We start from the raw sequence: 57,671 nt of genomic DNA, 5'->3' as shown, positions 1-57,671 counted from the left end.
CTATTTCCATACTAGCAATCCTATTTAGTAATAAATAATTCATTTTTTTAAAGTAATCCATAGATTATTTCTATAGCCGGAATAGATAAATATTATTTATTTATTTTGGTTCTTATAGTGGTATTTACGTCAAGATCATAGGCACATATTCAACAACATAATCGCAACATGTAGATTGGAGATTTAACAAACTAAATTCGCTATAGTCGTAGATGCACAAAATGATATCGCCTCATCACTAATATAGTGAAATGGAAATACTGCTGATACGCGATAACGATACTGCGCTGACTTTAGACTTTTAGAGAAAAGAAAGAGATTTCCTGATAAAAAACTATTCAACACAATCGCTCAAGATCATGAGAATAGAGTTCAGCTGCGACAGATTGATATATCTTCCATTCTAAAAAATCCCCATCAGGAAAGATTGAGTGATATGTCTGATAATCAGGGAAAAAACGCATGGTATTGTTCCCAATACGGTTATTTATCTTTTCAATAATTGCATTAATCCTTTTTCTTCTTTTTTCGTTCATCAACGTCAGTGTTTCAATCACAGCGGTTGGAATCTCTTGTTCTCCATTTTCCCATTGTTGCCACATTTTTGTGTTTTTACTGTCTGCAATACCCTTGCCTACGATATAATGTGCCGATTCGTCGATACTCATAAAAAAAAGCTGGCGCAACGCCTGTAGTTCTAAATAGTTCATAATGCGAAGACTCCAAGAATTATCAGAATGAATGATTAAATAACATGATAATTCTCTGGGCGAAATGATCATCATCACAATAAGTTAAACCTGTTATTACCCGATAACCCAGATCAAATACCATTTACAGCGACATATTGGCTTAAGCCACACTCTCCAACGCTTAAAAAGACGATTCACCGCTTGTCTGTTCGGTTATGGTTATTACAATAGCGACGTTGCCTGACATCCATGCGCTTACGTAGATTTTGACGCTTATCGTTCAAATGTTAATATAGAGAACTGAAGGAACGACACTTCACGATGAGAAAGGAAATTTTTTGAACACTAAAAGAAAAATGCGTTTGTGGCCAAGCTTAGCTGCATATGCAATGGCAATTTTCCTATTGGTAGGGTGCTCAAGCAAATCCAATCGTGACTATGCCAAACTACCCAAAGGCAGTTACAGCGATAAAACCTATACTGTCCAGCGGGGCGATACTCTCTATTTTATAGCCTGGATCAGTGACAGTGAAGTTAGCGACCTAGCGCGCATCAATAAAATTCGCCCCCCCTATCAGCTAGAGATTGGGCAAAAAATCCATCTGAGCAGCTCGACTACAGCAGGACGTCAAGCGACGGGTAAACGCAAATCTTCAGGCACCGCACTAGCCCAATCGGCACCACCACCAGGAGCCAATCGTTGTTGGCGCTGGCCAACTAGCGGCCAAGTAATTTCGAAGTATTCCACCGCCGATGGTGGCAATAAAGGTATAGATATTGCGGGTAAACGCGGTCAGCCTGTCTACGCTTCAGCCAAAGGACGGGTCGTCTACGTGGGAAATCAGCTACGCGGCTATGGCAACTTAATCATGATCAAGCATGGCAATGACTTCATCACCGCTTATGCGCATAACGACAGTATGTTGGTGAAGAATGCACAGGATGTGAGTGCCGGCCAAAAAATAGCCACCATGGGAAGTACCGGGACGGACACCTTAATGTTGCACTTTCAAATCCGTTATCGCGCTACGGCCCTTGACCCACTGCGCTATTTGCCACCTCAGGGAACCTCACCTAAGTGTTAATCCATCCCGCCCGTTTCAGGTATCGTAATTTTCCGTGATGTTTCAGAATGACAAAAGGCTCCTGATGAGGAGCCTTTATATTTTGGCGCTGGAGACTTTTTTGTCCCCTGCATCTGGTATTACGCCAGAATTTGTTTCACGAATGCTTTAATTTCTTCAACCTGACAGTTATCGAAGAAGCACTGTTGGAAACGTTCGCCGCTAACGGCAGTTTTCACCAGTTCTGGATCGATAGCACGCAGAGTATCCAGATAGTTATCTTTCACTACCGCAGCTTTTACTTGATTCAAAATACCCGCGTTACGCACTTGTGGCTCTTTACGATCCAGTGGGTAGCCTTCGCCTTTCACGCCTGTGAAGGCTTTTTCAAAGATATAACGCACATTCAGTTCTGCGCCCCAGCCAAAACCTTTGGCATATGGCAGTGACAGTGCATTACCGTTATTGATTTGAGCAAACAGGAAAGCATCCGCTGGATCGATGCAATAACCACAAACCACACCTGGGTGGATGTTTAATGACATCATTGCGCCCTGACCTGTACCGCAGCCAGTGACCACGAAATCAACTGCTTTAGAATTCAGTAAGATACTGGCCATGATCCCCAGATGAATATAAGTCAGGTGATGGTCGTTCTCATCACTCATACCTACGTTGTATACCGGGTACGCTTTTTCCGAGGCTACAGCATTCAGCTCTTTCAGGATTATCGCGTTTTTCGTTGCCTGACTGTTTTCCATCATCAGTGCAATTTTCATTATTTTATCTCCGATTAGTCAATGACACGTGGTCCATTGAAGGTGTTATGTTTGACTTGATTATATCGAAGATAGCACTAGTAAAACAACATTTCAATTTTAATGAAAATTAGTTCTACACGTATCACAAATCAGAATTGCTCGGGTTGCGAACCTAGGATTTCCCCTTGGGCTTTCGGCTACAACGACCTTATGTCGGCGTTTTAGTGGGTTTGGGGGAGCGATTCGGGGGCAAAATTGCTAGGTGGTAGATCACCTCTCCCCTAGATCCAAGCCGCAAAGCTGTGCGGCTTGGATGACAACAGATGTGGTAAAGCGTCAATCTTAGTGATGTAGCATCTCGTGAACGATGTCATCTTTATCCAAAGTTATTGGGTAAAACGTCGGCCAGTTATCCATTTCTTTAAGCAATTTTTCATGCGATTCATTGCTCGTATAAATATGAAAGTGCTGGGATTTTTGTGGCTTAATGATGTGGTCACTGAATTGAACATATTTGGCTGCTTTCGAATGAGCATCTTTGCATTCGAATAAATAACGCACACCCTTCTTCCCTGATTCGTAGTGCATTATTTTAAAACCTGAATAGGTATATTTGCAGGAGTTCACAGCTTCAGTGGTATGGAAATCTATTGTATTGTCCTCAATACCAATCATATTAACGTCAGTGCTGTAACCTTTTTTGTAATATTCTCGGTATTCTTCAACGCTTTTATTTTTATTTTTCTGTGCCTTATGAACAAAAACAGGATCTAAATCACCTTTTAATAAGTAGGGATTCACTGATTGCCAGACTCCATCCCAATCACTGAGTGCTCTATCTTTAACGTCTTTGTCTTCAAAAACACCCTCACTCGCTTTACGTTCAGTATCCGTTTGTTGATGCGCATGGCTATGGTTGCCGTGAGCTAATGAGTTAAAGCTGATCAGTGAGGCACAAACTCCGAGTACAATCGTTGTTCGATGGGCAAGTTTTTTTGGCATGAATAGTTCCTAGTTGAATACTTAAAATGTAATGTTATACCATTACACATATTGTAATCAATAGGCACTTTTCTTCCAAACCAGATCGGGTGAGCGCCCAGCCCACAGTCAGGCCAATACAACCTATCTTGCTGTATTAGCCTCTTTGGAGAGTAAATTAATTGCTTTCGGATACTGATATCATGAGTTATTTGTGGCTGATAACTATCGTTTTTTACGATTGCGATGCATATCAATGGCCACTGCACTCACGATGATGACCCCTTTAATAATGTCTTGGATGTATGAATCGACACCAATAAAGGTGAAACCACTCTTAATCAGCCCTAAAATCACTGCGCCAATCACCGTTCCGGTAATTCTACCGACCCCGCCCATCAGACTACTGCCACCAATGACTGCGGCAGCGATCGCATCCAATTCATAGGACTGCCCCATGCTGGATTGCCCACTACTGACACGCGCCGCCAGTACCACACCAGCTAACCCTGCCAATCCTCCAGCAATGGTATAAACCGTCACCAGATATTTATTAACGTTAATGCCAGAGACTTTTGCGGAGATCATATTTCCGCCAATGGCATACACGTATTTACCATAACGAGTATGCTTCAGGGCAATATGGAATATCACGGCAATAACCAGAAAAATAATGACTGGCATTGCGCCTTGACCAATTGCGGTAAAATCATCGGAGAGAAAACTAACCGGATTTCCCTTGGTGTAATATTGAGCAAGCCCTCGGGCCGAAACCATCATTCCCAAGGTGGCAATAAATGGCGGGATCCCCGTGCGGGTGATGAGGAAACCATTAATAAACCCACAGATTATCCCAACCCCTATTCCTGCGGTAATGGGAATCGCCGCCGGTAAATCCAATAGGTGTGGGTACATAGGGGAAATACTGTCTGATGTTTGCGCTAAGCTGGCGGCGACCACCGCGGTTAGTGCGATTAAAGAACCGGAAGAGAGATCAATTCCCGTCGTGATAATGACTTGTGTCACCCCGACCGCAATAATACCGATAATTGCAACTTGTAAGATAATCAGTAATAACCGATTAGGATTCAATAAGAATGATTGATCTCGAATAAACCAACCAAGAACTTCAAATATCAATGCGATACCGACCATGACAATAAAAATACCGGTGTCTTTAGGTAATTTTCCTTTTAGCCCTGACATGAATGATGGTGTTATTGTTGAGTTGACCGCTGGTGATTTATCAATTTTAACATTACTCATTATCGTTACCTTCCTGCGATTATTCAGAGGCCAGAGCCATTATTTTCTCTTGGCTGGCATCTTGCTTATCCAATATTCCAGTGATATGGCCGCCATGCATTACCATGACTCTGTCGCTCATGCCGAGGATTTCAGGTAATTCAGAGGAAACCAAAATAATAGCAACACCACGGTTTGCCAGTTCACTGATTAATCGATAAATTTCAGACTTTGCCCCAACATCAATACCCCTGGTTGGTTCATCTAGAATGAGTATTTTAGGTTGGGCTAATAGCCAGCGAGCGATCAAAACCTTTTGCTGATTCCCACCACTCAGGTTATTGATAATTTGATCCATAGTCGGCGTTTTGATATTTAATTTTTTAATCTGCTCCATGCAGTCTTGGGCCATTTGTCCATGACTGACGAAACCTTTTTTATTGATATATTCTGAAAGGTTCACAATGCTCATATTTTCGACTACAGACAGCACCAAGAATAGCCCGGATTTTTTGCGGTCCTCGGTCAAAAAAGCTAATCCCTGCTCAATGGCTTTTGATGGCGAATTGATATTGACCGGCAGACCCTCGATGAAGATTTCACCTCCATCTGCTGGATGCATTCCAAATAAGCTTTCCATCACTTCACTACGTCCGGCCCCCACTAAACCAGCGACACCTAATATCTCTCCTCGCTTAACTGAAAATGAAATGTCGCGGAATAAGCCCTCTCGATGCAACCCACTGACTCGTAGCACTTCCTCACCAATATTGTTGTTAAACTTAGGGAACATGTGAGTGAGTTCACGACCAACCATCATGGTAATGAGTGATTGTTTAGTTAAGTTTTCAGTTTTATCTGTGGCAACAAAAGTACCATCTCGGAAAATACTGACTTCATCCGTGATTTCAAAGATCTCATCCATTTTATGGCTAATATAGATGATGCCTTTACCCTGCTCTTTTAATTCATTAATAATTGCGAAAAGGTGGAAAACTTCCCCCTCAGTCAATGCCGATGTCGGTTCATCCATTATTAATACATCAGCATCATAGGAAACTGCCTTAGCAATTTCGACCATTTGCTGACTGGCTATATTCAATTCACCGACGATCATTTCTGGTCTTAATCTTATATTTAAATGTTGTAATAAATCTTGGGTTTTACTGTTCAGTAAATCATGATTAACCAAACCATAATGAACAGGCTCTCGCCCTAACCAAATATTTTCCGCGACTGTCATGTGCGGAACTAAATTTAGCTCCTGATGGATCATAGCGATACCGGCATGAAGTGCATCTAAGGTATCACTAAAGGTAACAGCCTCACCCCTCACCCTTATCGTGCCTTCATCAGGATGATATATTCCAATCAAACACTTCATCAGTGTTGATTTTCCTGCACCATTCTCTCCCATTAATGCATGGACACTCCCTGGCTTTATTTTAATGCCCACTTTATTCAGTGCTTTAACACCAGGGAATTGTTTGCTGATGCCTTCAGCTTCGAGAATGTAAGGATACATGTCATCTTCTCCGGGGTCATCTCAATACCTTTATTTAGGAAATGCCGCATTCATTAGTTTAAGTAAAGAATACGGCATTGTTTATTAGCTTAAATAGGCGCAATGAGAGTGTTGTTATGTTCAATACTAAAATTAGCTAATATCAATTTATTCGTTCTGTTTTATTGATTAACCATCTATCAGGAATAAGTCTCTATTTTTACTTTTTATTTTTATTGGCAAAATCTTGATAGTTATCTTTGGTGATTAACTGATAAGGAATCATCACACTACTTTCTACTTTTTGCCCAGAAGCTAATTTAATTGCCGTATCAACCGCCCCTTCTCCTTGACCTTTCGCATCTTGGAAAATACTGACACTCAAATCGCCTTTCTTAATAAACTCAAGCGCATCAGGTGTGCCATCAATCCCCCCGATCACAACACCCTTTTTCTTCGCTTGTTTTAAGGCAAGGATCGCCCCAATTGCCATTTCGTCATTATTCGAGGCAATGGCATCAATTTGCTGGCCAGAAAGAATCCAATCTGTGGTGACATCAACCGCCTCTTTGCGGAAGAATTTTGCCGTTTGTTTATCAATAATATGGATGCCAGGGAACTGAGCGGCCACTTTCTCGACACCTCTGGTTCTATCGCGGGTTGCTTCACTTGATAGCTCCCCCATCAAGATCATCACGTTACCCTTACCCCCCATCAGTTTCGCCAGTTCCTCCATCTGTAGGCGTCCTGCAAGTTCAGAGTCAGAACCTACATAGGCCATACCTGCTGGCAGGGTTATTTCTGGGCGACGATTGACAAAAACCAGTGGGATTTTGGCCTGCTCAGCTAATTTGATCATTGGCTTCACGCCTTGGGTATCAACAGGGTTGAGAATAATGGCGTCCACCCCCTGGCTGACAAAATTCTCTACTTGCTGAATCTGTTGAGCAATATCCCCTTTAGCATCTTCAAACTGCCCTGAGACATTGCCCTCTTCTTTCATTTTATTTTGCATAGCCTGACGCAATATGGTCAGGAAGTTATCATCAAAGTAAGCCATGGAAACGCCAATCTTTAGGTCTTTAGCATAAGCGCCCAGCGGCAGCATACAGATAGCGAGTGAGGTAATAATGATTTTTTTCAGCTTCATGATCTATACCCTTCAATAGTGGAATGCTTTAACATCTCAATGCCCGTTGATTGAAAATATTCTTTTACAACCACGCAACTCAGCATGCTGTAAATATAGCTATTTTAGGCATTTCAATGCGCTTTCCGTGAATGCAACCGCCCCATCCCCGGCCTATCTTTCATAAACAAAATAATAAAAAACAATAGATTAAATATTTTATATGTTTGTATTGAGATCACCACCTTCAGTTTTTAAATGTTTATTTCAAAATTAAGATTATTGAAATTTTTAACACCAAACAACCGAAATGTGCGTTTTGTATCGAGCAAATAACAAAACTATGACAGGGATCTAACAAATGCGGGTAATTTGAGCGAAGGGTAACGACTAAACAGGTTATTCAGCAGCGATAACGCCGCCTAAACGCAATTAAAGTTAAGAGAGAAAACAGTAAAAAGCAGTCATACATGAGTGCCCACGATATTCCTGTGGGCATTAATCGCGAAATCTGATTTATATTAATATTATAAATTAATGCGTTGTACCGAGAGGCTGCGGTATAAAGATGGAAGTGATCGATAGATTACCGCTCTGGAAACAGATCTACCCACAATAAGCAACTACCTGCGACGAGTGGTTGTAGTTGCCCCCCTTTAATTGCTGGTAACCACCAACAACCCTGTGAAGCCGTCAATTCGTGGGTTTCTGTGTGGTTGATGATCCATTTCCCTTTCACCACATAGATCAGTCCAGCATGGGATACGGGTAATTCTCGTGCCGAACTCACCGCCGTGACTGAAGATTGCCAACAGCCGCGCCGAGTCATAATGTTAAAATCTTGGCTGCTCCCGCCTAATAGATGCGCGTGAATAGGAATATCGCCGGGAAAGGCAAAAGGTTGTAATGGCAGTGAGAGTGTATGGGCTTCCCAGTCTGGGCTGGAGAGTACAACGCCCTCTCCTGAGAGTAACGTAATTGACCGGTCGATATTTGGAAATAGCGAAAACGGGCCATCTTGTTCAATCGTCGCGATACTGGCGCGCCAGGCAAAATCATCCCCCCCGACAGGCCAGCATGCAATTTCACGGGTTTCGCCTCCCCCATTTCGCCAACGACTAACTGGTAAGCTGGCAAAGTCAAAAACGGTAAAGCTCATCAAACCTCCTGTTGACAGGCTTTCAGTACAGCCAGAAAAGCCTGTGCAGTTTGCTGCTGCAGTGGATGATATCTATCCACTATTACCGCTTTCCCCGCCACATAAACATCTCGAATTTGCGATTTGCCCCCCGCAAATAACCAACGATTCAACAAAGAAGCAGATTCTGTACCGGCAATATAGGGATCATCACCATCCAAAACGAGCCAATCCGCACGGTAGCCTTCGGCTAACTGACTAATTTTGCTGGCACAAGCCTGCCGCCCTCCCGCAAGTGCTTGGGTATAAAGTAAATCAGCAACAGCAGGATGCTGTCCATTGGTTAGACGATTACGCCGTTGATCACGCAAACGCTGACCATATTCTAACCACCGCAACTCCTCCACCACATCCAGTGAGACATGACTATCGGACCCTATGCCCCAATTTCCCTGATGCTGTAAATAGTCAACTCCTGGGAAAATCCCATCACCCAAATTCGCTTCCGTGGTTGGACAGAGTCCTGCGACAGCCTGACTTCTCGCCAAGCGCACAAGCTCTAACTCATCCAGATGAGTGGCATGAATCAGGCACCAGCGGCTATCGACCGGTAAATGGTCATACAGCCATGCCACAGGTCGCTGACCACTCCAGTCCATGCAGTCCTTAACTTCTTTTTGCTGCTCGGCAATATGAATATGTACTGGTAATTGCGTATCTGAGGCATGAAGCACCTCCTGCATTTGGCATAACTCCACGGCACGCAACGAGTGGAAACATAGCCCCTGGTTTTGCAGCGGCTGGTTGGCAAGCTGTTTACTGATAATTTGTTGCTGTTTGAGATAGCTCTCAGTGTTCTGAATAAAACGACGCTGCCCCTGTTGAGCCGGTTGGGCACCAAAACCCGCATAGCTGTATAATACCGGCAGCAGGGTCATCCCAATTCCCGCCTCTTGTGCTGCCTGACTCAGCTGCGACGTCATTTCACCCGGATCACTGTATGGATGACCGTCGGTGTCGTGGTGTAAATAATGAAACTCCGCAACCTGCGTATAGCCACCTTTCAGCATTTCGATATACAACTGGCGCGCTATCACACCAATATGTTCCGGTGTTAATTGCTGTACCAGCCGATACATCAGATCCCGCCAAGTCCAGAAGCTGTCCTGCGGATTACCCGCAATTTCCGCGAGCCCTGACATCATGCGCTGAAAAGCGTGCGAGTGAAGATTTGGCATCCCAGGCACAATTGGCCCTGCTAATATTTGGCAACCTACATCACTGCTCCCGGTACAAATGCGCTGAATGACCCCCTGCTCATCGACAGTGATCTGCACGTCCGTTGCCCAGCCATCGGATAAAAAAGCACGTTTGGTAAAATAAACTGGCATAGCGATATCCCAATATTTTGTTCAGAGTCAAACGCGCTAGCAGCAGCGGCGTCAATTAATTAAATCATTTACTTGTATATACATATACATACGCTAAATTCAAGCTTAGACTTAACATATGATTTTATTATTTGACGAGGTTAACGCCGTGGCGGAACAGCAAGCAGTCTTACAATTAAGTGCCGCAATGGACGATACTCCTGCGCCAATTTACCAACGGGTGAAGCTGGCTATCATTCGTCAAATCAGAACCGGTGTCTGGCAGCCCCACCAGCGTGTTCCCTCCGAAAGTGAGCTGGTTGCTGAATTAGGGGTCAGCCGTATGACCATCAACCGCGCGCTTCGTGAACTTACCAGCGAAGGTTTCCTCATTCGCATGCAAGGCGTAGGAACCTTTGTCGCTGAAGCAAAGGCGCACAGTGCCTTACTGGAAGTTCATAATATTGCTGATGAAATTACAGCTCGTGGCCACCGACACAGTAGCAAAATTCTGCAACTAGAGACACGTCCTGCAACCTCTGAAGAAGCAATCACTTTGGGTATTCAACCCGGACAGCCGCTGTTCTACTCGCAAATTGTTCATTATGAGAATGATGTTCCTATTCAGGTCGAAAACCGTTGCGTCAATCCCAATACTGCTCCCGATTACATGAAGCAGGATTTCAATTTGATAACCCCTTACAGCTATCTCACCCAAGTGGCCCCACTCACCGAAGGTGAACATATTGTTGAAGCGGTGATCCCAAGCCCGGTCGAGCGACAACTGCTGCAACTGGATGAACATGAACCCTGCTTGTTGATTCGCCGTCGGACCTGGTATGGGAAAGCCATCGTCACCGCAGCTCAACTGCTCTACCCAGGTTCCCGCTATCAGCTCTATGGTCGTTTTACCCCACAAGGCACCGTGACGTCCTGAACAATTTTATTTCTCTGCGAGAACTGCGAAGTGTTACGCAATTGTTGAAATCCCTATCTTGCTGATAGTGAATTTATGCGCTAGGTTGTCCATGATTGTATATACAACTTAATTTCGTCTAGTTTTCTTGGGGAGTGAGATGATGTCGGAAATTCACTGCGACAGCCTGTGGTACGGCGCTGATATCGTGACCATGCGTGGGGGTAAGTATCACCTGATACCGCAAGGTGCAATGGCGGTGGCTGACGGCAAAATAGTCTGGATTGGGCCACATGACGAATTACCCGCATTCAATGCCTCACGCGAGGTCGTCTACCAAGGTGGCCTGATTACTCCCGGATTGATTGATTGCCATACTCATCTGGTTTTTGGTGGTGATCGCAGTGCTGAATTTGAGCAGCGCCTAAATGGTGTTAGCTATGCCGAAATTGCGGCCCAAGGCGGTGGCATTATATCCACGGTCAAAGCCACGCGAAATACCCGCGAACAACAACTGCTAGAGCAAGCACTATTTCGCCTAAAACCGCTGCTGGCTGAAGGCGTGACCTGCATTGAGATTAAGTCCGGTTACGGCCTTGACCTTGACAGTGAAATGAAAATGCTGCGGGTGGCTCGTCGGTTGGGTGAATTACTGCCCATCACGGTTAAAACAACTTGCCTGGCGGCCCATGCTTTACCGCCTGAGTTTGCAGGTCGAGCTGATGACTATATTGATTTCGTTTGTCATACCATTATTCCGCAAGTTGCCGCTGAAGGGCTTGCCGATGCCGTTGACGCTTTTTGTGAACATTTGGCATTTTCACCCGCACAAGTTGAACGCGTATTTCTAGCCGCACAGCAAGCGGGTTTGCCCGTCAAGCTACATGCTGAACAGCTTTCTGCACTGAATGGCAGCACACTGGCCGCCAAGTATCATGCACTTTCTGCCGATCATCTCGAATATGTCACCGAGTCAGATGTGCAAGCAATGGGTAAAGCCGGTACTGTCGCGGTATTGCTACCCGGTGCCTATTATCTGTTGCGGGAAACACAGTGTCCTCCAATCGAATTGTTCCGCCAATATAGTGTACCCATGGCCTTAGCCAGCGATGCTAACCCAGGCACATCCCCAGCACTCTCCTTGCGTTTGATGCTAAATATGGCGTGCACATTATTTCGCATGACACCAGAAGAAGCGCTGGCGGGTGTGACTTGTCATGCGGCCAAGGCGCTCGGCCTGCAAGAGTCTCAGGGCACGCTGGAAACAGGTAAATTAGCGAATTGGGTTCATTGGCCATTATCTCGCCCTGCCGAATTGGCTTACTGGCTGGGTGGCCAATTACCTGTGATGGTTGTGTTCCAAGGAGAGACTCGCTCATGAGTATCACTGACCCTTTGAGTTTCCGTGCGGGTAAACTACCGTTATTAATCAGCATTCCTCACGCTGGAACGCGGTTGACACCTGCCGTTGAAGCCGGCCTGTCCGATGCGGCTCGTCCTTTATCCGATACCGACTGGCATATTCCTCGCCTCTATGACTTCGCCCATGAAATGGGGGCCAGCATAGTGATCGGCAATTACTCTCGGTTGGTGGTTGATCTCAATCGGCCAGAGGATGATCAACCGTTATATGCCACCGCGACGACTGGTTTGTTCCCTGAAACGCTTTTCGATGGCCGTCCTTGCTTTATTCCGGGTAAAACACCCTCACCGCAGGAGCGCCAATCTTATCTGCAACACATTTGGCGACCCTATCATCAGCAACTTCAATCAGAGCTTGTGCGCCTTAAAAACCAGTTTGGTTATGTGTTGCTGTTAGATGCTCACTCGATTGCATCGGTTATTCCGAGATTGTTTGAGGGTCAACTGCCAGATTTGAACTTTGGTACAAACAGTGGGGCCAGTTGTGCGCCTTCATTGAGCGAGCAGTTGATCGAATGCTGTCAGCACCAATCCTCATTCAGCCATATATTAAATGGTCGTTTTAAGGGGGGGCATATCACTCGAGCCTATGGCTCACCTCAACAGCATCAACACGCAGTGCAGTTGGAGTTATCGCAGCTTAACTATATGTCTGAAACTGAACCTTATTCCTACCTACCAGAGCGGGCAACGCATTTACAGCAACTACTCCACCAGTTGATTAATAGAATGTTGTTATGGGGTGAGAACCACTATCAGAGCTGAGTTATCGTAGTGATTTACTATCACTTCAGACTGATGACAAAGTTATTAGCGGGGAAATGTGCCGAATGGGTCGTAACGGCGTAAGCCGTCGGTGCAGTCGCCCCACCAGTCACCAAGCTATATGAGATTTGTCAGCAAGCTCAAGTGATTGACTATCACTTATTGGAATAATTGAATTGATAGTAATGTTTGAAAAGCAAAAAAGGCGGGGTTATCCCCGCCTTTTTAATTCACCAATTTCCGACACAGAAAAGGGCAATAATTACTGCTTAAATTAACTTAGAAACGGTAAGTCAAGTTAACTGCAACAGTATCATCGGTACCCAGACCCAGTGGGTTGTTTTCATTCAGCAAGTTAATCTGGTAGTCAACATAGGTGAACATGTTTTTGTTGATGTAGTAAGTCACACCAATTTCAGCATATTTCAGCAAGTCCGCATCGCCTACAACTGACAGATCTTTGCCTTTGGACTGAACATAAGCGATTGATGGGCGAATGCCATTTTCGAACTGGTACTGAGCAACCAATTCTACGTTCTGAGTTTTGTTCGCAATCAATGCCTTGTATGGAGTCATGTTCAGCGTTTCGCCATACATGGCTGCGATGTAAACTTGGTTTGCATCGTATTTCAGCGCGGTTGCCCAAGCTTGAGCTTTGTCACCGGTAGCACTGTTAGCCAGATTTTTCTGACCCAGAGTACGGTTAGAAGAGGAGTATGCTGCTACGAAGCCAACACCACTGCCTTCGATGTCTTGATAATCAACAGATAAACCGAAACCGTCGCCGTTAGCTTTTTGGATGGCGCGCTCGTTCTTCGTGGTATCGCCATCGTCATTGCGGCCTTGATACTGCGCTGCAACGTTCAGACCTTTAACCAGACCGAAGAAGTCAGAGTTACGGTAAGTTGCCAGACCGGTAGAACGACCAGTCATGTAGTTATCGGTGTAAGCGATTGAGTCGCCACCGAATTCTGGCAGCATGTCGGTGTAAGCCAGTGCGTCATAAACTACGCCGTAGTTACGGCCGTAATCGAAAGAGCCAAATTCAGCAAATTTCAAACCAGCAAAGCCCAGACGGGTTTTATTACCTTTATCGCCCTGAGATTCAGCATTACTTGCTGCAACGTTATATTCCCACTGGCCGTAACCGGTCAGTTGGCTATTAATTTGTGTTTCACCCTTAAAACCAAAACGCACATAAGTATCATCGGCGTTATTATGGTTTGTAAAAAGGTATTTAGCGGCTACGCGACCATAAAGATCCAGTTTATTGCCATCTTTATTATAAATTTCTGCTGCGTTTGACAGAGTAGGAACCATACTCAAGGTGACCGCTAAGGCCAGCACACTGCGCTTCATCATTATTTTTCCTTTAAATTTTAATAAAACTAACCCGCCGGGCTAAATTGGTTTTAGCCTCATAAAAGTTAATTTTTAATTTTTTATAGTTACCTGTCTTGTAAAGCGAATAGACATTATCACTAAGCACGAAAAGTTAAAATGGTAAAAATGAAGATATATAGGTATAAATAGGTAATCAATTGTAACAAAATGTGTTTTCAGGAACTTTTCATAACCTGTTGATTAAAAGAGATTTTAAGTAATTACATATAACCAAAACAGTGCATTAGCACCAATTCAGTGCAAAGTCATTTCTATTTGTTTCTTTTTTGTTCTGTTTAGCAATAAGATTTGTAAAATGCAGTGGATATCACAGTTCCATTGCACTTTTTTATATATCCACTGCTATTTAATGGCTATATAAAATACAAAAAGTGAACCATTAAATGTCTCACTTGGTGCAATAAGAATAAATTTAATTAATAGTTATATGAAAAGTGTGATTTTGATTGGTTATTACTGAGAAGTTTTTTTATTAAAAATGGGAGAGCGACCATGAATTGAATAAGATACTTTTCGATTGAGCGAATAAAAAATGAGCCATTATCTTCCTTAGCCCATTTTTTGTCTGTTAATAAAGATATATTGCTTTGAATTTAGCTTAAGTAATAGTTCTGTTGGTGATATTACCCTACGTCACTATTTAGGTCGGTATTGGTAACCCCTCCTTACTTATGTTGTAGGTAACTCACATTCATCCATTTGCACCAACATGATCCCGGCACGTAACCCCATCGCGACACGTGGATTAGGAAATAAGATCCATTCCGCGTCATGCTGGACACGATAAAGCTCATTGGGTTGCTCTGCCAGCAATGTGCCCTGCTTGAAACGGGTAAAGTTCAGCGTGTCATCTGCCACCCAAAGTTTAAAGTCTGGGTGCTGTTTAAGCAGTGATTTAACCACCCGATAGAATATCATCGGCTCTGCTGAGCGCTCAGGCAGTTGCTCACCACTGACTAATGCCCTTAATCCGGCAATAATCGTGCTGAATTGTGTGAGTTGGTTTTCACCAAATGGCAGGGCTTTTCCTAGCTCCAGCGTGCAGCTTGCCGCCAGACAGTGCTCACGACTGAAGTGGGCAAAGGTTCCCCCCGCCGAGGTGTGCATCACCAATGCATCCAGCTCAATATCTTGTAGCCAACGCAACATGGCCGCAGAGTACGGCGTTGGCTGGTAGGGTAATAAGCCAAAGCGGGTATGATGGGAACCTCGGATCGCAGTATGTAAATCATAATGCAGCCGTATTGATTGGCTATCGGCAGCAAAAAAATCTGCCACTCTCTGCTCGATAAACGCAGCCCTTTTCGGTTCATCTCCTGCGGAGTAGTTCTGATGGCGGCCGCCAAACATGCGGTTGATATCCGCAGTGAGATAGCGCTCCCCTGCTCTGATCGCAGGCGGATTACCTAATATCACCAGCAGACGCACCGCCAGCGGCAATTCTCCCACCAATAGATCGGCGACTAATTGATTAATGATCTCGATCGGCGCTGTTTCATTTCCATGGATACCGGCAGATAGCACCACCGACGGCGTGTTACCTCCATGTGGCATCAGTTCCAATACCCCTTCGCCGAGCCATTGCCATTTGAGGTTTACCGTTTCACCTTGCGTGGTTTGCGGTGCATGGCCCGAGAGTGTCACCGACAAGAAATCTAGCATTATCCTTCCCTCTGCTTTGCGCCTAATCCCGCTGGAACGGGTATACCGAGCCAAGATTGAGGATCCGCGTCAGTTCATCCAACGCTTGCCGCCCCTCTTGCAATAACTGCGGGTCCGCTAAGTCCTTAAATTGCAAGTGATCACGATAATGTTGGTCGACCCAATTATTCAGCGCAACAAACAGCGCCGGGGTCATCATCACTCGGTTATTGACGGCATGCAGCTCAGTGTCATTCAGCGCCACACGTAACCGCAGGCAGGCTGGGCCACCGCCATTACGCATACTTTCACGCAGATCGAATACCCTGACCTCATCAATGGGGCCACCGCTATTAATCAGTTCAGATAGATATCGCCACACCGTGGGGCTTTCTTGTGACTCTTGTGGGATAACCAGCAGCATTTTACCGTTAGGTTTACTCAACAACTGGCTGTTAAACAGGTAGGTCGACACGGCATCAGCGACTGACACCTCAGCAGCTGGCACTTCAATCGTGATCAGTTGTTGTTCAATGCGCCCCATTTTGCGGCGGATCTCCTCCATCACATGAGTCTCTGGTACAAATGCATGCTGATGATGGAACAACACATTTCGATTACTGACCGCGATGACATCATTGTGAAACACCCCTTGGTCAATCACGGCGGGATTTTGCTGCATAAAGACCGTCTGTTCAGACGACAACTGGTGCAAGCGCGCGACAGCCTGGCTGGCTTCGAGTGTTTGGCGCGCAGGATATCGACTCGGGCTGCTGCCATTTTCCAGCCCTTTCCGGCCATAAACAAACATCTGAACTGCCGGGCTATCATACTCGCCGCCCAACCGATTGTGATTCGCCGCGCCCTCATCACCAAACAGTTCAACGGAGGGCAAAGCCTCGTGATGAACAAAGTGTCGATGGTTGTTGAAAACCGCTTTTAACAGTGCGGAGGTGGTATCCGCTTCAATCGCCCGATGAAATTTGTTATTCAGATTAGCAACAGTAAAGTGAACACGACCATCACGGCTGTCCGCTGAGGGGGAAACCGTGGCAGCGTTGGCGGTCCACATCGAAGAGGCGGAACTGACCGCTGATAACAAGCGCGGCGATTGGCGGGCCACTTCACTCAATACTTGCTCATCGGAGCCGCTAAAACCCAACTGCCGCAACACCCCAATAGCAGGGCGCTCCTGTGGCGGCAACACGCCTTGTTTATAGCCTAAATCCGCCAGTGCCTTCATTTTTAGCAGCCCCTGTTTGGCGGCTAAACGGGGATTAGAGATGCTATTTTGATGGGTCGTCGAGGCTTCGTTACCAAAAGACAATCCAGCATAGTGATGTGTCAGTCCAACCAATCCATCAAAGTTAACTTCATATCCGGCCATCGTCTTCTCCCTGGGTGGATCAGTGTCTGTCTGGTAGATCAAAAGCAGGTAAATCGAAAGTGATCCCCGGCGACAAAGTGGCGGGCAGTGTCAGACTTTCGCTTTCGAGTGATGCCATTGGCCAGGCACAATAATCAGCGGCATAAAAGGCACTGGGCCGATGGTTGCCAGATGCGCCGACCCCGCCAAAGGGCGCAGCACTTGAGGCCCCGGTCAGCGGTTTATTCCAGTTAACAATCCCCGCGCGAGCTTCCAACAGCAGTTGCTCAAATTGTTGGCGATCGTCAGAAACCAGACCAATAGCTAACCCAAAGCGGGTTTGATTGGCAATCTTCAGTGCTTGAGCAAAGTCGTCGTAGCGAATAACACTGACCAGCGGGCCGAAATACTCTTCATCGGGAACCGCAGTAACGCCGGTGATATCAATGATACCGGGCGTCAGGACCGCACTTTGGCTGTCGGGGCGCGTCATGGTGAGTAGAGGCTTACCGCCTAACTCAATCAAATGTTGTTGTGCTGCCAGCATCTTTTCAGCGGCCTGAGATGAAATCACCGCGCCCATAAAAGGAGCGGGTTGCATGTCCCAACGGCCAATACGCAGGGCTTTGGCGACAGCGACAAAACGTTGCAAAAAGGCGTCGCCTTCAGCCCCTGTTTTCACCAACAGGCGACGAGAACAGGTGCAGCGCTGCCCGGCGGAGATAAAAGCCGACTGAATCGCAAGATTTACCGCTGCATCACGCTCTTTTACTTGCTCAACAATCAGCGCATTGTTGCCCCCCATCTCTAGCGCCAGAATTTTTTCCGGCTGCCCCGCCAACTGACGATGCAAGTGGTAACCGGTGTTTGCGCTACCCGTAAACAGTAGACCATCAATATCAGGTTGCGCTGCCAATGCTTCACCGGTTTCGCGCCCGCCCTGCACTAAATTGAGCACGCCATCAGGTATACCCGCCAACTGCCACAATTTGACTGTCTCTTCTGCCGTCAGCGGTGTCAGTTCACTGGGCTTAAACACCACAGTATTTCCAGCCAACAGTGCAGGTACGATATGCCCATTGGGTAAATGCCCAGGGAAGTTGTACGGGCCAAAAACCGCTAAGACGCCATGAGGCCGATGACGTAGCACCGAGACACCATCGGCCATCGGGGTTTGGCTGCTGCCAGTACGGGTTTGATAGGCTTGCAACGAAATGGCCACTTTGCCGATCATCGCCTGCACTTCCGTCAGGGTTTCCCAGTGCGGTTTGCTGGTTTCGAGGCTAATGGTGCGCGCCAGTTGTTGCTTATGCTGCTCCAATAAGGCGGCAAAACGTTGTACCACCACCACACGTTGTTCCAGCGGCGCACGCGCCCACGCGGGGAAGGCATCTCGTGCGGCGTGACAGGCGGCCGCGACATCCTGATGGTCGGCAGCTCGGGCCTGCCACAAGAGTTGCTGGTCCATGGGGTCATGTTTGTCGAAATGGGCACCTTTGCCGGTGCGCCATTCCCCCTGAATAAACAGTGCAGGATGGGTCATTTTTTTGTCTCCGGAGCAAACAGGCTCACTATCCGAACCGAATCACCGTCGGTGACACCCAGCGCAGCGGCATTTTGGCGGGTTAAATGCAGCAATTCGTCTGATAGATGAGTGTGAATCAATATTGAGCGGAAATGCTGATAGTGGTCATTCGCCACCAAATAGGCGGTGCCACTCGGGTCAATATCGATATCATCGATAACTACTTTTCGCATACTGCTGTCACGCACCGCGCGCACTTCATCGGTGTTGGCTTCCAGTGTCGGGCCGCCATCAAAGATATCCACGTAGCCTTGATATTGTAGCCCTTCGGTCTCCAGTACCGCCCGCGCAGGGGCCGTGTGAGGGTGAACTTGCCCGATCACTGCCCGCGCCTCCTCCGCCAGAAAATCGACATACAGCGGGTGTTTGGGCATTAATTCCGCAATAAAGGCTTTTTGCCCGGTACCACTGAGGTAATCGGCTTTGGCGAACTCAATCGAGAAGAAGTGGCGACCGACATTCTCCCAAAATGGCGAGCGGCCTTGTTCATCGGTGTAGCCCCGCATCTCGGCAATGAGTTTGCGGGAGAAACAGTCGCGAAACGCCGCAATAAATAGAAAGCGCACTTTTGATAAGAAGGGGCCATTTTTATTGATGCGATATTCAGGATCGAGAAACAGCGTGCACAGCTCGCTATAGCCCGTGTGGTCATTGCTGAGAAATAGGGTCGGGACCGATTTGTACACATTGAGTGTTTTGGAGGCATGCACCAGTGTGCCGACACGGAAGTTGTACCAAGGATCATTCATCCCGACCGCCACTTCGATGGCGCTAACCCCCACCACTTTCTCTCGTTCACTGTCTTCCAGGACGAACAGATAGCCCTGATCGCCCGCAGTCAAAGAACCTTGCCAGGTATTTATCGCACGCTCAATACGCGCGGCGAGGTGTGGCTCATTTTGTGGCAGTGAAGTCATGCCAACGCCTGTTTTTCCAGCCAACTCAAGGATATCGGCTAGATCTCGGCGCTCTACCGGGCGAATGATCATCATATTCAAGGTCCCTTGCTGACTGCATAAATGTTACGACTTAGCCTTTCGACACACCTGTTCAATCCCCAGCGCGAGTCGGGCCAAACCTTCCTTAATATCCTGCTGAGAAATAATCAGTGACGGTGCAAAACGCACCACATCAGGGCCGGCAATCAGCGCAATCAGTCCATGCTGAGCCGCGGCCTGAGTGATCTCTTTGGATTTACCGGCATAATCACTGCTAAGCACACAGCCAATCAGCAAACCGCGCCCACGTATTTCAGCAAAAACTTTGTGGCGGGCATTGATTTCAGCCAACCCATCCAAGAACCACTGGTGCCGCTCTTTCACACCCGCCAGCACCGCTGGGGTATTGATCAGCGACAAAACCGTCCCGGCAACAGCGCAAGCTAGCGGGTTACCGCCATAGGTGGTGCCATGGCTGCCGACATTCAGTGCACTGGCATATTGGGTGGTGGTGAGCATCGCGGCAATCGGGAAGCCGCCCCCCAAGGCTTTCGCGCTGGTCAGAACATCTGGCGTCACGCCGTAATGCATATAGGCGTAGAGCTCACCAGTGCGGCCGACCCCAGTCTGTACTTCATCAAAAATCAGCAATGCATTATGGCGATCACACAAGGCCCGCAAGCCGTGCAAGAACTCGCGATCTGCGGGTAATACGCCACCTTCGCCTTGAATCGGCTCGACAATCACCGCGCAAGTTTGGTCGGTGATCAGTGCTTCAGCAGAGGCCAGATCATTGAAAATACCGTGACTGATGCCCCCCGGCAGTGGCGCGAAATCCTGCGAGTATTTAGGTTGCCCACCCGCAGAGACAGTAAACAGCGTGCGGCCATGAAACGCATTTCTGAACGCTACAATTTGGTTCTTTTCGCCCTGCTGCCCCGGCTTGTTGGCAAAATTATCCAGCGCATATTTGCGTGCCAGTTTCAGCGCCGCCTCATTGGCCTCGGCCCCTGAGTTACAGAAGAAAACTTTCTCCGCAAAGGTAGCATCGATCAGCTGTTTCGCCAGGCGCAGCACCGGTTCGTTGGTATAGCCATTACCCAAGTGCCACACTTTTTCGGCTTGCTCAATCAGTGCCGCCTTGACCGCTGGATGCCCATGCCCCAACGCATTGACAGCAATACCCCCAGCAAAATCGATATAAGACTTGCCCTGCTGATCCCACAGCGTCGCCCCCTCTCCTCGCACGATAATAAAATCTGCTGGCGCATAGGTTGGGACGATCCATTCATCAAAAGACTGTCGGGTAACCGAGATTGGCTGTTCCATAATGGCCTCTTTAATCAGCGTAAATATTGGGTTGAGAGATGTCTCGTTAGGCTCGGTGATACCCTCCAACAAAAATCTCTTATTCTGATAACAATATAGAATGAAATATATTCACCTGATATAAAGTGTACAGCAGCTTTCGTGCCACACCATGGGGCATGTGAATAAAATGTTTAAATTCCATTAAAACAACAATTTGAATTGCATAGTTATGCAAAATGGTCGCATTCATTCTGTATTTTAGGGGTTATATTGACCAATAATCAGGGTTTGCCGAGCAATTATATGCATTTTCGACCAATTTTGATTTTTGCTCTATCAGATCACAGTTTTGCAACACAAAAATAACAATCGATGGCGCTAGCGCCCTATAAATGAGCACTGAATGCTTCAATTGGGTGCATTTCTACTGTGGGTATCGAGGGCATTGCGGTAAGAAATAAGGACGTTATGCATCATAAAGGGGGAGGAATGGCCGCAGTATGACTAGTGGATCATGCTGTTTTGGCCCCATTTTCTGGCGCCATATGATGTGATGTATTTAATTCGATATCCTGATTTGACACGCTACCTGGCACAGGGAGGGCTAACGGAAACGGCTACTGTCCGTGCCGTGAGTCAGTTGGTGAATCAGTTGCGCCAAAATCTGGATGGCCTTTTGGCTTTGCTCTGACCAGGCAAAGGAGGCATTGAGTCGAAAGCAGTGGTCGAACTGATTGCCAGTAGTGAACATCCTGCCGGGGGCGATACTGACCCCCTGTTCCAGTGCACGCCGATATAATTCGCTGGCATTAAATGGTGGCTCCAGTTCTAGCCACAAAAAATAGCCCCCCGCCGGATGGCTGATTTTGACATTTTTAGGGAAATGCTCAACCACTGCTTGCCGCATCGCGTTCAATCGTTGCTCCATTAAGCGGCGTAAGCGGCGCAAATGGGTATCGTAACCGCCCTGAGTGAGATAATCCGCAATCGCCAACTGGGTCGGGACACTGGCCGAAACCGTACTCATCAGTTGCAAATGTTGAATTCGCTGCGCATGTTCACCAGCGGCGACCCAGCCCACACGAAACCCCGGTGCCAGGCATTTTGAAAACGAAGAACAGTGCAGGATCTGTCGGTGTTGGTCGAGTGCTTTGGCCGGTAATGGGCGCTCCGCACCAAAATATAATTCGCCATAAACGTCATCTTCTATCAGCGAAATAGTGTGCTGTTGCAGCAGCGCCACCAGCCTTTTTTTCTGCAGCCATGACATCGAGCAGCCCAAGGGATTCTGAAAATGGGTCATTAGCCAGCAGGCTTTGATCGGATATTGGCTGATGACCTGCTCAAGAGCATCGAGATCCATCCCATGCTGCGGGTGGGTGGTGATGAAAATGGCTTTTAACCGTAGGCGCTCAATCGCCTGTAATGCCCCATAAAAGGCGGGTGACTCAAGCACCACCCAATCTCCAGGCTGAGTCACCGCTTGCAGGCTCAAGCTCAGTGACTCCATGGCACCAGCGGTAATCACAATCTCTTCGGGTGAAACATTCATGCCACTGGCAGCATAACGCTGGGCGATATTGCGCCGTAAACTCTCATTCCCCGGCGGCAAGTTGGTCACCGAGCTTTGTGGCGAGATCTTGCGGGCGACACTGGCTAGCGCACGGGATAAGCGGGGCTGTAACAATAAGCTCGGATCAGGAAATGCTGAACCAAAGGGCATAATTGCCGGATCTTTACCTGCTTGTAGTACATCAAAAATAAACGCATTAATATCTACTTGCTCATCCAGATGCAGTTTTTTCCCGCGCTGCGGCTGCGGCAGCTGTGTCGGACGCGAGGCAACATAATATCCCGATTGCGGGCGGGCCACGATCCACCCCTGACTCTCTAGCAACTGATATGACTGCACCACGGTCATTAAGCTTAAGCCCGATTGCTTACAACTTTCCCGTAGCGATGGCAGCTTGTCGCCTGCCTGCCAGACCTTAGATTCTATTTGCGCCCGGATTTGTTGCGCTAACTGTTCGTATCGAGTCATATGCCAACTGTTATAGGTAATATTGAATTAATTGTCACTATTATAGCCACTTTAACTTATGGTTAACTAACTGCCAAGTTTACGCCCTAAAATAATCGCCTGTGGCTCGCCACACTGGGCTTGATTCATTTTATCGATTGATGAGGCAGTACCATGTTTGCAGCGAGGTCACTATGTTTGGCTTAACCGCTCTCGAGTTGGCCAGAATCCAATTCGCTTTCACCATTTCGTTCCATATCATCTTCCCCGCCATCACTATTGGGCTAGCCAGTTTTCTGGCGGTGCTGGAAGGGTTATGGTTAAAAACCAAAAATGAGGATTATCGTGATCTTTACCATTTTTGGTCCAAAATTTTTGCCGTCAACTTTGGTATGGGGGTGGTTTCCGGTCTCGTTATGGCCTACCAATTCGGCACTAACTGGAGCTTTTTCTCCGAATTTGCCGGCAGTATCACTGGCCCGCTGCTGACCTATGAAGTGCTGACCGCGTTCTTCCTCGAAGCCGGTTTCCTCGGTGTTATGCTGTTTGGCTGGAATCGGGTTGGCCCCGGTTTGCACTTCTTTGCCACCTGCATGGTGGCGCTCGGTACCCTGATGTCCACCTTCTGGATACTCGCCTCCAATAGCTGGATGCAGACGCCACAAGGTTTTGAAGTCATTAATGGGCAAGTGGTGCCGGTTGACTGGCTGAAAGTGATCTTCAACCCCTCCTTCCCTTACCGGCTGCTGCATATGTCCACCGCCGCGTTTCTGGCCTCCGCCTTCTTTGTCGGGGCCTCCGCCGCCTGGCATTTACTGCGCAAACGGGATACGCCAGCCATGCGAAAAATGCTGTCGATGGCGATGTGGATGGCCTTAATTGTCGCCCCGCTACAGGCGGTGATTGGTGATGCCCATGGCTTAAATACCTTGGAATATCAACCGGCTAAAATTGCCGCCATTGAGGGCCACTGGGAGAATAAGCCCGGTGAAGCCACGCCGTTGATTCTGTTTGGCTGGCCGGACATGAAGCAGGAGAAAACCCATTTTGCGCTGGAAATTCCCTATTTAGGGAGTCTGATCCTGACCCACAGTTTGGAAAAGCAGATCCCAGCGTTGAAATCTTTCCCACCCGAAGATCGGCCAAATTCCACCATTGTGTTCTGGTCATTCCGCATTATGGTCGGATTAGGCATGTTGATGATTTTGGCGGGGTTTTGGAGTCTATGGCTGCGCTGGCGCGGCGGTTTGTACCAGTCACGCCCTTTCCTCCATTTTGTACTGTGGATGGGGCCGTCGGGGCTGATTGCGATTCTCGCCGGGTGGTTTACCACTGAAGTGGGCCGCCAGCCATGGATTGTTTATGGCTTGCAGCGTACTCGTGATGCGGTCTCCTCTCACGGCGAGATGCATATGAGCATCAGTTTGCTGGTCTTCATCGTGGTTTATGGTTCGGTATTTGGCGTGGGCTACGCCTATATGATGCGGCTGATTCGCAAAGGGCCAATAGCCCATGAAGGCGGCCAGCAAGATCCGGGTGGCCCAGGCCAGCACCAAACGCCCGCGCGGCCACTCTCCGCCGTCAGTGAACCCTTTGATACCGGCAGCAGTCCATTGCCCACTGATAATCACCACAACAGGAGCTAATGATGGGTGTTGATCTTCCACTGATTTGGTTCGTTATCATTGTATTCAGCACCATGATGTATGTGGTGATGGATGGTTTCGATTTAGGTATCGGCATCTTGTTTCCGCTGGTCAAAAACAGTCGCGACCGGGATTTGATGATGAATAGCGTCGCTCCGGTTTGGGATGGCAACGAAACCTGGTTAGTGCTTGGCGGCGCGGCACTATTGGGCGCTTTTCCGCTAGCCTATGCGGTGATTCTGGATGCACTGGCGATCCCGCTGACCCTGATGCTGTTGGGCTTGATTTTCCGCGGCGTAGCATTCGAATTCCGCTTTAAAGCCAGCCCTGAAAAGCAGCATATCTGGGATAAAGCCTTTATTGGCGGTTCGTTGATTGCCACCTTCACGCAGGGCATGGTAGTCGGGGCCTTTATTCAGGGCTTCCCAGTGACAGGCCGCAGTTACAGCGGCGGGCCGTTTGACTGGTTGACCCCCTTTGCCCTATTTTGTGGCATCGGATTAGTGACGGCCTATGCGCTGCTCGGCTGCACTTGGCTGATTATGAAAACCGAGGGCCATGTACAACAGGTGATGCATAAGCTGGCGACACCACTGACGCTGGTGATGCTGCTTATTATTGCGGGGATCAGTCTTTGGACGCCGCTGGCACATCCCCAAATTGCCGCGCGTTGGTTCAGCTTGCCAAATCTGTTTTGGTTCCTGCCAGTGCCCATCTTGGTATTACTCGCCAGTTGGGCCTTGCTGCGCGCCGTCAAACGTGGCAGCCATTATGCCCCCTTCCTGCTGACGCTCTTATTGGTGTTTCTGGGCTATAGCGGCTTGGGGATCAGTATCTGGCCCTATCTTATTCCGCCCGCCATTACTTTATGGCAAGCGGCCGCCCCTCCGCAGAGCTTAGGATTTATGCTGGTTGGCGCGCTATTTATCATCCCCATTATTCTGGTTTATACCTTCTGGAGTTACTACGTCTTCCGCGGGAAAACCGATCACGAACAGGGCTATCACTGAATGATGAAATCACAATCACCCTCTTCATCGACTGAGCCGATGAAATCCCCGTGGTGGAAGCGCGTTGGTTGGCTGCTTATTATCTGGTGCGGGAGTGTTTTGGCATTATTGGCGGTTTCCATGCTGTTCCGTATGATGATGACGGCGGCGGGGATGAAGTCCCATTAGCGCTAACATTTCAACCTTAAAACCGTTAAGGTTGCAGGCTAATTAGACGAGGAATCCCACTTTATGAAACGTTACCTTATCCCACTGGTGAATCAGATCTCTTTACTGATGATACTGCTGGGTATGTTGGGGTTGGCGGGCATGACGATTTCGTCATGGATGGCGCAAAGCATTCAGGGTAATGCACATGCCATCAATAAAGCGGGTTCACTGCGTATGCAAAGTTATCGACTACTCTCTATGGTGCCGCTGGATGACCGCGATTTACCCTATCTGGTGGCACTGGAGCAGGACAAAACCAGCAGCGATTTGCAGCAAGCCCTCAAGCGGGAAGGTTTGACCAATCAATATCTGCAAATTGAGCGCTACTGGCAAAACACGCTCAAACCCCAACTGCTACAGGCCAAACAGCCTGACGAGGTGGCGGCCAGTGTGGCTGATTTTGTCCATCAACTCGATGCGCTGGTATTAGCCATTGACCATAAAACCGAGCAGCGGCTACTGCTGGTGACGCTGATTCAACTGGTCTTCATCATCCTGACACTGGGCCTGTTGTTAGCGACGATCTACTATCTGCGCCGCCGCTTATTGCGCCCATGGCTGCAATTGATCTCCATGGCGAATGCGATTGGACGCGGTGATTTTAGTCAGCGCTACACCCTATCCAATCAACGTGACGAGATGGGGATGCTGGGGACGGCATTGAATCGCATGTCACAGGAATTGTCGCTAATCTACAGTGATCTCGAACAACGAGTTGCGCAAAAAACCACTGATTTACAACAGAAAAACCAAGTATTGGCCTTTCTTTACCACAGCAGTCGCCAGCTACATACCCATCAGCCCCTGAGTGAACGGCTCGTCCCGGTGATTGATCAATTGCAAGCACTGACGCCGCTGGAAAATGTGCAGATTTGTTTGTACGGCAATCACCTTTATCGCACTCACCTCACGGATAATATGGATGGTGAATATTTACCGCCGCAAAATCGTCCCACTCAGCTCACCATCAGCAGCGCATTCAGCGGTGTCAGTCAGGCGACACAAAGGGAATCACTGAGTTGGAGCCTGAGTGATAAGCTCGGCCAATATGGGTTATTGCTGGCAAAGTTACCCACGGATAAACCGCTCAATTCGGATCAACAGCAGTTAGTTAACATGTTGGTTGAGCAGCTAACCAGCACATTGGCACTGGAGAGCCAAGCTCGGCATCAGCAGCAATTATTATTGATGGAGGAGCGCTCATCCATTGCGCGCGAGCTGCATGACTCCATCGCGCAATCCCTCTCTTGCCTGAAGATACAGGTGAGTTGCTTGCAGATGCAGACGCCGGATTTGCCCGACCCCAGCAAATTATTGATACAGCAAATGCGCGATGAGCTTAACATCGCCTATCGCCAACTGCGTGAGTTACTGACCACCTTCCGCCTGAAGCTCAATGCCGCGACCTTACAGGCCGCGCTCCAGACACTGGTCAATGAGTTCAGCGAACGGGCCAATGTGCCAATGACGCTCGATTTTAACTTAGCGTCTGACGCAGTGCCTGACCATCAAGCTATTCATCTGGTCAATATCGCCCGTGAAGCGCTGAACAATATCTATAAGCACGCCCATGCCAGTAAAGCCGAGGTCAAGGTGGTGGCTGAAGGCAGTGAAGTTGTGATGTCCATCATCGATAATGGCTGTGGCATTGGCCAAGCCAATGAGCGACCTAATCATTACGGCTTGATGATTATGCAGGATCGCGCCACCAGCTTAAACGGACAGTGCGATATTCGTCAGCGAGAAGAAGGTGGGACTGAAGTGCGGGTACGATTTAGCCCAGATAATGATGACCTTGACTGACGTTGGGTGCCAAAACTGCCAGTCAGCACCCTTTATTGGCTAAATCTGATAATCAATAACCATCTCCTCGGTGGCCTCTGCCAGCACTTTCTCTTTGATATCATGCAGGGAGAGTGTTGGGTTACAGAGCTGGATAAAGAACCAGATAAAGTTACGTTGTAACTGGCCCCGTTTTAACCCCAGCCAGACGGTATTGGCATCAAATAGGTGCTCTGCATTCAGTCGTACCAGCCCCTTATCACGATGGGCCTCGTAGGACATATCCGCCAGAATCCCCACCCCCATGCCCAACTCAACATAGGTCTTAATGACGTCAGAATCTTGTGCGCTAAGCGCAATATCCGGTGTTAAGCCTGCGTTTTTAAAAGCATTATCGAGTCGTGATCGGCCGGTAATCCCCTGACGATAAGTAATTAATGGCAAGGTACTCAAGGTTTCCAGCGTGATATTAGGTTCTTGGGTTAGCGGGTGGTTTTCTGGTACCACAATCGCGTGGTGCCAGCGATAGTAAGGAAATGTCGCGACAGACTCATCACTCATCAATAACTCAGTGGCAATGCCAATATCGGCTTCGCCAGAGTGCAGCATAGCGGCAATCTCTTGTGGATTACCCTGACTAATAACCAGCTTCACTTGCGGATAGAGCAAGCGAAACTCTTTAATCACCCGTGGCAAACTGTAGCGTGCTTGGGTATGGGTGGTGGCAATATGCAACTGCCCACTATCATTATTACTGAATACATCGGCCAAACGGCGAATTTGATTGGCGTCGTTCAACATGCGCTCCGCCACCGTCAGCAACTCTTTGCCCGGCTCAGTCATCCCCAATAAGCGCTTACCGCGACGGATATATATCTCAATCCCTAACTCTTCTTCCAGTTCGCGGATATGCCGGCTGACACCCGACTGAGAGGTGAATAGCGTATTCGCTACCTCAGTGAGGTTGTAATTGCAGCGGGCTGATTCCCGAATAATTTTAAGTTGTTGGAAATTCACACCATCACCTCACACATCATTTCTTAGGATGGAAATAGTGATACGGCGGAACAGAGCAGTTCGCAAATATGAAAAAAATGTTTCTTATGCGTTTTAACACTAAGCAAAACCATTTATATGGGAAATCTATTCTGCAAAAACGCACTTTCCATCAATACAAATAATTATCATTAACATTGCTTGATGTTATAGTTTATGCCTCTCTAAGCCACGTCCTCCACTGGCTGATGATCAAGAATAAAACGCCATACTATTATTAAGAAGGATAACCTGTGAGCACAGCATCTACCGCAGCAAAGCCCAAATATCGCCCAACCCCACCCCGTTTGGTGCAAGTGAAAAAGGTGGTGGATATCTCACCCCATCTGCGCCGCATCACCTTTGAAAGCCCCTCGTTACACAATTACCCACCACAGTGCGGTGGCGCGCATTTAAAGGTATTTTTGCCTTTAGCGGGTCAAACGCAGCCGGAACTGCCGGTCCTGGGCGAGAAAGGCCCGGTGTGGCCTGCGGCGGAAGTGCGTCCGATAGTACGAACCTACTCTGTTCGGGCTATTCGCCCAGAGTTATGTGAGATAGACATTGAGTTCGCTATTCATGACCACAGTGGCCCAGCGGTGAATTTTGCCCGCAATGCCAAGTTGGGTGACTGGTTAGGGATCACCAATCCTGGGGGGCCTGAAACTCTGTTACCTGCGGCAACATACCGTTATCTGGTGGGCGACCCCTCTTCGCTCCCTGCTATTGCCGCACTGCTGGAGTCCCTGCCTGCTGATGCTGAAGGCCATGCCATTATTCGTGTGGATACGCCACAAGATGTCTTGGACCTGATTAAGCCTGCCGGTGTTGAGCTCAGTTGGGTGATTGGGGGGACCGATAAAACCATGGATATGATCAGCCAATTCTGCGCCCTGAATCTATCGATGGAAGAGTCGACCTTCTGGATCGCCGGCGAAGACAGTCTGGTGGTGCAATTGCGCCGTTTTTTGCGCCGCGAGAAAGGCGGTGATCGCCAACAGCTTTATGCCATCCCATATTGGCGCGAAGGGCTGAATGAAGAGGACTATCATCACAAGCGCCATGAAGTTATGGACAACATTGACGACTAGCCACCATTAATCCCTATGAAATCAATGGACATCAACTTGTTATGTCCATTTTTCTTGCCATTTTTTACGATCCCCAGTTAAAACCTTGTGAATTTTCTGCGACAATTCCCTGTTATTTGTTAGTCTTAAGGCTACTTAGCCTGCAATATGGCGCTTAATTATCGTTAAATGGCTGTAATGCCCGTTTAATGCAGTAAAGTTATTAGGAGCGTTCTCAAAATGAAGTCGCAAAATGATCCTGGCCGATCTAAATCACGCCATCACGAATACTCCCTTATCCTGCCCATTATTGCGCTGGTTATACTGAATCTCTGGGGTAACACCAGCAATTTCGCCGCTATCATCATTATCAACCTGATTGCCTTGGTGGGGATTCTAAGCAGTGCTTTCAGCGTGGTACGCCATGCCGACGTGCTAGCACACCGTTTGGGCGAACCTTATGGCTCTCTTATCCTCAGTCTGTCGGTGGTGGTGCTTGAGGTCAGCCTGATCTCGGCAATGATGGCAACCGGCGATGCCGCCCCCGCGTTGATGCGCGATACACTCTACTCCATCATCATGATTGTCATCGGCGGATTGGTGGGGGTGTCATTGCTATTGGGTGGCCGTAAATTTGCGACCCAACACGTTAATTTGGTCGGTATCAAACAATATCTGATGGCCATATTCCCGCTGGCAATCATTGTGTTGGTACTACCCAGCACCCTGCCCGGCGGCAATTTTAGCGTGGCACAGTCATTGGTTGTTGCGGCGATTTCGGCGGCGATGTATGGCGTTTTCCTGCTGATCCAAACCAAAACGCACCAAAGTTTGTTTGTCTATGCACACGAAGATGAAGGTGATGACCCCAGCGACCCTCACGGTAAGCCGTCGTCTCACAGCAGCCTGTGGCACACATGTTGGCTATTAGTTCATCTGGTCGCAGTGATTGCAGTGACTAAATTTGATGCTAACCCATTGGAAGCATTGCTGACTGAATTAAATGCACCGGCCAAATTTACCGGCTTCCTGATCGCCCTGTTGATCCTCTCCCCAGAAGGCTTGGGTGCCTTAAAAGCGGTGCTGGCAAATCAGGTACAGCGCGCCATGAATCTGTTCTTCGGTTCAGTGCTGGCGACCATCTCACTGACGGTTCCGGCGGTGACGCTGATCGCGGTACTGACCGGGCAAGAGTTGAACTTTGGTCTGGAAGCGCCGCATATCGTGGTGATGGTCAGCGTCTTGATTCTGTCGCAGATCTCATTCTCCACCGGCAGAACCAACGTGTTGAACGGCACCGCCCATTTGGCACTGTTTGCCGCTTACATGATGACCATTATGCTGTAGCGGTTATTCCTCAGCCTCTTTAGCGAAAGCAAAGGGCAAGCGTTTCGCGCGCTTGCCCTTTTTTATCGGGTCATCTATTCAAAACTTGGCGTTATGAATAGGCATTCAACGTGTGTTGGCATAGCGCTGAGCGGACACAGTCCTGTTTGTCAAAGCGGATGATGCCAATCATTTCATCCTCAGCGAAACGCTCCAGCGCGTCACTAAGACCTGATTTCACGCCACGCGGAAGGTCGCATTGGGTGATATCGCCATTAACGATAACCGTGACATTTTCACCGAGACGGGTCAGAAACATCTTCATTTGGCTGGCGGTCACGTTTTGTGCCTCATCGAGGATCACCACCGCATTTTCAAAGGTACGCCCACGCATATACGCGAATGGCGCAATTTCCACTTTGCCAATTTCCGGACGCAGACAATATTGCATGAAAGAGGAGCCAAGTCGGCGCAGTAGGATGTCATACACCGGGCGGAAGTAAGGCGCGAATTTCTCCGAGATATCACCGGGCAGGAACCCCAGATCTTCATCTGCCTGTAGCACAGGCCGCGTCACAATGATCCGATCAACTTCTTTGTGAATGAGTGCTTCAGCGGCTTTGGCCGCGCTGATAAAGGTTTTACCACACCCCGCTTCGCCGGTGGCGAAGATGAGCAGTTTACTGTCTATGGCTGATAAGTAATGACCTTGAGCTTCCGTACGCGCCTGAATAACGGAGGTATCACGGCTATCCCGTGCCATACCTATTGATTCAACACCGCCCATTTGCACTAACGATGTCACGTTTTCTTCCTCACGCTGACGATGACTACGTGAATCACGTCTAATGACACGTTTCGCTTCACGACGAGCTTTGATCACTGCTTTCTGTCTTCCCATAGTGGCACCTTACAGTTTGTTTCACCTACCGCAGCAGAAGTTGCCTGCGCGATTATGTTTCACATACGGATGAGGTTTTGGCTTCCTTCGCAGCCAATAATAGCCAATGAAAAATGCGAATAAGGTAAACACTTAAGCTGCCTAATAGCTCGAGTGAAAACAGTATCGCAAGGGCGGGTATTACCAGAGATAAATAGTGGGAACAACAATATTGGAGATAATTGATCAAGGGTAGAAACTGACAGTACTGCTGGAAATTGAGAGTCGGAGGGAGAGCCCTCGTAACAACGAGTCGCTAGTGTAAAACTTTGGTCTTGTCTTAACAGCCCAATCATGGACTCTACCATTAGCGATCCCCGCAGTGATAAACAACAGCCTAAGCTATGCACCGTGTGAAAAATACCGCCAGATGATTACAGTATAATGACACTCTTAACTTTCGCGATATTAAAATGGAAAAATATATATAAAATTTTATTTGTTCATTTTTTACTCTAATCATTTTTTATATCGCGCTATACTATTTAGCCCCGCTTTTCACCTAGCATTAATCTCGCGTCATTATTTCGCCCTTACCTTTTTATCTCTGCGTTAAGCAAAGGCGAAATGTTGTCATCAATAGTTAATACAAAGGGATAATATTCAATATAATTAACCTGACTCTCGCTAGCGGCTGAATCTTAGATCCTGTAAACGCACTTTTTGCTTACCCTGACTATCAAAGTTTTCCATAGCGAGCCAATCATTAAATGCCTGCTTAATTAATGGCCACTCACGGTCAGTTATTGAATACCAATTGGTATCTCTATTGCGCCCTTTGGTCACGATAGCCTGACGGAATTGCCCTTCGAATTGGAAACCAAAGCGAGATGCAGCAGAGTTTGACGGCTCATTCAATGAATCACATTTCCACTCACAGCGACGATAACCTAATTTGTCAAAGACGTAGTGCAAGAGTAAATATATTGCCTCAGTGCCTGCCGAGTTACGCTTTAATCGCGGTGACCAATTAACAGAACCTATCTCGATAACACCATTTTTTTCATCAATTCGCTGTAAACCAACAGTGCCTAATGCCAAACCCATTTGGGCATCAACCACCGTATAGTGGAAAGCCTCTTCGGTATTGATTAATGTTTGCAAATAGTGATGAAAATCGACTTCATTCTCCGGCCGCTCACAATAAAAATAGGTCCAGTCATGTGCATCTTTGACCATGTGATACGCCTGATATAAGCATGCCTCATGTTTATCTGCATTGACTGGGGCAAGATAGCAAAAATGGCCCGGCAAAATTTCCCGCTGCGGAAGTTGTGCTACTTGCCAATCCGATAATTCTGCTCCGATAGTTTGTCCGAAATGGTTTTGCTTCATTGTGTGCTCCCTTTTTAATTCAACTGCCAGAGGAATACCTGTTATGACAAAATTCGATTACTACTTCACGCTATAATTTAGCCAGATCATAACAATATATAAGGAGGGGTAATAAAAGAAAGTGGTGTTTTGCGGTATCTATCTCAGAAGCAGAGCTAAAATCACAGTAGGTGTCTCTGGATACCCGAGATAAGCGCCTGATAGCAACTGACCCTCAAGTATCCAGATATTATCGTCCATTACCCTCGGCGTAAATTAACGACCGGAGCGACGGTGGGAAGTTGTAGCCCTTGTTTGACCTCAAGGAGTTGCCCGTGCTCATCGTTGTATAACGTGAGACAGGAGCCAGCTTTCAGTTGGGCCACCATATCGCCCGAGATATCCATACTGCTCGCCAACTCATCATCGTCCAGATGTGGCCGGTGACCACGGCGTTCAACTTGAAAACGGACCTGATTGTATTTGGCCCAGATAATGATGACTACCGCATTGAATAGCGCGATTGCTGCATACAAGGCGATGGTGGTCAGGCCGCTGAGAATATAGAGCCGGAACGGGATCGGCCCCATGTTCGGCGCTCGACCAATCATATCCAGAAATCCCTTCACAAACAGGAAGATAAAACCGAACCAGGCCAACGCAGTAATAATGATATCGATCCAGCGGGGGAACGCCCGCTGCTCGGTATGAATCAGAGGTTCATTCATGGTTTAACTCTCCCTATTCCGCGATCTGGGCTCACCCAACGCGCACGTTTACGCTTGGTGTTGAGCATGACTTTGGGGAACGCAACCACCGTGGTAAACAAACTGAGCATCCAGTAGACCATCGGATACCAGATAATCCAGAACAAAGAATGACCCAGTTTAGGCTCATAGCGCCGTTCAATTACCAGACTGATTGCAAACTGCATCAGACAGGTTAGAGCCAATACCATCCCGGTAAAGGCTGGCGGGAACACCGTTTGCACATGAATTCCCGGTGGCAGGGTAATCACCAAACCCAGCAGGAATAAAATGATGCTGAACAGGTAAGTAAACGCCCACGTGATAGAGAGCGAATACTCAAGGAACAGCAGCCACATCCGGCGATTACGCCAACGCCACAGCTTGAACATATTTTTCAGGAAGACTTCGGCCCCGCCCTGCGCCCAGCGCAGACGCTGTTTCCACAGCCCCCCCAGGGTTTCTGGCATCAGAATCCAGCATAAACCCCGTGGCTCAAAGAATACCGACCAGTGTCTGACCTGCAATTTCCAACTGATATCAATATCTTCCGTGATCATATCTGGGCTCCAATAGCCCACATCCGCTAAAGCTCTGCGGCGAAAAGCGGCAACCACACCTGATACGGTGAAGACTTGCCCATAGACGCGTTGCGTGCGTTTAATCAAACCGATAATCGAGGAGAACTCCCCAACCTGAACACGGCCAATCAAGGTTGAACGGGTGCGGATACGGGGGTTGCCAGTGACGGCACCCGTGCGTGGGTTGGCAATCAGTGGCGCGACCAGATAAGGCACCGCTTTTTTGTCCAGTAAAGCATCACCATCGATACAGACCAGATATTCACTGCGTGCCGCCGCCGCGCCCATGCGAAGGGCAATGGCTTTGCCCTGATTATGGGCCAGATGAATCACGCGCAAACGAGGATCTTCAGTCAGCATCGAATCCAACACTTGCGCGGTATCATCGCTGGAGCCATCGTTAATCGCGATAACTTCGATATTGGTGTAGGTCTGCGCCAATGCTGCGTGAATGGTTTCCCGCGCATTTAACCCCTCGTTGAAACATGGGATTAGAATCGAGACCAACGGATTACCTTTCAGCTCCGGTGGCGGTACATCATCGCCCCACGGCCAATGTCTCTCTCGGCGTAGCCAGAAATAGAGGCCGCCAGTGATCCAGATACCGGACATAAAAAGCGGATAGAAGAAAACAAAATTCAGCAGTACGTCACCGGTAAAGAGCAGGATCATTCCCGCAGGGATGCTCAGTACCAGGCATAGGATGAGTAACGCAATAATTCTATCGATCATATAAAGGATACCAGGCAGAAGATAGCACAGGGCGGACATCTTTTAGCGGTGGTTCGCCAGTGATAAAGTTATCCGGATAGTAACCAAAATTTTGCGCGCCATTTAACTGCAACTGACGCATCCATCCCGCCAGTATCGGGCCACTGATCGCATTGCTGCCCTCAGGCTTGGTCCAGTCCTTCGATTGCAGTTCAAATACAGTTTTATTCAGTGCTCCCGGGCGTTCAGCAACCTTATTGACCAGTTGCGATAGCCACTCTTTCGACTCAGATAACGGCACTTTCTCCATTAATGGCATTGCCATTGGAGCAACCCAATCATAGTTAGCCAAGAAGTCATCCAGATTCTGCGCAAACCAGGCTTCACTTTCCGGTTCCAAGATCGGCATAGCGAAGATATTGCGTGCTGATTTTACTTGCGGGCCACGGATATCACGCACCTGCCGCGTTAGCTCATTGGTAAAGTCAACCAGATACTTACTCTTATAGCGGGTCCAGCGGGCCATGGTTTCGGGATCATTACGTATGGTAACAATCGAGCCTGGGAAGCCCGCTTTTTCGTACGCACGGATAGCATCGGGCGAAGCGTCTTCGAAATCGGACATCACTGCATCATCGTGATAGAGAATGCCGTCAATCGGTGCGCTGTAGGCCATATCGCGGTAGATATCGATGATGCGCTGCCGAACTTCTGGGCTAAATGGTGATAAGCGGCGATATTGGTCCGGATCGATGCTGGTTTTACCTGTTTTCGGATCAATTCGCGTAATCCGTGGCAAAGAAGAATCCATTTCAAAAGCTAACACGGGCATCCAGGCATACACATCCACATCGGGACGAGAGGCTAATTGCCACGCAACACGGTTAAACAAGTCTTGCCGCATCGGTATCCAGCGGTTAGGGAAATAAACCTGCCGGATATTACCATCCCCTTTAGGGTCAGAAAACGCTTGTAAAAATACGGTGGTAACACGTAAATCAGAGATCCGCTGTACCAACTTGTCGAGGTTCTCCTTCTCCTGTGCTGGGTCGGGATCGTAGAGATAATCCAAATCGACATGCGCCACCCGCATGATCTCTCTTTCCTGTACCGAGGTGACTAACTGAGCAAAGTCTTTCAATGATGGGTTATTACTGATCAGAATACGCGGGATATTCATCAGATCATTAACATTACCAATGCCCGGTTCCAGCGTCATCGCCATTTGGTAGCCGTGCTGGCGTAAGATATTTAAGACGGTGCCATTCGGCGCGCCGTATGGCCAAACCCAAACCCGAGGCTGTTTCCCTGTGGCCTTGATAATGCGCTGAGTAATCAACGAAACATCTTTCTCCATTCGTTGCTTGAATGCCGCTTCAGTTTCATATTTCTTCGTCTTTGGATCGTAGATCAGGTTGGCAGCAGCCGGTTCGGTATTCCCCTGCGGGTTAGCAATCACACCATAATGTGAAGCATAGGTATGTGCACCGATCTCAATCAGTTTTGATTTAGACATTTCGCCGATCTCTTTCCATGTCAGGAAACGATCGCGATCGGTACTTAACCCACCAAAATCCACCTTTTTATTGGCCGGTGTATCTATCCAGGTCCCCACCGGTGCCAGTACTGCGCTCAAATTATTGGCCTCTAGCAGCGGATACACGCGGGTATAGAAACTACTGTAACCATCGTCAAAAGTCAGCAAAACGGCTTTGTTTGGTAAGGGTGTTCCACCATTACGGGCCGCCAAAATCTGATCGACTGACACCACGTTGTAGCGGTTATCTTTCAGCCAGGCCAGTTGCTCGCTCAATGCGCTACTTCTTACTGACAGATAGCGTTGATCTGCGGAATCATCTTCAACATCATGATAAGCAATGACCACAAAGGTATTCTTTTGCCACGGTCTTTCACTTTGCGGCAATGCACGTTCAGCAGGAGGAACGAAAACAGGCTTCTCGGCATAACAAACTGAGGCCAGCAGCGTTACCATTCCTACTACAAGTATCCGGATAATAAATAGTATCTTCGCCATAACGCTGATCCCTTAGAAACGGTAATTCAAATCGAAAGCGAGTGAAAGGTTGTGCTCACGGACACCATCATAGGGCCGCTTATCATAGGTAACAGCAACGCCAGTATCGACAACATCATTCCACTGCACCCGTTGCCCATAACCTGCCGTGGTGACCATGCCGTTACCGAAGTTTTTCTCCCAATAACCACCGACACCAAGCTGAATCTGTTGGCTCCAAATGGTTTTATAGTGGCGATACATAATATGATTGAAGGTGACCGCCGGGAGGTAAGTAAAATCTCTTTTTGGGTTGTAGTAGATCACATCTTCTTTGGTATTAGTACTCGCCGCCAGACCCAAACTGAAGTCCGCCGTCAGGTAGGGCCCAGTCCAGATACGTTGACGCCCATTTAACTCGTACTCCCAACGTTTGTTACCGTCAGAGAAGTCTGATGGAGTGACATTGAATTCCACGTCACGGCGATCGTCGGCTTTCCACAGCACAAAGGCAGAAGCACTATTAGACGAAATGTTACTTTTTAAGGCGCGCAGCGGGGTATCTTTGGCCAATCTTTCAACCTGACCACCGACTCGCCAGTGATCGTTAAAGTCGTACCAACTTGCTAAGCGAGCACCGGTTTTATTACCGAAACCGTAATTCTGATTATTGACCTCAGCCTCAGCCCAAAAACCACGGGACGTCCACTCGCCGCCTAAACGCATGGTGCGGTTAATACCCTTCCCTTCCTCAAATTGCGCATTGTCATAGTTACCACCACCAAATACCCGCCAGTTTTCAGCTATCGGTCGGCTATAGAGCAGGGTTTCAATACCAAAGTCTTTGCTACCGCTGATAGGGCTATTGGAAGAGATGGTGCGGTTACCAACAATACGCAGCTCATACATATTATGAACCTGGCGTTGACGGTCTAATTCCTGTGACGGGACATCTTCTGGCGAGCGAGCAATCACATCATCGGTTAAGAGCTCCATCTGATGCCACTCCTGCAAATCCATTGCTGTTTCAGCTTGTGCACGTTCCAGAATCAGGCTGCGTGGTGCCAATGATTCAATCGCTTTCAACTCTTGTTCAGATTTACGCGGTAAATCTCTAGCCAGATAAACACCCGCTAAAGCAATACGTAAATTCTGGTTAGCGGGTGCTGTGCTGGATAAAGTTTCTAACTTTTTCTGTGCTGCGGGCAGATCGTTGAGAGCGACCAAAGACTGAACCAGCAACGTCTGACCTTCCATCCAATCGTCATTAGGTTCTTTACCTGGCAGACCATAAACCCCAACTTGATACGGAGTTTGCTCGCTATAGTTCTTAGCAAATTGATGTGCCTTATCCAACTGCTCACTTTCATTCAGCGCGTAATAGAGATCATCGGCATCAAGCAAATCATCACTGTTGCGGAAAGTTTTACCATCGGCGTAATACAAACTGGTTAAAATCGGAGCGGCTTTTTCTGGCATCCGGCGATCGATATAAGCGGAAGCGGCCCAACGACGAGCGTAGTCAGGCATTTTGTAGCCTTCAGCCTCCATGGCTTCATATTCTGTAATCAGCTCGGCTGTATTACGGCGAACCAACAATGCACCAAGCCTATCAATTCTGGCCCGCTGGTAATCTGCCTGGGCTTCTGGGTCTTTGCTCCAGCGAGTTAACAGATCCTGATAATCTGCCAGCGCCTGATCAGCAATATAGAAACGCTCAGTCTCACTGCGCGTTGGTAACACAGCCATCCGGACTTGCTCCGCCGCCGCATCTCTCTCTAGTTGCCTATATTGCTCAGCGGTGACAAGTTTCGGATTCTCTTTAGCAAGCTGTAATGCGGGATCGGCAATGCGGTTTCTTTGCAAGATTTCAAGGTGATTTTTTAATACTTCCTCAGATTCAGGTGCCAATCGCACCGCCTCACTGGAAGCCTGCAATGCATCATAATTACGGTTGGTTGCTCGGTTCAAATAGGACAACGTCATGTAATTTTTTGCGGAGGGATTACTCTCGGCCAACGCTTTTGCCTGCTGCAACGCCTCACCGCCACGGCCAGAGTCAGCCTGGGTCATGATCATGCCGGTAATAAGATCGGGGTTGGTTGGGTCTTTCTTCAAACTGCTTTGCCACAGAGCCAAAGCTTGATCCCAACGTTTTTCGTTGCGATAAGCACGCGCCGTCGCCGCTAAGCCACGGGAGGATAGATTCATTGAAGAGTGGTATTTTTCGTAAACGTCGATCACTTCCTGATTGCGCCCTGCCCAACCGGCTATTTGTAGCCAGTCATCAACTTGACTGCTATTAAGTGGACCGGCATTAGCTTCTTTTTGTAAATAGTCAAGGACCGGCGCAGTATCCCCTGCTCTGGCTTTGATGATTAATGAATCATACTGTGTTTCTGCCATAACGGGGTTAACTGAAAGGCCGGAAATTAATAGAGCTAATAAAGTAATTCTGTGCCGATGCAACGGGCGCAGCAGTGTCGTAAATGCGTTATACATTATATAACCCTTAAGCCAGCAACTTGTTTGATGATCAAGAAAAGCTACTTCACGCACTTCCATTTTTCATTATGGAATTATGATGAAATGAAGTCCTTAGAATGTATTACAGCATGTTACATAGGATAGTTGAAAGAAAATACTGTTGTCGAATTATTATAGAATATTGTTATTCCAGCGATTAATAGAGGTGAAAATGTGATATGTGCGTCAATTTGGAGGCGTTTAAGAATAATCTTAGTTAAAAACACCTAAAACAGGCAATGATTAGAGATAAAATATTTTCACTAAGTGAATACTGCGATACAGTATCCTGTGCAAAGGCAGCACGATTTGGTTTTTTGGCTGTTCTATGCCGCCATTTACTGCTTTGAATTTTGATTATATAAAATATTCTTTATATTTATGGTCACAACATTACACTATTATTAGTAATGTCGATTATCACATCCGTTATCATTTTTAATAAAACTATTTCAAATTCATAAATAGCCAAGAGAATGGTAATAAGCGGAGTGTTAAATCATTCACATGCTCTAACACCCTATTTTATATGAGTATTATTATTATTTACGCGAGGCTAGACATCAGTCCCCGTAAAATGTAAATAAGCTCGCAGAAACAACCGAGAGGCTTATTCACCTAGATGAATTTAATTCACATAAAGTGAGATATTGTGCACAAATTAAGGGTAGCGCAGTAAGTCGCGGTCCAATTTACTTAAAAACTCGAAACCGTTATTGGTAATGAGAATCATATCCTCTAACATGATTGAGCCAATACCAATTCCGTAATAAGGTGTCTCGAGGCTTAATACCATTCCTGGCCGAAACGTTTCAGTTGCCACCGTACTCACAAAGGGGGCTTCTTCTAATCCTAAAAATACACCATCGCCATGCCCGAGATGGCCTCGATTATAATGCGGTAAGCCTGACTTTTTGATGACATCCATGGTGGAATCAAAAACATCTTTTAATTTCACCCCAGGTGCGACCATTGATAACATATGCTCATGGCCGATTCTGATGGTGTCATAGATTTGCTGAGTCAGTGGGTCTGGCTCCCCTAGCACAAAGGTTCTTGCCAAGTCCGCACCATAGCCAGCAACATCAACACCGCAATCAAATTTAATTAAGTCGCCTATTTTTGCTGGCGTCTCATCCGCAATCATTTTAGGTGAGAAATTATCGCCAACAGCAATAAGATTGAAACGCGAAAAGTTAGTTTCTGGGAACGTCATCACGGCGGCTTTAAATGCAGCAGTCAACTCCGCCGCGGTACAACCGACACGAATTTTTTTTGCCGCACAGGCAATGCCGTATTCGGTAATTTCAGCACTTTTCCGCAGGTGTTCTATCTCCCACGGGCTTTTTATCATTCTTATTTCATTAAACAGCGGAGTTGAGTCAACCAAGTTTAACCCTGGGGCCACTTTATCCAGCACACTTTTACCGCCGTTAGACATTGCATTTAATTCAATGGCAATTGTCTTATTCATCACACCCGCATTTTCCAGCGCAGCTTTAACTAAACCGAAAACAGTTTCAATTGGCGGACCAATTGGGCGCTCACGTTTTTTCTGATGATTGAGCGGATTACGCGGATCGTCGACATCAACCCATACGGGAAAAGTTTTTAGTTCCATATTGGGCATATCAAAGTGTGTGCTGGCCGCCTCAAACTCATTCATAATAATTTGCGAAGGAATTGTCGCATCACGGAACATAATCGCAACGGCCGCGCCGGTATGCCGGAAAGTGTACATAAAGAAACTGGCAAACCCAGTGAGATAATAAAAGTTATCACAAACTGTGACCACCAGTGCATCTAGCCCTTCTCGTTCCATCACCCTACGGGCGTTATGACTTACTGCGTCTAAATGCACAATCTTTTCGTTATTCACCGAAACTTCCCTCAAGTCTTTCTTTATCTGTGGCTTGAATCATATACCCAAAGTTAAGAAGTTGCAGGTAGGCAGGTCATTATGAGCGAGATTCTACTGGACAGCCGAGGCAGTTGCCTACACCCAGCAGCTTATTACCCTAACAGCAAGTATGGCGCTGCATTCAATGGCAAAATAAAGATTCTCACTCGTAATGATATTTGCCAGCAGTCGTCATCAACACTCACCTCATTAATCCAGAATATAATTGACTGACATCACTCCTTTCTTCTCTGAAATAGACTGAACAGTGACACTGCCTAATTCGTGCAAAGCACTGACATGGGTGCCACCGCAGGCATAAGCGGGCAGTTCACCAAACCCAACCTCGCGGAAATCCCCCTGTACCGAAACTCGTCGCGGTAAGTTTTGGCGGATAAATTGCTCTAAAGCAACTTGTACGTTGCCAATATCGATCACTTGAGGATCCTCTCCCCGCTTGAATGACACTCGCCCCTCTCCCGGCCAATGATGGGCTTTTATCGGTAACCAACCATAGTTCTCGCCAATATTACCAATAATATGCCCTGCGGAATGCATGCGAGAATTTAAAGAGCGACGTTCACTATCAACACGCGCCTGTTGTATCCCCAATGCGACAGGTTTATCCAGATAGTGGGTCAATTGCCCCTGTAGGACAACCCGCAATACCTGACTATCCCCTATCCAACCGGTATCCGATGGCTGCCCGCCCCCTTGAGGATGGAAAATAGTCGCCTGCAATAGGGTAGCGAACTGTTCACCATCCGGTATACAGCTCAGGACAGTCACTTCTGTCGCCAATAGATCGTTCTCAAAAAATAGTCGGGCTGTCATAATCATTATCCTTTTATCATTTCCATTATGATTATATTGATGTCAACCTAACGTGATAATCCGTCACGCACTCAAAGGACTATTGCGCTGTGAGCACAAATCTTCCGCTGGCACTGCTAAGTGAAATGGCTGTTTTCGTTAAAGTGGTTGAGAGTGGCAGCTTTTCGGCGGTCGCCCGTCAGTTAGGGGTCTCGCCTTCAGCCATTAGCCGCAGTGTCAGTCGACTCGAAAAAGCACTGGCAACCCGATTATTGCAACGGACTACCCGCAAACTACGGTTGAGTGAAAGCGGTGAAGAAGTTTTTAAGCGCTGCCAGACGATGCTCAGTGCCGCTGACGCCGTAATGGAGGTGAGTGGTCAATACAATCAAGAACCAGAGGGACTTATCCGAGTCAGTGTGCCAAAAGCCGTTGGGCGTTTTGTGATTCATCCTTACATACCTGAATTCCTGCGGCGCTACAGCAAAATAGATGTGCAACTGATATTGGATGATCGCTATGTTGATCTGATTGATGAGAATGTGGATTTGGCGATTCGGATCACTGACCAGCCACCACCCGGTATGGTCGGGCGGCAATTGATGGAGATTCAGCACTTGCTGTGCGCCACGCCAGAGTATCTGGCGGCCCATGGAGCCCCGTTGCACCCCCATGATTTGGCGCACCACAGCTGTATTTATCTGGGAGAAACGCCCGGGGATGCTCGCTGGAAATTCCGTCAGGGCAGCAAAGCCATCACTGTCGGGGTAAAGGGCCGTTATGCCGCCAATCACACTGGTGTCAGATTAGATGCTGTATTGCAACATATCGGCATCGGCAGCCTGCCTTATTTTACCGCCAGAGCGGCATTACAAGAGGGACGGATGGTGCAGGTATTGCCAGAGTGGCGCTTTATCAGTTCGTATAGCGGCGGTTTATGGTTGCTCTATCCTCCGACACGGTATTTGCCCCCTAAACTTCGCGTATTTATTGACTATATCGTCAGCTGTTTACGTGATGAACCCAACTCACCGCCCCGTTAAATTATCGACAATTTAGCATGAGATTTAAAATATCACGTGGCGGCAAGTTTTATTCAGTATCGTAATTACGGTTTTTTCGCCAGCAAGGTCGCAAAACGCAGTTTTATGCGATTACCTTGTGCGTCAGTTTTATGTAATTGCCCAACATCTTCGTTGTATTTGATGATTTCCCAATCTTTATAGTAATGGTTCAACTCACCTGACTTTAATGTGAAGGAGAACGGCACAGTACAAGGGAAGTCATCGGTCGACATGGCGGAGATGATCAGATTATAGCCACCAGGCAAGGTACACTCTTGTATATTGTTAATAATGTGGGGAATTCTTTCCGGTTGCAGGAACATCAGAACCACCGTCGACAGAATAAAGTCATAGCGGTTATCCAAACGGGCTTCATTGATGTTGTATGTATCGGCGGTTATATTGTGCAGCTCTTCTCGTTCAATGATCTGCTGTAAATTACTGATGCTGTCAGTATTCTTATCTACTGCCGTAACATCAAAACCTAATAGATTCAGATATAGCGAGTTACGCCCGGAGCCACAACCTAAGTCCAATGCTTTACCCGGCTGAACCCACTTTACCGCTTCAATCACTTCGGAGTGTGTCGGGGTTAAATTGTATTTCTTATGATAAAAATCTTCTGCTGTACAGTAAAAGCTAAGCTGGCATTGCAGATCATCAGAGCAAGCAGCAATACGATGCCAGACTTGTGGCTCAATAAACGGCGGCTGATGTTCATTTGAAAATGAGTGCCTTTCCAGGGTGTTTCCTGCCTCATCCAGAATCAGAAAATCCATCTCTCCGCTAAGAATGGTTAATTTGGCCCAAGTGCCAGCTTTGGTATTGTGTTTCTCCCGAAACATCGCTGGCACACCAGCACTGTTCCAGACAGGTAACTTTTTATAGCAAAGCAGCGCTGATGTATTTTCCATGCTGATATTCCTCAGATAACTTAAAGATGCATTTTATATGCAACATATAATACAGCATTCATGTGCCCAAATGAAGCAGCTAAATCACTCATACTCAGTGATGAGTAGGCATTTACTTTATAAAATCATTCATATTACGTTATGGCAGGATGTCAGGGGGTTTTAGGCTTGGCTATTTTTAGGCTCTCAATATGATCAGCGAGCTTTTGGATATCTTCATCTGTCAGATGCGCTTTGGCTTTATTCCCCCTGCCGATAATTTTGCCGTCGCGCCGCGCAGTCAGGCCGCCGACTATTTCATCGCGAGATAACGATATCAACGGAGGGGCTTTATCCAAACCTTTCCGATCAGCCATACGGCCATGGCAGCTTGAACAGGTTTGTTTATAGATATGCTCACCGTCAGTGGCCGCCTGTGCGGTTAAGCTGTACGTCATCATGCACACGGCCAACAGCAATACTTTCATTATGCACCCGTTGCCCATTGTTGGAACAACGTCGTCAAATCCTTCTCATTGCGAGCACCCTGATGCAATTCAGTTACCTTGCCGGTGCGATCAATCAGAAAAGAGGTTGGCGTGCCAATGACCTGATAGCGCTCCTGCGTGATACCCAGTTGATCGCGAATGACGGGATAGCTGAGATTGCGTTGCGCCAATACTGGGTTGATATCTACCTGCTCCGGATCGGTGTTGATAGCCACCACCACAATATCATTCTGATATTGCTGACTCAGCTTATCGAGTGTCGCCATTTCAGCCAAACAACCGCCACAACTTGCCGACCAAAAGTTAAGGTATATCTGTTTGCCTTTCCATTTATCGAGTGCGACAGGTTTACCCTGCATATCATAAGCAGCCAATTGAGGGGCAACCTCCCCCACCGCAACCTCTTCCTGTTTACAGGCACTAAGCAGCAATAACAGGCTACAAAGGCCAATCATTTTTAACCCATTAAGCCACATGATGACGACTCTCTTCGTTAAGATATTTACCGTGCTGGAGCCGGATTATCCGATCAGCAACACACCCTAAGTCTGGATTGTGAGTAACCATAACGATGGTTCTGCCTTGGAGATGAATATGGTTTAACAGATCCAAGACCCGTTGCTCATTCTCTTCATCAAGGTTGCCGGTAGGTTCATCGGCAAAAATAATCGGCGGCTGATTGACCAGTGCACGCGCAATACATACCCGCTGTTGCTCACCACCTGAAAGCTGGCTGGGTAAGTGGCCCATACGTGGCGTCATCCCAACTTGCTCCAAGACTTGCCGCGCCGCCTCTTCATCCACCACACTATGGTAATGTTGCGCTAACATAATGTTTTCTAACGCCGTTAGGTAAGGGATAAGGTGGAACTGCTGGAAAACTAGTCCTATCTTGTCTGCCCGAAATTTCCTGCGGCCCTCTTCATCCAAGCCCGCGGCATCAATGCCATCGAGCAAAACCTGCCCTTCACTTACCGTGTCCAAACACGTCAGAATATTCATCAGCGTGGTTTTACCTGAGCCTGATGCCCCCATAATCGCCACAAACTCACCACGATTGATGCGAATATTGATATCTTCCAGCGCCGTCACCTGCCCAAAACGCTTATATAAGTGCCGGGTTTCAATGACGGCATCCGTAACGTGCTCAGGTTTTACCTGTGTTAGTGACGATGTCATTTGCTACTCTCCTTTGAGGACTTTAGCGGGTTCAATATGAATAGCCCGGCGGGTGGGAACAATTGCCGCAACAGCGGCGACTAACAATGACAATACCAGTGTCAGCGGTAATACCGGTGCACGTAAGGCTATCGACGCACTGAATACGGTTTGCCCCAAGACTTGCGCCAGTACATACCCCAGCAAAGCACCACAAACTGCGGCAGCCAGTGAGATAATCAGGGTTTCGGTCAGCATCTGGCGAATAATGTCACCACCACTGGCCCCCAGTGCTTTTTGTAAGGCGAACTCTTTCGAGCGCTCACCTACGATCGCCATCAGTGTGGTATTAACACATAGGGAGGACAGAATAAGAATCACCACCGACACTAACCCCATCAGCCCTTTTATTTTATCGAGTACCTGTCCTTCCGAAGCGGATACTTTTCGAATCGGCCGGATTTCTAGATCAGGATATTGTTCACGCAGATGGCTGGCAAAAGTCTCGACCTGACCCACATCATTACTAACGCTGAGCAGTGCGTTGCTAATGTGCCCCGGTTGATTGAGCCATTTCTGTGCCAGTTCCAGATTAACGATCAGCATGTTATCGGTGGCATCGCCAGCCTCAACAATACCCTTGATTTGCAGACGCTGCCGAGTACTTTCACTCACTAAGGTAAGGGTATCGCCCACCTTGACATGTAGGCGATCTGCAAGTTTGACGCCTATCATCGCATTGCGATCATCGAAACTGACACCAATCCAATTGCCAGTGACTTGCCAGTAAGGTACCAGCTGTTGCAGGGATTCAAACCACACACCCATCAACACCACTTTTTCCAGTTCAGTACGTGCCATGCCATAAATATAGGGGCTGGAGGCGTTGATCAGCCCTTTTGGGGCGGCATCAATGATTGGCTGGAATCGTTCTTGCTCAAATGAACTGCCATGCCCAGGGCCGATATAGAAATTCGCGCCAAAAGTACGTAATTCCTGACTCATCTTGGCATTAATATCGAAATACACTGCCGACATGGCCGTGACAATCGCGGCACCGACGGTCAGTGCTGCAAAGACCACACTGACCCGCTGCATACGCAAGCGCAAGGCACGGAATACCAACCGCCAAAACATGCTATGGCTACCTTTATGTTGCACTGCCGGATGATTAACGGCCATAGAGCACCTCCACCGGATACAGGCTGGCGATACGCCGCGCAGGGAACCACGTGCCAATGACTGCAATCAAAATCGAAATCACCAACACACAAGGCACCACCATCCAGGCGAAGCTCAATGGCGCACCAAACAGCATCAAGCCGATGGTTTTTGCCAACCCCCACCCCGCCAGACAGCCCGCTAAACCACCAATCAAGCCACTGATGGCAGCTTCAAGATAGAACAACATTAGAATTTGCCACTGACGCGCTCCCAATGCTTTCATCAAACCGATCTCTTTTGCCCGTTCCATAATGGTGCTGGTCATCAGTGATGCTATCCCCATGGCAGCGGCAATTAATGCAGCCATAGTGACAACGGCCAGCAGCAGTTGTATTTTTTCAATCACTACGCCTTCCGATGCCGCGACCTGCCATATGGGCCGTACCACTGATCCAGATATAGCCTCTTCTAATTGGTGGGCAATTGAAGAAACATAGGCGGTGCAATACCACAGGTCATACTCTTCAGCGTTGAGGGCCTCAAGATTTTCACGCGCTTTACGTGACAATTCATTTTCTGGTACGGTCAGGGCGGATACCCGTACTGCTTGAATTTTCCCCGGTAGCCCCAGTAACGATTGCACTGCCGCCAGCGGTAATACCAGGCGGCTCTCTTCTTCACCACCACTGCTCAACACGCCGCTTATCTTTACCGTCACCGGGCCAGAAACCCCCTTAAGATGCAACTCATCGCCTATTTTCCAGCCGGTTTGTTGCGCCAGTTGCTTACCTAGCAGGGCCTGAACTTGCTGAGATTCGGCCTTGATTGGCTCTTGCGGCCAGTCGCCATTGACCTGCCAATATGGGCTGATAATTTGCTGACCGGTGTGATAATCCTCTTCGTCAGGCACATCAACGGGCTGATTAAAGTAGGTGCCCAGTAGCGGGATGGTTTGTCCGTTGACTTCAGTCTCTCCACTGAGTAATGGGGCAAAACCAACAATATTGTTACGCCAAAAAATGTCTTTAATATTGGGTAACTCAGCCTGATCTAGAAAATCCTGTCCACTCAGTGGATTACTCTGCTCACCGAACAGCGAGGGCAACGCAACTTGACCAGCAGGTTCAATCAGAATATTGGCCCCATAAGATTTCAACTCTCGGGACATTTTATCGCCAATATCTATCGACACTGCCAACAGCGAAGAGATGAGTCCTGCGGCAAGGAATACCGTAAATACAGCCAGCGACTTACGTCGAACATTCCTGAACCAAGACTGCTTGAGCATGCGCCACAACATAATTATGGATTCTCCTGCGTGTCACTGTCTTCGCTGCTGATAGCCGGCGTAACAAATTGCTCTGGATGATCACGGAAACGGTTGTAATTCGCCTCGGATGAAAAGAAGTAGGTCTTATCGCCATAGTTATACTTAAATTCAGCTTTTTGGTTAGTCAGGTGCGTTTTATCAACCGGATCAATGACATCTAATGTCACGACAGTCGTGAAGTAATTAACACCCGCCGCTAGTGAGGCTTTGGGGATAACCAGCTCTTTATCATCACTTTTCCAGTCTTCCAGCGGGATCGGGTTGCACCCCCCTGCTTTACCGATCGACGGAATGAAAATATGCACCGCGCAGGCAACACAAATGACTTGATTACCCTCCATCACATAGCCTTGGTCGCCACATAGCAGGCAGGCATCAAAGACCACGCTAAGACGTAAACGATCGGGATAGCGGTTAATAATAAAGAAGCGCACCGCTTTACCATCATCAGCGACCCAAACAAAACGGTGCAACTTACCGTCCCGCACCTGTTCTACCGGAATATGGACCAAACCATCAGCGGCTAGCGTAACGGGTAAGGCCTCTGAGAGTTGCGGGGGTTGAGACGCCACTTTGTCCCAATAAAGTTGAGCGGCCGTCACCACTATCCATGCCAAGAAAGCAAACACAAAAATTCTGCGTACGTTACGGTAATCGGCCAAGGCTTTACGGTGAGCAATCGGCTCTGAATTTTCACTGACCACTTGACGAGCATGGCGCAGTGGCATCAGATAACAGAGTGTCGTCAATGCCAGTAGCAGCGCACAAATATAACTGAGCCAAGCGTGTCCGTTAGTCACCAAAGCAACATAACTGAGCAGTGATTTGGTTAACGGCAAGACCTGTAACTTCATCAATAACAGGATCGCATCGCCACTCAACGGCAAAATGAGTAGCAGTGTTAATAGTACCAATAGCGGCCAGCGACAACGCGGCAATTGCCGAATCATCATTAGCAATAAAACCGCACAGAAAATGACCCAAGCGAATGCGACGATAATCGCCGCCAGATTGAGAAGCAAGTCGGTGTTGATGACATGAGTGTTGGTAAACGCACCCAAATTTGGGTTATTACCCCAATTAAATGCAGCACCGAATACCAGCAGAACCTGCCAGAGATAACCTAATGAACGGCGGGGAGTGAATTGGCTTAATACGAATAACAACAGTGCGAGAAGTTGAATCCCCGCCAACGCTAACTGCAATTGCTGCGATTTAGGGTAATGAGTGCCGGTCCATATCCCGACTATAACCATAAGTATTGTTATCCATACCACCCGATTCAATGCGGGGGCAGGCCGATTAGCCCAACTTAACCCCAGCAACAGGGCTACCGGTAAAAAGGCTTGTAGTACGGAAACAAAAAAATAACTCATTAGCACACACCTTGGGCAAGGAGATCACAACACCTGCCAGTTATCACTGATCAGCACTTATATAGCGCTGATAACAACAATTGTCTGACCCTTCAACATCAATAAAAAAACCGCGATCACTGCATCAGTCATCGCGGCTATTACTATCAATTCAAGCCGGTATATTTAAAGTCGTAGCTCACATCAAACGGCTTCCACCAACGACCAACACCTGTTTCACTGTCGGTATGGCGATGCAAACCTGCTTTGGATGGCTCACTAATGTGATAAGTCACTTTATAGTTACCCACGCCCATCATTTTGATGTTAGCGCCGTAGTGTGGGCCATCGCTGGCAACCATTGGCATAAAGGTGCCTTCTTGTTTAGCGCCAGTATCGGTATTCACCAGAGTGTAAGCGATGGTCAGGTATGGCATCCATTCACCAGCACCGAAACCATTTTTATTGCCTTCAGTTGCATGGATATCAGCTTCCAGATGGATGTCGGCCTTCGCTGCTGGTAAGCCCATACCGCGAGGTTCCATATCAATCGGCTGCAAGTAGACCGCAGCAATTTCCATATCATTAATTTTGATAGGTTCGCCGGCTGGGTACTCTTTAAAGGCAAAAGCAGCAGGTGCTGCAAAAATGCTGGCGATGATACTGCTGGCAATAATCGTTTTCTTCATGGTCATGTAGCACACCCTCTGGTATCAAATGATAAGTACATTGTCGTAATTCACACCGGCATCATGCCGGACCATTATGCTGGGATAGCACGACCGCGCCGTTGCATTACCCACAGGGCAACCAGTGCAGCAATCAGTAATATCCCTTGAGGAATCAACGTTTCCAGGTATGGATAGATTCCCAACCAACTAATTTCAGGTACGCCCGGTAACAGGGTCGGCTCAAACAGTTTGCCCTCAATCAGCTCAAGGACACTCTTACCGGCGAACACAAACGCCATCAGGTACATAAAGCTACCGGTAAACATAAAGAACGGCTTAAGTGGCAATTTGACCACGGTAAAGCGCATGACCAGATAAGCCACCAGCAAGAAAATACAACCGACGCCAAAGCCCGCCAGAATCGATAAGTGGCCACTGGTGGTACTGGCATCGCCCATCAAAGCCAGATAGAACAGCACGGTCTCGGCCCCTTCACGGTATACCGCCAAGAAGCTGGTCAGCCATAGCCCTATCATCGAGCCGCTACTGAGTGATTTGGAGAACTTCCCTTCGAGATAGGCTTTCCACTGGCGTGCTTCTGTTTTTGATAACAGCCAATAGCTCATGGAGAACAGCATCACCACAGCAATTATCATGGTGAAGCCTTCCAGTAATTCGCGACTTTGCCCTGAATTGGCAAAGAGCCACTGGAAGACAAAGGCGGTGAGCACACTGGCAATTAATGCCACCACGACCGATTGGCGAATCAGCGGCAGTTTGTCCTGATGGTTGTTTTTCACCAGATAAGCGACGATGGCCGCCACAATCAGCAAGGCTTCCAGACCTTCGCGGACAATGATCAGCAGACTGTAGATAAACAGGCTCCAGTCGGTTTCATCCCCGCCACCTAACATGACGACCGCGCTGGACAGATCGTGCTGCAAGGCCACCGCTTCAGCTTGCAGTTGTTCAACCGGTTGCCCCGCTTTCATCAAGCTAACCAAGCGGGTGAAATGGCCTTCTAGCGTTGATTTAAACGCCGCATCACGTGAACCCACTTTGTTCTCCATGCCACTGGCTTCGAACAAATCAAAATAGGTGTCTTGTACCGCCAGCATGGCAGGTGCGGTCTGCCCCTTTTGGTACTGGCCGATGGCCGCTGTAATGGCCTGATTTATTTTGTCGGAGACTGCAGCCCAATCAGCATTAGTTTGCCCATCAGCACTGGCTCCCGCCGCAGAGGATTGCCCTGCATTGGGTTGATCTGCGGTGACTTGTTGCTGCTCACGGGTTGTGGGTAACCCGGGCAGTATGTCTTCAATGGTTTGCAGCAAACCCGTGACGCGATAAGCGACTTCTGTGATTTGGTCGGGCTTGCTGGTTAAATCGATTAATGCGGTGAATTGTTGGTTAATTACAGCGGCGTCTTGTGCAGAACGATTTCCCCGCACTGACATCTCCATCTCAGAGTTCTTAAAGCCTTGATAGTGTGCCTGTTGCACACTTTGGCTGGCGGCAGCGAAATTGCCTGCCTGATACTCACTGATAGCCTGCGCCAGTAAATCATCAATAATCTTGAAACTCTGCTGCCAGTACACGGCAATATCACTGTTTTCATAGGCAGCATGTTGTTGTTCGGCAGTGAGCTTATGACCATCGGTCAGAACGGGTAGCACCCCGGCTAATTCACTTTTAAGCCAGTTGATTTTATTATCAACTTCAGCTTGCGGTTTCCCTTCGCCAATCATGCGGCGGATTTCACCAAAAGCAGCTTCCATCTGATAACTCTTTTGGGCAGAGATATTGATGCGAATCGGCCCTTCCAGGTTTTCAAATACTTCAAAATACGCCATCTGCACCGTGGTGCGGGCTTCATCATTGTTCTGTTGTTGATAGAGTTGAGACGTTTTATCAAGGCGGGATTGGATATCATTGACCAGTTGCTGGTAATCCACCGCGGCCCACGCTAATGAACCAGAAAGCCACCAGCAGAAGCAAAGCAGAATAATTTTGTGCCAAATTCGCATAATGAGTAACGCACATGAAGTTGATAATGAGATTTATTAACATTAACACTAAACAAAGGAAATGTGTCTTGATCCGTATCAAAAAATATTTAGTCTCTTGAAGTTTTGTTTAGAAATGCGTAGCGCCCCGCAATTATTTGCTTGGAAAAACCGTTTTCCATGCGAGCTTCGTGGTCTATCTCAGGCGGTTTAGAGGGGATTGATGGGCAGAAAACAAATTCGCCTGCTGCGGAAATACCACAGGTGAAGGTGACCTAAATCCGCAGACAGGCGCTTATTTCAGTAAAAACATAATCTGAGTAAAATAGTTAACTGATAATATTCATTATCCAATAACTGATATTAAATCAGAAGAAATACTTGAATCTGGCACGAACACCATAACGATCATCGTTTTCGCCATTCACCACTTTATTATTTTCAGCAACTTCCAATTTAGACCAGTAGGCACCAAGGTATAAGTTAAAATTATTCATATCCATAATATTGGCAATTTTATAAGAGGTATGAATTGTGTGAACATCATATTTATCTGGCGAGGTTAATATACCGGAAGTTATCACACCAGCATTCGCACTGTTGAAGTATTCGATATCGTTGTGCGCGTAAATATAGCCAATTTCAAAGTTTCGCCATAAGATATTGGCGCCAGCACTGAAGTTCTTCTCATTGGTTGCATCCATATAAGCTGAACTCAAGTTGGCGACAATACCATTCTCGGGGTCTTTATCCTGATTATTAAAGGTGAAGGTGGCACCATAACCATTACGTTTAGACTGATCCTGCCACTCTCCCTGGTCATCACGATAGCCATAGGCATTGCTGATAACATTACTTTCCATCGCGATGGCGGCAGAGAGGCTGTCTTGTTTCCACGAAATGACCGGGCGAACATAAGCAACGTTTTTTTCGTTTTCCAGCGTGTTGCCATGGTATGTATTATTGGCAAACAGTGAAGTGCCATCTTTTAGTATGGTGTTAACTTCAAAATACCAGTTACCCAGATATTTGCTCACCAAGAAGTTACCGCCATTATTGCTGCGCCCACGCCCCTCTTTCATCATATAGATATAGCCATAGCCGTCGCTATATAAGTCATTCGCGGTGTTCCCTGAGTGCTGGACAAAAGTATCCTGATTCAGTGGGAACATATCGTAAGCTTCAAAGCGGCCGACTTTAACTTTCCAGTCTTTCTCATGACCAAAGAAGAATGCCGCATCATCAAGGTTCATGCTGCCGCCAACGTCGGCTAATGGTTGCACCGTAAAGCCCGCAAAGTTGCCATTATTCAGGCGGCGATAACCATCCAAACCAATAAGAATTCGTCCATTAATATCCCATTGTTCCCTGCTACCTGCTTTCCAGTCTTTATTTGCACTGGTACGTAGTGAGGTGAGTTGTCCGCTCTTACTGGCTGCGTCCATATTGATTTCAACATCACCATATAATTTAAGATTCCCTTGAGGAGTTTCCCAAGTCACTTCAGCTAACGCAGGCAATGATAAAAGACTGGTAAGTCCAACCAGTATAAACTTATTCATATTGACCATCTCTATTTAGGATAATGTGAAGTAAAAAACACTTTCATAATGTGTGGGCGACACTCTGCCCACTCGTTTTCAAAGAGTTAATAATTTATTTATTGTTATACCCAGAAGCATTAATTGGCAAATAACATGCCATGGTTAAATATTCATATTTGACCTCTGCGAGAAAGTTAATATATATTTATATTATCGGATGATATTTGACGGCGAGAAGTTAATTACACTCGCTGATACAGTAATACTAATTCATTGGTTAATTCACGCGCTAATAGCGATGTCATTAAGTGATCCTGAGCATGGACCATAATTAGCGTCATCGGCGTTTTAGCTTCACCTGCATCTTGTTCAATTAGTTTGGTCTGCATACGATGCGCCGCTTTTGTGAACCCGTCAGACTCCGCTAACAGTGCATGGGCTTGCGTGAAATCCCCTTCACGCGCAGCACGCAAGGCTTCAAAGCACAAGCTTCTGGCTTGACCGGCATTGACGATGATCTCCATGACGGCTTCTTCAAGATCAATCATTTTTCTCTACCTCATCAAAGCCTTGGTTGTTAGCTGTTGCCGCGAACCATTCACCACTTTTCTTCACAATACGTTGTTGTGTTTTCAAATCTAACTGCACGAAACCATAGCGATTTTTGTAAGCATTGCACCATGACCAATTATCAATAAACGTCCACATATGATAACCCAAGCAGTGGCTCCCTTCAGCTAATGCGCGGTGAACCCATTTTAAATGTTCAGAGACAAACTCAATACGGTAGCCATCATTGATCTGTCCGTTCTGGCTAAAGCGCTGTTCGTTTTCAACGCCCATGCCATTTTCTGAAATAAAGCAGCGTGGATTATCGTAATTTTCACGTAAATTAGTCAGAATATCGTAAATACCGGGCTCATAAATCTCCCAACCTCGATGCGGATTCATTTTGCAACCTGGCATTTGATAATAATCAAACAGCCACTCCGGCATAAATGGCGCATCAGGATTAACCCGGCTATCACGGCATTTTATTCTACGCGGCTGGTAATAATTAATGCCGAGCAGATCAACTTTCCCCTCAACAATTAACGCACTGTCGCCGGGCTGACAATCCGGTAATTGATCGTAATCTTTCAATAAGGCGACAAGTTCTGCCGGATATTCGCCACGTAATACCGGGTCGAGGAAACTGCGGTTAAACAGTAAATCTGCAATGTTAGCCGCGTTAACATCCGCCGGGTTCTCGGAGCGAGGATAGGATGGCGTCAGATTTAAAATAATGCCGATTTCGCCACCTAATTCGCGCTGACGGTATTTTTTTACCGCCAAAGCATGGGCCAATACAGTGTGATAGGCCACGGTTGCTGCGCGCTTGAAATCCACCACATTGGGGTAATGAAAATCATACAGATAGCCGCCTTCAACCGGCACGATAGGCTCATTGAAGGTAAACCAGTGTTGCACCCGATCGCCAAATAGGCGGAAGCAGGTGTCAGCATACTCTGCATAGGACTCAACAACATAGCGGCTTTCCCAGCCGCCCAGTTCTTGCATCACCGTCGGCATATCAAAGTGGAACAGATTGATAAAGGGGGTTATCCCCTGCGCCAGTAATTCGTCAATGACGCCATTGTAGAAATCTACTGCCTCTGGGTTGACTTCACCCCGTCCCGTTGGTATCAGACGCGCCCAGGAAATTGAGGTCCGGAAGCTATTGTGATTTAACTGTTTCAGTAGTGCGATATCTTGCTGCCAATGCTGGTAAAACGTCGACGTCTGCTGCGGTCCAATTTGCTGATGGAAGCGCCCAGGCTGCTTTGCAAACCAAGTGTCCCAGACAGTTGCACTTTTGCCACCACTGAGGCTCTCACCTTCAGTTTGCGGGGCGGAACTGGCGCTGCCCCACCAGAAATCACGTGGAAATTGATACTTCATCGTACTCTCCGTAGAAATTAATTTAATCCGGGGTTAGCGCGTCTCAGCGGCTTCCGCAAAGCTCTGTTGTTGCTCTTTCTCTTCGTCAGCTTTCAGCAGACTGCGCTCATAAGCTTTGAGGAATGGGTAGTACATCACCGCAGAGAACACCATACATAACAAGCACATCACTACCGGACTAAAGGCCCAGTTTGCCGCCCATGAGGCACCAATAGGTGCAGGTGTAGTCCATGGTGTTAATGACACAACTTGTGCGATCCAGCCCAACTTGGTGGCGATATAAGCCAATGTGGCATTGATCATCGGAACAAAGATAAAGGGCAGGAAGAACACCGGATTCATGATGATTGGCGCGCCGAATAGAATCGGCTCGTTGATATTAAAGAAGCTCGGCACAATCCCCATCTTGCCAATAGTCCGCAAATGAATGGCTTTGCTGCGCAGTAACAGGAAGGCAAGCGGTAACGTAGAGCCCACGCCACCAATCAGCAAATAGTGATCCCAAAAACCTTGCAGGTAGATGTGTGGCAGAGGTGCACCCGCCGCTAATGCCGCCTGATTCAGAGCCAAGTTGGTCATCCAGAATGGGTTCATGATACCGGTGACAATCAGCGCACCATGAATACCCGCAAACCACAAAATTTGGCAGAGTAATACCGACAGCAAAATAGCAGGTAGCGAATCTGAAGCTGAAACCAGAGGTGCCAACAGATGCATGATAGCTTCAGGGATAATCATTCCGGTGGATGACTCGATAAATAAGTTCAGCGGGTGCAGAGTCGCGACCACCGCCACTACGGGGATCAGAATTTCAAAGGAGCGCGCAACGCCAGTCGGTACCTCTTTGGGGAGACGAATAGTAATATTGTGGCGCTTTAAAAACGCATACAGTTCAGTGGAATAAACCGCAGTAATGATGGCGGTAAAAATCCCTTGGCCAGAGAAGTATTGGGTTGAGATATGACCGTCGGTATAAGGAGCCGCCACCAGCAAGAATGACATCAATGCCAGCAGACCAGTCATGATCGGGTCGAGCTTATATTGTCGCCCAAGACTTGCGCCAATCCCAACCGAGATAAAGAAGGTCATGACCCCCATGCTGAGATTGAAAGGCAACATCAGTTGGTTGCGATAGGTGCTGGAAAAGTTCAGCCATGCAC

48 protein-coding genes (1 of these 48 cut by a window edge) are annotated in these 57,671 nt (G+C 47.6%); 11 read left to right on the top strand and 37 right to left on the bottom strand.

Features of this window, described 5'->3' with window-relative positions; all coding sequences use genetic code 11:
- Positions 1-338: 338 nt before the first annotated feature.
- Positions 339-710 (bottom strand): YdiL family protein, encoded by a 372-nt coding sequence (locus tag ACZ76_RS17760; RefSeq protein WP_048620104.1) that lies wholly within the window; start codon positions 708-710, stop codon positions 339-341.
- Between the two features lie 338 nt (positions 711-1,048).
- On the opposite strand from ACZ76_RS17760, the gene actS reads away from it, so the two are divergent.
- The gene (gene actS / locus ACZ76_RS17755; protein ID WP_048620103.1) at positions 1,049-1,777 is read left to right on the top strand and encodes an amidase activator ActS; all 729 of its coding nucleotides are present in this window, start codon (positions 1,049-1,051) and stop codon (positions 1,775-1,777) included.
- Positions 1,778-1,896: 119 nt separating this feature from the next.
- Here the strand turns inward: actS and ACZ76_RS17750 are convergent, their stop codons facing one another.
- From ACZ76_RS17750 to ACZ76_RS17720, 7 genes are all read right to left on the bottom strand, one after another.
- Positions 1,897-2,535 carry an RpiB/LacA/LacB family sugar-phosphate isomerase gene (locus tag ACZ76_RS17750; RefSeq protein WP_048620102.1) on the bottom strand — a complete coding sequence of 213 codons (639 nt, stop codon included), beginning with the start codon at positions 2,533-2,535 and terminating at the stop codon, positions 1,897-1,899.
- Between the two features lie 324 nt (positions 2,536-2,859).
- On the bottom strand, positions 2,860-3,519 hold the full coding sequence (zinT, locus tag ACZ76_RS17745; RefSeq protein WP_048620101.1) for a metal-binding protein ZinT: 660 nt from the start codon (positions 3,517-3,519) through the stop codon (positions 2,860-2,862).
- Positions 3,520-3,723: 204 nt separating this feature from the next.
- On the bottom strand, positions 3,724-4,764 hold the full coding sequence (locus ACZ76_RS17740; RefSeq protein WP_048620100.1) for an ABC transporter permease: 1,041 nt from the start codon (positions 4,762-4,764) through the stop codon (positions 3,724-3,726).
- A gap of 19 nt (positions 4,765-4,783) precedes the next feature.
- Positions 4,784-6,268 carry a sugar ABC transporter ATP-binding protein gene (locus ACZ76_RS17735; protein ID WP_048620099.1) on the bottom strand — a complete coding sequence of 495 codons (1,485 nt, stop codon included), beginning with the start codon at positions 6,266-6,268 and terminating at the stop codon, positions 4,784-4,786.
- Positions 6,269-6,467: 199 nt separating this feature from the next.
- Positions 6,468-7,397 carry a sugar ABC transporter substrate-binding protein gene (locus tag ACZ76_RS17730; RefSeq protein ID WP_048620098.1) on the bottom strand — a complete coding sequence of 310 codons (930 nt, stop codon included), beginning with the start codon at positions 7,395-7,397 and terminating at the stop codon, positions 6,468-6,470.
- Positions 7,398-7,962: 565 nt separating this feature from the next.
- Entirely contained in the window at positions 7,963-8,535 is a 573-nt protein-coding gene (locus tag ACZ76_RS17725) for a HutD/Ves family protein (RefSeq protein WP_048620097.1), read from the bottom strand.
- Complete coding sequence (locus tag ACZ76_RS17720) at positions 8,535-9,905, bottom strand: formimidoylglutamate deiminase (protein WP_048620096.1); 1,371 nt, start codon at positions 9,903-9,905, stop codon at positions 8,535-8,537. Before ACZ76_RS17720 ends, ACZ76_RS17725 begins: the two co-directional genes overlap by 1 nt.
- 148 nt (positions 9,906-10,053) lie before the next feature.
- Between ACZ76_RS17720 and hutC the strand changes: the two genes are divergently transcribed.
- From hutC to hutG, 3 genes are all read left to right on the top strand, one after another.
- Entirely contained in the window at positions 10,054-10,821 is a 768-nt protein-coding gene (hutC, locus tag ACZ76_RS17715) for a histidine utilization repressor (RefSeq protein WP_048620353.1), read from the top strand.
- A gap of 139 nt (positions 10,822-10,960) precedes the next feature.
- Positions 10,961-12,181: an imidazolonepropionase gene (gene hutI, locus ACZ76_RS17710; RefSeq protein WP_048620095.1), complete on the top strand. Its 1,221-nt coding sequence runs from the start codon at positions 10,961-10,963 to the stop codon at positions 12,179-12,181.
- A complete protein-coding gene (gene hutG, locus ACZ76_RS17705; RefSeq protein WP_048620094.1) occupies positions 12,178-12,987 on the top strand; it encodes an N-formylglutamate deformylase in 810 nt (269 codons plus the stop codon). The genes hutI and hutG overlap by 4 nt, the downstream gene beginning before the upstream one ends.
- 279 nt (positions 12,988-13,266) lie before the next feature.
- Here the strand turns inward: hutG and ACZ76_RS17700 are convergent, their stop codons facing one another.
- The 7 genes from ACZ76_RS17700 to ACZ76_RS17670 form a co-directional block, all read right to left on the bottom strand.
- Complete coding sequence (locus ACZ76_RS17700) at positions 13,267-14,349, bottom strand: porin (RefSeq protein WP_048620093.1); 1,083 nt, start codon at positions 14,347-14,349, stop codon at positions 13,267-13,269.
- A 711-nt stretch (positions 14,350-15,060) separates the two neighbouring features.
- On the bottom strand, positions 15,061-16,053 hold the full coding sequence (astE, locus tag ACZ76_RS17695; RefSeq protein WP_048620092.1) for a succinylglutamate desuccinylase: 993 nt from the start codon (positions 16,051-16,053) through the stop codon (positions 15,061-15,063).
- Positions 16,054-16,075: 22 nt separating this feature from the next.
- Positions 16,076-17,419 (bottom strand): N-succinylarginine dihydrolase, encoded by a 1,344-nt coding sequence (gene astB, locus ACZ76_RS17690; protein WP_048620091.1) that lies wholly within the window; start codon positions 17,417-17,419, stop codon positions 16,076-16,078.
- Between the two features lie 19 nt (positions 17,420-17,438).
- Positions 17,439-18,941 carry a succinylglutamate-semialdehyde dehydrogenase gene (astD, locus tag ACZ76_RS17685; protein ID WP_048620090.1) on the bottom strand — a complete coding sequence of 501 codons (1,503 nt, stop codon included), beginning with the start codon at positions 18,939-18,941 and terminating at the stop codon, positions 17,439-17,441.
- Positions 18,938-19,975, bottom strand: coding sequence for an arginine N-succinyltransferase (gene astA / locus ACZ76_RS17680; protein ID WP_048620089.1), 1,038 nt, complete (start codon positions 19,973-19,975; stop codon positions 18,938-18,940). The genes astD and astA overlap by 4 nt, the downstream gene beginning before the upstream one ends.
- Positions 19,976-20,005: 30 nt before the next feature.
- Positions 20,006-21,250, bottom strand: a complete 1,245-nt coding sequence (locus tag ACZ76_RS17675) for an aspartate aminotransferase family protein (RefSeq protein ID WP_048620088.1) — start codon at positions 21,248-21,250, stop codon at positions 20,006-20,008.
- Between the two features lie 586 nt (positions 21,251-21,836).
- The gene (locus ACZ76_RS17670; RefSeq protein ID WP_048620087.1) at positions 21,837-23,273 is read right to left on the bottom strand and encodes an aminotransferase-like domain-containing protein; all 1,437 of its coding nucleotides are present in this window, start codon (positions 23,271-23,273) and stop codon (positions 21,837-21,839) included.
- Between the two features lie 173 nt (positions 23,274-23,446).
- Here ACZ76_RS17670 and ACZ76_RS17665 point away from each other — a divergent pair, with 173 nt between their 5' ends.
- From ACZ76_RS17665 to narX, 4 genes are all read left to right on the top strand, one after another.
- The gene (locus ACZ76_RS17665) at positions 23,447-24,898 is read left to right on the top strand and encodes a cytochrome ubiquinol oxidase subunit I (protein ID WP_048620086.1); all 1,452 of its coding nucleotides are present in this window, start codon (positions 23,447-23,449) and stop codon (positions 24,896-24,898) included.
- A gap of 2 nt (positions 24,899-24,900) precedes the next feature.
- Entirely contained in the window at positions 24,901-25,908 is a 1,008-nt protein-coding gene (cydB, locus tag ACZ76_RS17660; RefSeq protein WP_048620085.1) for a cytochrome d ubiquinol oxidase subunit II, read from the top strand.
- Positions 25,909-26,076, top strand: coding sequence for a DUF2474 domain-containing protein (locus tag ACZ76_RS18670; protein WP_071840520.1), 168 nt, complete (start codon positions 25,909-25,911; stop codon positions 26,074-26,076).
- 63 nt (positions 26,077-26,139) lie between these two features.
- Complete coding sequence (narX, locus tag ACZ76_RS17655; protein WP_048620084.1) at positions 26,140-27,921, top strand: nitrate/nitrite two-component system sensor histidine kinase NarX; 1,782 nt, start codon at positions 26,140-26,142, stop codon at positions 27,919-27,921.
- Between the two features lie 39 nt (positions 27,922-27,960).
- On the opposite strand, the gene cbl is transcribed toward narX, so the two are convergent.
- A complete protein-coding gene (gene cbl, locus ACZ76_RS17650; RefSeq protein ID WP_048620083.1) occupies positions 27,961-28,917 on the bottom strand; it encodes an HTH-type transcriptional regulator Cbl in 957 nt (318 codons plus the stop codon).
- A 272-nt stretch (positions 28,918-29,189) separates the two neighbouring features.
- On the opposite strand from cbl, the gene ACZ76_RS17645 reads away from it, so the two are divergent.
- Together ACZ76_RS17645 and chaA are read left to right on the top strand one after the other, a co-directional pair.
- A complete protein-coding gene (locus ACZ76_RS17645) occupies positions 29,190-30,026 on the top strand; it encodes a siderophore-interacting protein (RefSeq protein ID WP_048620082.1) in 837 nt (278 codons plus the stop codon).
- A 219-nt stretch (positions 30,027-30,245) separates the two neighbouring features.
- Positions 30,246-31,352 (top strand): sodium-potassium/proton antiporter ChaA, encoded by a 1,107-nt coding sequence (gene chaA / locus ACZ76_RS17640; RefSeq protein WP_048620081.1) that lies wholly within the window; start codon positions 30,246-30,248, stop codon positions 31,350-31,352.
- A gap of 91 nt (positions 31,353-31,443) precedes the next feature.
- Here chaA and phoH read toward each other — a convergent pair whose 3' ends face one another.
- From phoH to ACZ76_RS17600, 8 genes are all read right to left on the bottom strand, one after another.
- Positions 31,444-32,232: a phosphate starvation-inducible protein PhoH gene (phoH, locus tag ACZ76_RS17635; protein ID WP_005271909.1), complete on the bottom strand. Its 789-nt coding sequence runs from the start codon at positions 32,230-32,232 to the stop codon at positions 31,444-31,446.
- Positions 32,233-32,898: 666 nt separating this feature from the next.
- Positions 32,899-33,606 carry a GNAT family N-acetyltransferase gene (locus ACZ76_RS17630; RefSeq protein ID WP_048620080.1) on the bottom strand — a complete coding sequence of 236 codons (708 nt, stop codon included), beginning with the start codon at positions 33,604-33,606 and terminating at the stop codon, positions 32,899-32,901.
- Positions 33,607-33,845: 239 nt separating this feature from the next.
- Entirely contained in the window at positions 33,846-34,313 is a 468-nt protein-coding gene (pgaD, locus tag ACZ76_RS17625; protein ID WP_048620079.1) for a poly-beta-1,6-N-acetyl-D-glucosamine biosynthesis protein PgaD, read from the bottom strand.
- The gene (gene pgaC / locus ACZ76_RS17620; RefSeq protein WP_048620078.1) at positions 34,310-35,644 is read right to left on the bottom strand and encodes a poly-beta-1,6-N-acetyl-D-glucosamine synthase; all 1,335 of its coding nucleotides are present in this window, start codon (positions 35,642-35,644) and stop codon (positions 34,310-34,312) included. Before pgaC ends, pgaD begins: the two co-directional genes overlap by 4 nt.
- Positions 35,634-37,658, bottom strand: coding sequence for a poly-beta-1,6-N-acetyl-D-glucosamine N-deacetylase PgaB (pgaB, locus tag ACZ76_RS17615; RefSeq protein ID WP_048620077.1), 2,025 nt, complete (start codon positions 37,656-37,658; stop codon positions 35,634-35,636). Before pgaB ends, pgaC begins: the two co-directional genes overlap by 11 nt.
- A gap of 12 nt (positions 37,659-37,670) precedes the next feature.
- Positions 37,671-40,139: a poly-beta-1,6 N-acetyl-D-glucosamine export porin PgaA gene (gene pgaA, locus ACZ76_RS17610; RefSeq protein WP_048620076.1), complete on the bottom strand. Its 2,469-nt coding sequence runs from the start codon at positions 40,137-40,139 to the stop codon at positions 37,671-37,673.
- A 685-nt stretch (positions 40,140-40,824) separates the two neighbouring features.
- Positions 40,825-42,042, bottom strand: a complete 1,218-nt coding sequence (locus tag ACZ76_RS17605) for a M24 family metallopeptidase (protein WP_048620075.1) — start codon at positions 42,040-42,042, stop codon at positions 40,825-40,827.
- Positions 42,043-42,273: 231 nt separating this feature from the next.
- Complete coding sequence (locus tag ACZ76_RS17600; RefSeq protein ID WP_048620074.1) at positions 42,274-42,897, bottom strand: alanyl-tRNA editing protein; 624 nt, start codon at positions 42,895-42,897, stop codon at positions 42,274-42,276.
- An 89-nt stretch (positions 42,898-42,986) separates the two neighbouring features.
- On the opposite strand from ACZ76_RS17600, the gene ACZ76_RS17595 reads away from it, so the two are divergent.
- Positions 42,987-43,919: a LysR family transcriptional regulator gene (locus ACZ76_RS17595; protein WP_048620073.1), complete on the top strand. Its 933-nt coding sequence runs from the start codon at positions 42,987-42,989 to the stop codon at positions 43,917-43,919.
- A gap of 65 nt (positions 43,920-43,984) precedes the next feature.
- Here the strand turns inward: ACZ76_RS17595 and tehB are convergent, their stop codons facing one another.
- The 13 genes from tehB to ACZ76_RS17530 form a co-directional block, all read right to left on the bottom strand.
- A complete protein-coding gene (tehB, locus tag ACZ76_RS17590; protein ID WP_048620072.1) occupies positions 43,985-44,854 on the bottom strand; it encodes an SAM-dependent methyltransferase TehB in 870 nt (289 codons plus the stop codon).
- Positions 44,855-45,006: 152 nt separating this feature from the next.
- Positions 45,007-45,321, bottom strand: coding sequence for a c-type cytochrome (locus tag ACZ76_RS17585; RefSeq protein WP_048620071.1), 315 nt, complete (start codon positions 45,319-45,321; stop codon positions 45,007-45,009).
- Positions 45,321-45,818 carry a TlpA family protein disulfide reductase gene (locus ACZ76_RS17580; RefSeq protein ID WP_048620070.1) on the bottom strand — a complete coding sequence of 166 codons (498 nt, stop codon included), beginning with the start codon at positions 45,816-45,818 and terminating at the stop codon, positions 45,321-45,323. Before ACZ76_RS17580 ends, ACZ76_RS17585 begins: the two co-directional genes overlap by 1 nt.
- The gene (locus ACZ76_RS17575) at positions 45,808-46,521 is read right to left on the bottom strand and encodes an ABC transporter ATP-binding protein (RefSeq protein ID WP_048620069.1); all 714 of its coding nucleotides are present in this window, start codon (positions 46,519-46,521) and stop codon (positions 45,808-45,810) included. The genes ACZ76_RS17580 and ACZ76_RS17575 overlap by 11 nt, the downstream gene beginning before the upstream one ends.
- Before the next feature lie 3 nt (positions 46,522-46,524).
- Positions 46,525-47,637, bottom strand: coding sequence for an ABC transporter permease (locus tag ACZ76_RS17570; protein WP_072081031.1), 1,113 nt, complete (start codon positions 47,635-47,637; stop codon positions 46,525-46,527).
- Positions 47,638-47,671: 34 nt separating this feature from the next.
- Positions 47,672-48,964 (bottom strand): ABC transporter permease, encoded by a 1,293-nt coding sequence (locus ACZ76_RS17565; RefSeq protein ID WP_048620067.1) that lies wholly within the window; start codon positions 48,962-48,964, stop codon positions 47,672-47,674.
- A 2-nt stretch (positions 48,965-48,966) separates the two neighbouring features.
- Entirely contained in the window at positions 48,967-50,370 is a 1,404-nt protein-coding gene (locus ACZ76_RS17560) for a Fe-S-containing protein (protein ID WP_048620066.1), read from the bottom strand.
- Positions 50,371-50,516: 146 nt separating this feature from the next.
- Positions 50,517-51,044: an iron transporter gene (locus tag ACZ76_RS17555; protein ID WP_004390794.1), complete on the bottom strand. Its 528-nt coding sequence runs from the start codon at positions 51,042-51,044 to the stop codon at positions 50,517-50,519.
- A gap of 68 nt (positions 51,045-51,112) precedes the next feature.
- Positions 51,113-53,047: an FTR1 family iron permease gene (locus tag ACZ76_RS17550; protein WP_048620065.1), complete on the bottom strand. Its 1,935-nt coding sequence runs from the start codon at positions 53,045-53,047 to the stop codon at positions 51,113-51,115.
- 347 nt (positions 53,048-53,394) lie between these two features.
- A complete protein-coding gene (locus ACZ76_RS17545) occupies positions 53,395-54,597 on the bottom strand; it encodes a carbohydrate porin (protein WP_048620064.1) in 1,203 nt (400 codons plus the stop codon).
- Between the two features lie 215 nt (positions 54,598-54,812).
- Complete coding sequence (locus ACZ76_RS17540; RefSeq protein ID WP_048620063.1) at positions 54,813-55,118, bottom strand: PTS lactose/cellobiose transporter subunit IIA; 306 nt, start codon at positions 55,116-55,118, stop codon at positions 54,813-54,815.
- Positions 55,111-56,511 (bottom strand): glycoside hydrolase family 1 protein, encoded by a 1,401-nt coding sequence (locus ACZ76_RS17535; protein ID WP_048620062.1) that lies wholly within the window; start codon positions 56,509-56,511, stop codon positions 55,111-55,113. Before ACZ76_RS17535 ends, ACZ76_RS17540 begins: the two co-directional genes overlap by 8 nt.
- 33 nt (positions 56,512-56,544) lie before the next feature.
- Positions 56,545-57,671: the 3' portion of a PTS sugar transporter subunit IIC gene (locus ACZ76_RS17530; protein ID WP_048620061.1), read on the bottom strand. 199 nt of this gene lie beyond the right edge of the window; only the last 1,127 of its 1,326 coding nucleotides appear in the window; the start codon falls outside the window, past its right edge; it ends in the stop codon at positions 56,545-56,547.

Origin of the sequence: Yersinia aleksiciae (genome assembly GCF_001047675.1) — a bacterium.
GTDB classification, from domain to species: Bacteria; Pseudomonadota; Gammaproteobacteria; order Enterobacterales; family Enterobacteriaceae; genus Yersinia; species Yersinia aleksiciae.
Note: the sequence above shows the minus strand (reverse complement) of the source record. Positions and strands in the feature narration are given on the sequence as shown.

Coding starts and splice junctions, on each gene's coding strand:
- ACZ76_RS17760 (WP_048620104.1), bottom strand. CDS start 710: ATGAACTATTTAGAACTACAGGCGTTGCGCCAGCTTTTTTTTATGAGT.
- actS (WP_048620103.1), top strand. CDS start 1,049: ATGCGTTTGTGGCCAAGCTTAGCTGCATATGCAATGGCAATTTTCCTA.
- ACZ76_RS17750 (WP_048620102.1), bottom strand. CDS start 2,535: ATGAAAATTGCACTGATGATGGAAAACAGTCAGGCAACGAAAAACGCG.
- zinT (WP_048620101.1), bottom strand. CDS start 3,519: ATGCCAAAAAAACTTGCCCATCGAACAACGATTGTACTCGGAGTTTGT.
- ACZ76_RS17740 (WP_048620100.1), bottom strand. CDS start 4,764: ATGAGTAATGTTAAAATTGATAAATCACCAGCGGTCAACTCAACAATA.
- ACZ76_RS17735 (WP_048620099.1), bottom strand. CDS start 6,268: ATGTATCCTTACATTCTCGAAGCTGAAGGCATCAGCAAACAATTCCCT.
- ACZ76_RS17730 (WP_048620098.1), bottom strand. CDS start 7,397: ATGAAGCTGAAAAAAATCATTATTACCTCACTCGCTATCTGTATGCTG.
- ACZ76_RS17725 (WP_048620097.1), bottom strand. CDS start 8,535: ATGAGCTTTACCGTTTTTGACTTTGCCAGCTTACCAGTTAGTCGTTGG.
- ACZ76_RS17720 (WP_048620096.1), bottom strand. CDS start 9,905: ATGCCAGTTTATTTTACCAAACGTGCTTTTTTATCCGATGGCTGGGCA.
- hutI (WP_048620095.1), top strand. CDS start 10,961: ATGATGTCGGAAATTCACTGCGACAGCCTGTGGTACGGCGCTGATATC.
- hutG (WP_048620094.1), top strand. CDS start 12,178: ATGAGTATCACTGACCCTTTGAGTTTCCGTGCGGGTAAACTACCGTTA.
- ACZ76_RS17700 (WP_048620093.1), bottom strand. CDS start 14,349: ATGATGAAGCGCAGTGTGCTGGCCTTAGCGGTCACCTTGAGTATGGTT.
- astE (WP_048620092.1), bottom strand. CDS start 16,053: ATGCTAGATTTCTTGTCGGTGACACTCTCGGGCCATGCACCGCAAACC.
- astB (WP_048620091.1), bottom strand. CDS start 17,419: ATGGCCGGATATGAAGTTAACTTTGATGGATTGGTTGGACTGACACAT.
- astD (WP_048620090.1), bottom strand. CDS start 18,941: ATGACCCATCCTGCACTGTTTATTCAGGGGGAATGGCGCACCGGCAAA.
- astA (WP_048620089.1), bottom strand. CDS start 19,975: ATGATGATCATTCGCCCGGTAGAGCGCCGAGATCTAGCCGATATCCTT.
- ACZ76_RS17675 (WP_048620088.1), bottom strand. CDS start 21,250: ATGGAACAGCCAATCTCGGTTACCCGACAGTCTTTTGATGAATGGATC.
- ACZ76_RS17670 (WP_048620087.1), bottom strand. CDS start 23,273: ATGACTCGATACGAACAGTTAGCGCAACAAATCCGGGCGCAAATAGAA.
- ACZ76_RS17665 (WP_048620086.1), top strand. CDS start 23,447: ATGTTTGGCTTAACCGCTCTCGAGTTGGCCAGAATCCAATTCGCTTTC.
- cydB (WP_048620085.1), top strand. CDS start 24,901: ATGGGTGTTGATCTTCCACTGATTTGGTTCGTTATCATTGTATTCAGC.
- ACZ76_RS18670 (WP_071840520.1), top strand. CDS start 25,909: ATGATGAAATCACAATCACCCTCTTCATCGACTGAGCCGATGAAATCC.
- narX (WP_048620084.1), top strand. CDS start 26,140: ATGAAACGTTACCTTATCCCACTGGTGAATCAGATCTCTTTACTGATG.
- chaA (WP_048620081.1), top strand. CDS start 30,246: ATGAAGTCGCAAAATGATCCTGGCCGATCTAAATCACGCCATCACGAA.
- phoH (WP_005271909.1), bottom strand. CDS start 32,232: ATGGGAAGACAGAAAGCAGTGATCAAAGCTCGTCGTGAAGCGAAACGT.
- ACZ76_RS17630 (WP_048620080.1), bottom strand. CDS start 33,606: ATGAAGCAAAACCATTTCGGACAAACTATCGGAGCAGAATTATCGGAT.
- pgaD (WP_048620079.1), bottom strand. CDS start 34,313: ATGAATGAACCTCTGATTCATACCGAGCAGCGGGCGTTCCCCCGCTGG.
- pgaC (WP_048620078.1), bottom strand. CDS start 35,644: ATGATCGATAGAATTATTGCGTTACTCATCCTATGCCTGGTACTGAGC.
- pgaB (WP_048620077.1), bottom strand. CDS start 37,658: ATGGCGAAGATACTATTTATTATCCGGATACTTGTAGTAGGAATGGTA.
- pgaA (WP_048620076.1), bottom strand. CDS start 40,139: ATGTATAACGCATTTACGACACTGCTGCGCCCGTTGCATCGGCACAGA.
- ACZ76_RS17600 (WP_048620074.1), bottom strand. CDS start 42,897: ATGACAGCCCGACTATTTTTTGAGAACGATCTATTGGCGACAGAAGTG.
- tehB (WP_048620072.1), bottom strand. CDS start 44,854: ATGGAAAATACATCAGCGCTGCTTTGCTATAAAAAGTTACCTGTCTGG.
- ACZ76_RS17585 (WP_048620071.1), bottom strand. CDS start 45,321: ATGAAAGTATTGCTGTTGGCCGTGTGCATGATGACGTACAGCTTAACC.
- ACZ76_RS17580 (WP_048620070.1), bottom strand. CDS start 45,818: ATGTGGCTTAATGGGTTAAAAATGATTGGCCTTTGTAGCCTGTTATTG.
- ACZ76_RS17575 (WP_048620069.1), bottom strand. CDS start 46,521: ATGACATCGTCACTAACACAGGTAAAACCTGAGCACGTTACGGATGCC.
- ACZ76_RS17570 (WP_072081031.1), bottom strand. CDS start 47,637: ATGTTTTGGCGGTTGGTATTCCGTGCCTTGCGCTTGCGTATGCAGCGG.
- ACZ76_RS17565 (WP_048620067.1), bottom strand. CDS start 48,964: ATGTTGTGGCGCATGCTCAAGCAGTCTTGGTTCAGGAATGTTCGACGT.
- ACZ76_RS17560 (WP_048620066.1), bottom strand. CDS start 50,370: ATGAGTTATTTTTTTGTTTCCGTACTACAAGCCTTTTTACCGGTAGCC.
- ACZ76_RS17555 (WP_004390794.1), bottom strand. CDS start 51,044: ATGACCATGAAGAAAACGATTATTGCCAGCAGTATCATCGCCAGCATT.
- ACZ76_RS17550 (WP_048620065.1), bottom strand. CDS start 53,047: ATGCGAATTTGGCACAAAATTATTCTGCTTTGCTTCTGCTGGTGGCTT.
- ACZ76_RS17545 (WP_048620064.1), bottom strand. CDS start 54,597: ATGGTCAATATGAATAAGTTTATACTGGTTGGACTTACCAGTCTTTTA.
- ACZ76_RS17540 (WP_048620063.1), bottom strand. CDS start 55,118: ATGATTGATCTTGAAGAAGCCGTCATGGAGATCATCGTCAATGCCGGT.
- ACZ76_RS17535 (WP_048620062.1), bottom strand. CDS start 56,511: ATGAAGTATCAATTTCCACGTGATTTCTGGTGGGGCAGCGCCAGTTCC.